Annotated in this window: 46 protein-coding genes, 1 tRNA gene, 4 pseudogenes and 1 riboswitch; of the genes and pseudogenes, 18 read left to right on the forward strand and 33 right to left on the reverse strand. The window is 70.3% G+C overall.

The window, feature by feature from the left end; genetic code table 11:
- Nucleotides 1-138: 138 nt before the first annotated feature.
- The gene (locus HG542_RS27790) at nt 139-687 is read right to left on the reverse strand and encodes a MarR family winged helix-turn-helix transcriptional regulator (protein ID WP_171086156.1); all 549 of its coding nucleotides are present in this window, start codon (nt 685-687) and stop codon (nt 139-141) included.
- Between the two features lie 126 nt (nt 688-813).
- Here HG542_RS27790 and HG542_RS27795 point away from each other — a divergent pair, with 126 nt between their 5' ends.
- A complete protein-coding gene (locus HG542_RS27795; RefSeq protein ID WP_171086158.1) occupies nt 814-2139 on the forward strand; it encodes an MFS transporter in 1326 nt (441 codons plus the stop codon).
- A gap of 79 nt (nt 2140-2218) precedes the next feature.
- On the opposite strand, the gene HG542_RS27800 is transcribed toward HG542_RS27795, so the two are convergent.
- Together HG542_RS27800 and HG542_RS27805 are read right to left on the reverse strand one after the other, a co-directional pair.
- Entirely contained in the window at nt 2219-3934 is a 1716-nt protein-coding gene (locus tag HG542_RS27800) for an ATP-binding SpoIIE family protein phosphatase (protein ID WP_171086160.1), read from the reverse strand.
- A 265-nt stretch (nt 3935-4199) separates the two neighbouring features.
- On the reverse strand, nt 4200-5546 hold the full coding sequence (locus HG542_RS27805) for an NAD(P)/FAD-dependent oxidoreductase (protein WP_176607058.1): 1347 nt from the start codon (nt 5544-5546) through the stop codon (nt 4200-4202).
- Nucleotides 5547-5925: 379 nt separating this feature from the next.
- Between HG542_RS27805 and HG542_RS27810 the strand changes: the two genes are divergently transcribed.
- Together HG542_RS27810 and HG542_RS27815 are read left to right on the forward strand one after the other, a co-directional pair.
- On the forward strand, nt 5926-6762 hold the full coding sequence (locus HG542_RS27810; RefSeq protein ID WP_171086162.1) for a TetR/AcrR family transcriptional regulator: 837 nt from the start codon (nt 5926-5928) through the stop codon (nt 6760-6762).
- Nucleotides 6763-6965: 203 nt separating this feature from the next.
- Nucleotides 6966-8951 (forward strand): sigma-70 family RNA polymerase sigma factor, encoded by a 1986-nt coding sequence (locus HG542_RS27815; protein ID WP_171086164.1) that lies wholly within the window; start codon nt 6966-6968, stop codon nt 8949-8951.
- A gap of 24 nt (nt 8952-8975) precedes the next feature.
- On the opposite strand, the gene HG542_RS27820 is transcribed toward HG542_RS27815, so the two are convergent.
- A complete protein-coding gene (locus HG542_RS27820) occupies nt 8976-9767 on the reverse strand; it encodes a pentapeptide repeat-containing protein (protein ID WP_176607062.1) in 792 nt (263 codons plus the stop codon).
- A 300-nt stretch (nt 9768-10067) separates the two neighbouring features.
- On the reverse strand, nt 10068-12191 hold the full coding sequence (locus HG542_RS27825) for an asparagine synthase-related protein (RefSeq protein WP_171086166.1): 2124 nt from the start codon (nt 12189-12191) through the stop codon (nt 10068-10070).
- A 774-nt stretch (nt 12192-12965) separates the two neighbouring features.
- Here HG542_RS27825 and HG542_RS27830 point away from each other — a divergent pair.
- Nucleotides 12966-14456: an NsdA family TPR-like regulatory protein gene (locus HG542_RS27830; protein WP_171086168.1), complete on the forward strand. Its 1491-nt coding sequence runs from the start codon at nt 12966-12968 to the stop codon at nt 14454-14456.
- A gap of 190 nt (nt 14457-14646) precedes the next feature.
- A complete protein-coding gene (gene lhgD / locus HG542_RS27835) occupies nt 14647-15855 on the forward strand; it encodes an L-2-hydroxyglutarate dehydrogenase (RefSeq protein WP_171086224.1) in 1209 nt (402 codons plus the stop codon).
- Between the two features lie 90 nt (nt 15856-15945).
- Here the strand turns inward: lhgD and HG542_RS27840 are convergent, their stop codons facing one another.
- Entirely contained in the window at nt 15946-16929 is a 984-nt protein-coding gene (locus HG542_RS27840) for a glycoside hydrolase family 16 protein (RefSeq protein WP_171086170.1), read from the reverse strand.
- A gap of 208 nt (nt 16930-17137) precedes the next feature.
- Between HG542_RS27840 and trmB the strand changes: the two genes are divergently transcribed.
- Genes trmB through HG542_RS27855 form a run of 3 tightly spaced genes read left to right on the forward strand, consistent with a single transcriptional unit; the run spans nt 17138 to nt 19860 of the window.
- The gene (gene trmB, locus HG542_RS27845; protein ID WP_171086172.1) at nt 17138-17956 is read left to right on the forward strand and encodes a tRNA (guanosine(46)-N7)-methyltransferase TrmB; all 819 of its coding nucleotides are present in this window, start codon (nt 17138-17140) and stop codon (nt 17954-17956) included.
- A gap of 28 nt (nt 17957-17984) precedes the next feature.
- On the forward strand, nt 17985-19343 hold the full coding sequence (locus tag HG542_RS27850) for a PrsW family intramembrane metalloprotease (RefSeq protein ID WP_171086174.1): 1359 nt from the start codon (nt 17985-17987) through the stop codon (nt 19341-19343).
- Between the two features lie 40 nt (nt 19344-19383).
- Nucleotides 19384-19860: a very short patch repair endonuclease gene (locus tag HG542_RS27855; RefSeq protein ID WP_171086176.1), complete on the forward strand. Its 477-nt coding sequence runs from the start codon at nt 19384-19386 to the stop codon at nt 19858-19860.
- Here HG542_RS27855 and HG542_RS27860 read toward each other — a convergent pair.
- The 4 genes from HG542_RS27860 to HG542_RS27875 form a co-directional block, all read right to left on the reverse strand.
- Nucleotides 19777-20931: a DNA cytosine methyltransferase gene (locus HG542_RS27860; protein ID WP_229922639.1), complete on the reverse strand. Its 1155-nt coding sequence runs from the start codon at nt 20929-20931 to the stop codon at nt 19777-19779. The two genes, HG542_RS27855 and HG542_RS27860, sit on opposite strands and share 84 nt — an antisense overlap.
- Nucleotides 20932-21117: 186 nt before the next feature.
- On the reverse strand, nt 21118-22938 hold the full coding sequence (locus HG542_RS27865; RefSeq protein WP_171086179.1) for a DEAD/DEAH box helicase: 1821 nt from the start codon (nt 22936-22938) through the stop codon (nt 21118-21120).
- The gene (locus HG542_RS27870) at nt 22938-24365 is read right to left on the reverse strand and encodes a ParB N-terminal domain-containing protein (protein WP_171086181.1); all 1428 of its coding nucleotides are present in this window, start codon (nt 24363-24365) and stop codon (nt 22938-22940) included. The genes HG542_RS27865 and HG542_RS27870 overlap by 1 nt, the downstream gene beginning before the upstream one ends.
- A 19-nt stretch (nt 24366-24384) precedes the next feature.
- Nucleotides 24385-25074 (reverse strand): KpnI family restriction enzyme N-terminal domain-containing protein, encoded by a 690-nt coding sequence (locus tag HG542_RS27875; RefSeq protein ID WP_171086183.1) that lies wholly within the window; start codon nt 25072-25074, stop codon nt 24385-24387.
- 296 nt (nt 25075-25370) lie between these two features.
- Here HG542_RS27875 and HG542_RS27880 point away from each other — a divergent pair, with 296 nt between their 5' ends.
- The 3 genes and pseudogenes from HG542_RS27880 (at nt 25371) to HG542_RS27890 (ending at nt 27080) form a co-directional block, all read left to right on the forward strand.
- A complete protein-coding gene (locus HG542_RS27880) occupies nt 25371-26072 on the forward strand; it encodes a hypothetical protein (protein WP_171086184.1) in 702 nt (233 codons plus the stop codon).
- Between the two features lie 460 nt (nt 26073-26532).
- Nucleotides 26533-26871: pseudogene (locus HG542_RS27885) on the forward strand (DUF5753 domain-containing protein); the annotation flags it as partial.
- Nucleotides 26871-27080, forward strand: a complete 210-nt coding sequence (locus tag HG542_RS27890) for a DUF397 domain-containing protein (protein ID WP_171086186.1) — start codon at nt 26871-26873, stop codon at nt 27078-27080. The pseudogene HG542_RS27885 and the gene HG542_RS27890, both read left to right, overlap by 1 nt.
- Before the next feature lie 142 nt (nt 27081-27222).
- Here the strand turns inward: HG542_RS27890 and HG542_RS27895 are convergent, their stop codons facing one another.
- Nucleotides 27223-28428 carry a serine hydrolase domain-containing protein gene (locus tag HG542_RS27895; RefSeq protein WP_171086188.1) on the reverse strand — a complete coding sequence of 402 codons (1206 nt, stop codon included), beginning with the start codon at nt 28426-28428 and terminating at the stop codon, nt 27223-27225.
- Between the two features lie 129 nt (nt 28429-28557).
- Between HG542_RS27895 and HG542_RS27900 the strand changes: the two genes are divergently transcribed.
- Nucleotides 28558-28857, forward strand: coding sequence for a hypothetical protein (locus HG542_RS27900; RefSeq protein ID WP_171086190.1), 300 nt, complete (start codon nt 28558-28560; stop codon nt 28855-28857).
- A gap of 4 nt (nt 28858-28861) precedes the next feature.
- Here HG542_RS27900 and HG542_RS27905 read toward each other — a convergent pair whose 3' ends face one another.
- The 7 genes from HG542_RS27905 to HG542_RS27935 all read right to left on the reverse strand — a co-directional run bounded on the left by HG542_RS27905 (nt 28862) and on the right by HG542_RS27935 (nt 37056).
- Nucleotides 28862-29806, reverse strand: a complete 945-nt coding sequence (locus HG542_RS27905) for an aldo/keto reductase (RefSeq protein ID WP_171086192.1) — start codon at nt 29804-29806, stop codon at nt 28862-28864.
- A gap of 53 nt (nt 29807-29859) precedes the next feature.
- Complete coding sequence (locus HG542_RS27910) at nt 29860-31329, reverse strand: MFS transporter (RefSeq protein WP_227723456.1); 1470 nt, start codon at nt 31327-31329, stop codon at nt 29860-29862.
- 111 nt (nt 31330-31440) lie between these two features.
- On the reverse strand, nt 31441-32559 hold the full coding sequence (locus HG542_RS27915; protein ID WP_229922640.1) for a peptidoglycan DD-metalloendopeptidase family protein: 1119 nt from the start codon (nt 32557-32559) through the stop codon (nt 31441-31443).
- 12 nt (nt 32560-32571) lie between these two features.
- Nucleotides 32572-32740: riboswitch (cyclic di-AMP (ydaO/yuaA leader) on the reverse strand.
- Between the two features lie 150 nt (nt 32741-32890).
- On the reverse strand, nt 32891-33949 hold the full coding sequence (locus HG542_RS27920) for a PP2C family protein-serine/threonine phosphatase (RefSeq protein ID WP_373313134.1): 1059 nt from the start codon (nt 33947-33949) through the stop codon (nt 32891-32893).
- A gap of 333 nt (nt 33950-34282) precedes the next feature.
- The gene (locus tag HG542_RS27925; RefSeq protein ID WP_171086194.1) at nt 34283-35734 is read right to left on the reverse strand and encodes a DEAD/DEAH box helicase; all 1452 of its coding nucleotides are present in this window, start codon (nt 35732-35734) and stop codon (nt 34283-34285) included.
- A gap of 98 nt (nt 35735-35832) precedes the next feature.
- Nucleotides 35833-36036 carry a cold-shock protein gene (locus HG542_RS27930; RefSeq protein ID WP_171086196.1) on the reverse strand — a complete coding sequence of 68 codons (204 nt, stop codon included), beginning with the start codon at nt 36034-36036 and terminating at the stop codon, nt 35833-35835.
- Between the two features lie 183 nt (nt 36037-36219).
- A complete protein-coding gene (locus tag HG542_RS27935) occupies nt 36220-37056 on the reverse strand; it encodes a DUF6227 family protein (RefSeq protein WP_227723453.1) in 837 nt (278 codons plus the stop codon).
- A gap of 205 nt (nt 37057-37261) precedes the next feature.
- Between HG542_RS27935 and HG542_RS27940 the strand changes: the two genes are divergently transcribed.
- A complete protein-coding gene (locus HG542_RS27940; protein WP_171086199.1) occupies nt 37262-37666 on the forward strand; it encodes a VOC family protein in 405 nt (134 codons plus the stop codon).
- A gap of 38 nt (nt 37667-37704) precedes the next feature.
- Here HG542_RS27940 and HG542_RS27945 read toward each other — a convergent pair whose 3' ends face one another.
- From HG542_RS27945 to HG542_RS36320, 4 genes and pseudogenes are all read right to left on the reverse strand, one after another.
- Nucleotides 37705-37977, reverse strand: coding sequence for a DUF1876 domain-containing protein (locus tag HG542_RS27945; RefSeq protein ID WP_171086200.1), 273 nt, complete (start codon nt 37975-37977; stop codon nt 37705-37707).
- A gap of 470 nt (nt 37978-38447) precedes the next feature.
- Nucleotides 38448-38696, reverse strand: coding sequence for a hypothetical protein (locus tag HG542_RS27950; RefSeq protein ID WP_171086202.1), 249 nt, complete (start codon nt 38694-38696; stop codon nt 38448-38450).
- Nucleotides 38697-38907: 211 nt separating this feature from the next.
- Nucleotides 38908-39192, reverse strand: a complete 285-nt coding sequence (locus tag HG542_RS27955; protein ID WP_190076246.1) for a hypothetical protein — start codon at nt 39190-39192, stop codon at nt 38908-38910.
- 489 nt (nt 39193-39681) lie between these two features.
- Nucleotides 39682-40317 (reverse strand): annotated as a pseudogene (locus tag HG542_RS36320) (DUF5994 family protein); the annotation flags it as partial.
- Between HG542_RS36320 and HG542_RS27960 the strand changes: the two are divergent.
- Nucleotides 40316-40792, forward strand: a complete 477-nt coding sequence (locus HG542_RS27960) for a DUF5994 family protein (RefSeq protein WP_171086204.1) — start codon at nt 40316-40318, stop codon at nt 40790-40792. The pseudogene HG542_RS36320 and the gene HG542_RS27960 sit on opposite strands and share 2 nt — an antisense overlap.
- Before the next feature lie 21 nt (nt 40793-40813).
- Here the strand turns inward: HG542_RS27960 and HG542_RS27965 are convergent, their stop codons facing one another.
- The 3 genes from HG542_RS27965 to HG542_RS27975 all read right to left on the reverse strand — a co-directional run bounded on the left by HG542_RS27965 (nt 40814) and on the right by HG542_RS27975 (nt 43538).
- On the reverse strand, nt 40814-41236 hold the full coding sequence (locus tag HG542_RS27965; protein WP_171086206.1) for a YjbQ family protein: 423 nt from the start codon (nt 41234-41236) through the stop codon (nt 40814-40816).
- Between the two features lie 396 nt (nt 41237-41632).
- Nucleotides 41633-41929 carry an aldo-keto reductase family protein gene (locus HG542_RS27970; protein WP_176607059.1) on the reverse strand — a complete coding sequence of 99 codons (297 nt, stop codon included), beginning with the start codon at nt 41927-41929 and terminating at the stop codon, nt 41633-41635.
- A 283-nt stretch (nt 41930-42212) separates the two neighbouring features.
- A complete protein-coding gene (locus HG542_RS27975; RefSeq protein WP_171086208.1) occupies nt 42213-43538 on the reverse strand; it encodes a UDP-glucose dehydrogenase family protein in 1326 nt (441 codons plus the stop codon).
- 84 nt (nt 43539-43622) lie between these two features.
- Between HG542_RS27975 and HG542_RS27980 the strand changes: the two genes are divergently transcribed.
- On the forward strand, nt 43623-44933 hold the full coding sequence (locus HG542_RS27980) for a UDP-glucose dehydrogenase family protein (RefSeq protein WP_171086210.1): 1311 nt from the start codon (nt 43623-43625) through the stop codon (nt 44931-44933).
- Between the two features lie 46 nt (nt 44934-44979).
- Here HG542_RS27980 and HG542_RS27985 read toward each other — a convergent pair whose 3' ends face one another.
- Both HG542_RS27985 and HG542_RS27990 read right to left on the reverse strand, forming a co-directional pair.
- Complete coding sequence (locus tag HG542_RS27985) at nt 44980-45810, reverse strand: class I SAM-dependent methyltransferase (RefSeq protein ID WP_171086212.1); 831 nt, start codon at nt 45808-45810, stop codon at nt 44980-44982.
- A 79-nt stretch (nt 45811-45889) separates the two neighbouring features.
- Entirely contained in the window at nt 45890-46090 is a 201-nt protein-coding gene (locus tag HG542_RS27990) for a hypothetical protein (protein WP_171086214.1), read from the reverse strand.
- Nucleotides 46091-46296: 206 nt separating this feature from the next.
- Here HG542_RS27990 and HG542_RS27995 point away from each other — a divergent pair, with 206 nt between their 5' ends.
- Nucleotides 46297-47019, forward strand: coding sequence for a GntR family transcriptional regulator (locus tag HG542_RS27995; protein WP_171086236.1), 723 nt, complete (start codon nt 46297-46299; stop codon nt 47017-47019).
- A gap of 595 nt (nt 47020-47614) precedes the next feature.
- Here the strand turns inward: HG542_RS27995 and HG542_RS28000 are convergent.
- From HG542_RS28000 to HG542_RS28015, 4 genes are all read right to left on the reverse strand, one after another.
- On the reverse strand, nt 47615-49183 hold the full coding sequence (locus tag HG542_RS28000) for an AICE element replication initiation protein (RefSeq protein WP_171086215.1): 1569 nt from the start codon (nt 49181-49183) through the stop codon (nt 47615-47617).
- Complete coding sequence (locus HG542_RS28005) at nt 49180-50226, reverse strand: bifunctional DNA primase/polymerase (protein WP_171086217.1); 1047 nt, start codon at nt 50224-50226, stop codon at nt 49180-49182. The genes HG542_RS28000 and HG542_RS28005 overlap by 4 nt, the downstream gene beginning before the upstream one ends.
- Nucleotides 50227-50373: 147 nt before the next feature.
- Nucleotides 50374-50658, reverse strand: coding sequence for an integrase (locus HG542_RS28010; protein WP_171086220.1), 285 nt, complete (start codon nt 50656-50658; stop codon nt 50374-50376).
- Complete coding sequence (locus tag HG542_RS28015; protein ID WP_171086221.1) at nt 50655-50900, reverse strand: helix-turn-helix domain-containing protein; 246 nt, start codon at nt 50898-50900, stop codon at nt 50655-50657. The genes HG542_RS28010 and HG542_RS28015 overlap by 4 nt, the downstream gene beginning before the upstream one ends.
- Before the next feature lie 267 nt (nt 50901-51167).
- Here HG542_RS28015 and HG542_RS28020 point away from each other — a divergent pair, with 267 nt between their 5' ends.
- Nucleotides 51168-51845, forward strand: a complete 678-nt coding sequence (locus HG542_RS28020) for a hypothetical protein (RefSeq protein WP_171086222.1) — start codon at nt 51168-51170, stop codon at nt 51843-51845.
- Nucleotides 51842-53341: pseudogene (locus HG542_RS28025) on the forward strand (site-specific integrase); the annotation flags it as partial. The gene HG542_RS28020 and the pseudogene HG542_RS28025, both read left to right, overlap by 4 nt.
- Nucleotides 53342-53478: 137 nt before the next feature.
- Here HG542_RS28025 and HG542_RS28030 read toward each other — a convergent pair.
- Both HG542_RS28030 and HG542_RS28035 read right to left on the reverse strand, forming a co-directional pair.
- Nucleotides 53479-53551, reverse strand: a tRNA-Lys gene (locus HG542_RS28030).
- Between the two features lie 133 nt (nt 53552-53684).
- Nucleotides 53685-54436, reverse strand: a pseudogene (locus HG542_RS28035) (DEAD/DEAH box helicase); the annotation flags it as partial.

A 54436-nucleotide genomic window follows, 5' to 3' on the forward strand; every position in this document is an offset into this window, starting at 1 on the left:
GCAGTGAGTGCAGCCAAGAGGCTTGAGATGCTGTCCCGGAACCGTGTCGGCTCCGTGGCAACTCGGAGAACACTACGCATCGGGTACACCCGTGTCAACCCGAGTCGGCACCCGCCTCGTTGGCCTCGTTCCGCCCGCTCAGTCCAGGTCCCGCAGCCGTCCGCCCGCGTCCGGCTGGGTGGTCTCGACCCGGCGAAGAAGCCGGATGAGCATCTCGCCGAGCCGGCCGCGCTCCTCGCCGGAGAGGTCCTGGAGCAGCTCCTCCTCGAAGACCGTCGCCATGCGCATGGCCTCCAGCCACTTGGAGCGGCCCTCTTCCGTGAGGCCGACGATGACGCGGACCCGGTTGTTCTCGTCGCGTTCGCGGGTGACGAGGCCTTCCGCGACCATCCGGTCGATGCGGTGGGTCATCGCCGCGGGGGTGAGCCCCAGTCGCTTGGCCAGGTCGCCGGGGCCCAGGCGGTACGGGACGCCGGCGAGGACGAGGGCCTTGAGGACCTCCCACTCGGCGTTGCTGATGCCGAGCTCGGCTGTCTGGCGCCCGTAGGCGACGTTCATACGCCGGTTGAGTCGGCTGAGCGCCGAGACGACCTTCTCCACCTGCGGATCGAGGTCCTGGAACTCGCGCTGGTACGCGGCGATCTGTTCTTCGATGCTCGGCTCGGCCGAGCCCGGTGTGTCGGGCATCCCCGCAGTATCCCACGACAGGTTCGCGTTAAAGCCCTTGGACGTGTACTCTTTAGCTTCGAACTTTACTGTTGAACTCTTCAGGCCTGGACTGTCCGTGTCGGGCCTTCTTCCTAGGGGGTGAGTGTGACCACCGCGATGGGCGCAGCACTGCGTCGGATCCAGCTGGGCAACGCGCTGAGCGCGTTCGGCAACGGCTTCACGATTCCGTTCCTGTTCATCTATGTGTCTCAGGTGCGGAATCTCGGTGCGAGCACGGCGGGCGTCGTGCTCGCGACGTTCGCCGTGGCCGCTCTTGTCGTGCTGCCCTTCACCGGCCGGGTGATCGACCGCCGGGGTCCGCTGCCTGTGGCCGTCGTGGGTGGTGTCGTCGCCGCCATGGGCTCCATGGGGCTGGGGCTCGCGGACAGCAAGGTCCTGGTGGTCGCCGCTGCGGCGGCGCTGGGCTCCGGTATGGCCGTGATCCAGCCGTCTCTGGCCACGATGATCGTGTGGTGCTCGACGACGGCCACCCGTTCCCGTGCGTTCGCGATGCAGTTCTTCATGAACAACCTCGGTCTGGGCATCGGTGGCCTGCTGGGCGGGCAGCTCGTGGACACCTCGGACCCGTCGAGCTTCGTCCGGCTGTTCGCGATCGAGTCCGTGATGTTCCTGGTGCTCGGTGCGACGGTGGCGACCGTGCGGCTGCCGAAGGTGCCCAGGGTCGACGACGCCGTGCCGACCGGGCGGGACGAGCAGGACGCTGCGGGCGGCTGGCGGGCTCTGCTGGCCGACCGGGCCATGGTGCAGCTGTCGGTGCTGGGCTTCGTGATGTTCTTCGCCTGCTACGGGCAGTTCGAGTCGGGTCTCGCGGCGTTCGCCGTCGAGGTCACGCGGATCTCGCCCGCGACGCTCGGCATGGCCCTCGCGGCGAACACGGCGGCGATCGTGCTGGCACAGTTCGTCGTCCTGAAGCTGGTCGAGCGGCGCCGGCGCAGCCGGGTGATCGCGCTGGTCGGGCTGATCTGGACGGTGGCGTGGCTCGCGGCCGGGGTGTCCGGGCTCGTCCCGGGGGTGCACGGGGTGGCGACGGCGCTGCTGATCTCCACGTACGCGCTCTTCGGCGTCGGCGAGTCCATGCTCTCCCCGACGCTGGCGCCGCTGGTGGCCGACCTGGCCCCGGCGCGGATGGTGGGGCAGTACAACTCCGCCTTCGCCCTGGTGAAGCAGCTGGCGCTGGCGATCGGTCCGGCGGCGGGCGGTCTGATCGCCGGGGCGGGGATGTTCGGGGTGTACATCGTGATGCTGGTCGTGTGCTCGCTCGGGATCTCGGTCCTGGCGCTGCGGCTGGGCCGCCGGCTCACAGCCGCGCAGGACAACCCGGTGCGGGCCGCGGTGGTGCGGCGCTCGGTGCCTGCCGAGAGTGCCGAGTGTGCCGGGAGTGTGGACGACCGGATGCCCGTATCCGTCTGAGTGGTCTGACCCGTCTGCACCTGTTGCTCTGAGATGCCTGTGGCCCGGAAACGCGAAGTTTCCGGGCCACAGGCATCTCCTATGTCTTGCCGTGTCCCGAGGGCAGTGCGAATTCGCACCAGACCGCCTTTCCGCCGCCCGGGGTGCGCCGTGAGCCCCAGGACGAGGCGATGGTCGCGATGATCGAGATGCCGCGGCCTGCCTCGTCGACGGGTTCCGCGCGGCGGCGGCGCGGCAGGTGGTCGTCGCCGTCGGTGACCTCGATGATCAGGCGGCGGTCGGTGCGGCGCAGCCGGAGCCGCATGGGGGGCGTGCCGTGCTGGAGAGAGTTGGCGACGAGTTCGCTGGCCGCCAGGACGCCCAGGTCGCGCAGGTCGTGGGGGAAGCGCCAGCTGGCGAGGACGCCGGAGGCGAAGGCGCGGGCGCGGGGTGCTGCTTCGACGCCGCCGAGGAGTTCGAGTGCGGCGTTGTGGAAGAGCTCGGCGTCGTGGCCGGTGCGGGCGGGGTGCTGGAGGACGAGGACGGCGACGTCGTCGTCGTGGTCGGCGGTGACGCCAAGGGTGCGGATCAGGCGGTCGCACATGACCTGGGGCGATCCGGTGGCGCCGGCGAAGGCGCGTTCCAGTGCGGCGACGCCGTCGTAGATGTCCTCGCCGCGCCGTTCGACGAGGCCGTCCGTATAGAGGACGGCGCTGGAGCCGGGGACGAGCGGGACCGTGCCGGAGGTGTGCAGCCAGCCGCCGGTGCCGAGCGGCGGGCCGGTGGGTTCGGCGGCGCGGCGGACGGTGCCGTCGGGGTCGCGGACGAGGATGGGCAGGTGGCCGGCGGAGGCGTAGACGAGGCGGCCCTCGTTGGGGTCGTGGACGGCGTAGACGCAGGTGGCGATCTGGGTGGCGTCGATCTCGGTGGCGAGGCCGTCGAGGAGCTGGAGGACCTCGTGGGGCGGGAGGTCGAGGCGGGCGTAGGCCCGTACGGCCGTGCGGAGCTGGCCCATGACGGCGGCGGCGCGGACACCGCGGCCCATGACGTCGCCGATGACGAGGGCGGTGCGGCCGGCGCCGAGGGTGATGACGTCGTACCAGTCGCCGCCGACGGCGGTGTCCTTGCCACCGGGCTGGTAGGTGGCGGCGACGCGGAGGTCGTCGGGCTGTTCGAGTTCCTGGGGGAGCAGGCTGCGCTGGAGGGTGACGGCGGCCTCGCGCTGGCGGCGCTCGCTGGCGCGCAGCCGTTCGGCGGCCTCGACCTGGTCGGTGACGTCGGCGGCGAAGACGAGGACGCCGGAGCGGCCGGGCTCGCTGCCGCCGGCGACCTGGATCGGGGAGCAGGTGAAGGTGTAGTAGCCGTGCCGGGCGTCGGCCGTGGTGACGCGGCGGGACTTGACCGTGCGGGGCTTGCCGCTGCGCAGGACCTGGTCCATCAGCGGGAGCAGGCCGAGTTCCTGGAACTCGGGGAGGGCGTCGCGGGCGGGGGCGCCGGGGGTGCGGGGGCCGAAGAGTGCGGCGTAGGCGTCGTTGACGTAGGCGATGCGGTGGTCGGGGCCGTGGACGACGGCGACGAGTGCGGGAACCTTGCCGAGGATGTCGTGGACGGGCAGCCCGTCGAGCGCGGGGGCGGGGGCGGCGCCGGGTTCGGTGCCGGGCCCGGGCGGGCTCTCGGCGCGGGCGGCGGGGACGGAGCCGCTCGCGCCGGCCGCGGCGGGCACGGGCTGTGGGGGCGTGGCGGAGGTGCGTTCGGCGCGCGCCGCTGCTCGGCGCTGTGTTCCGGGGAGCCGGGCGCTCCAGCGGGTGAAGTTCACTGAGGATTACCTCGCGGAGTCGTTCCGGATCAGCTCGGCGACGTGGGGTGGCTGAGCCGTCTGCCCGGCTCGGGGGCGCGGTCGGCGGTGCGGGGCCCGGGCCCCGGGGGAGTGCAGCAAACGTCCGAAACCTCATGATTATTACTCTTCGCAAGCACGAACCCACTCATGGTCACACGTCCAGTGTGGCCGACGGGACCGACATCCGTCAGACGCCGGGCCAGGCGGAGGAGTTCCGTGCTCCTGCCGCCGTCCGTCACCTGCTTCAACTCGCTTCCGGGTGACGCCCGGTGCCCGCCGCGAGTTCGAACTCGGCGCGGGGGTGTTCCAGTGAGCCGAGCGAGACGATCTCACGTTTGAACAGCCCGGCGAGGCACCACTCGGCGAGGATGCGCGCCTTGCGGTTGACGGTGGGGACGCGGCTGAGGTGGTAGGCGCGGTGCATGAACCAGGCGGGGTAGCCCTTGAGCTTCTTCCCGTAGACCTGTGCGACGCCCTTGTGCAGTCCGAGCGATGCGACGGAGCCGACGTACCGGTGGCGGTATTCCTGAAGGGGCTTGCCGCGCAGTGAGGCGAGCACGTTGCCGGCGAGGACCCTGGCCTGGCGGACGGCGTGCTGGGCGTTGGGGGCGCACTCGGTGCCGGGCTGTTCGGCGGTGAGGTCGGGGACGGCTGCCGCGTCTCCGGCCGACCAGGCGTGCTCGACGCCTTCGATGCGCAGTTCGGCCGTGCACTTGAGTCGCCCGCGCTCGGTGAGCGGCAGGCCGGTGGCGGCGAGGACCGGGTGGGGTTTGACGCCGGCGGTCCATACGAGGGTGCGGGTGGGCAGGCGTGAGCCGTCGCTGAGGACGGCGATGCGGTTCTCGCAGGAGTCGAGGCGGGTGCCGAGGCGTACGTCGATGTTGCGGCCGCGCAGCTCGCGGACGGCGTAGCGGCCCATCTCCTCGCCGACTTCGGGGAGGATCCGGTCCGTTGCCTCGACGAGGACGAACTTCAGGTCGTCCGGGCGGAGGTTGTGGTAGTAGCGCGCGGCGTAGCGGGCCATGTCCTCCAGTTCGGCGAGGGCCTCCACGCCCGCGTACCCGCCGCCGACGAAGACGAAGGTGAGGGCGGCGTCGCGGACCTGGGGGTCGCGGGTGGAGGAGGCGATGTCCATCTGTTCGAGGACGTGGTTGCGCAGGCCGATGGCCTCCTCGACGGTCTTGAAGCCGATGCCGTGGTCGGCGAGACCGGGGACGGGGAGGGCGCGGGAGACGGAGCCGGGCGCGAGGACGAGTTCGTCGTAGGGGATGTCGATCGTGCCGGTGCCCTCCTCCTCCGCGGCGAGGGTCTTGACGGTCGCGGTGCGCGCGGCGTGGTCGACGGCCGTGGCCTCGCCGACGACGATCTCGCAGTCGCCCAGCGTGCGACGCAGGGGGACGACGACGTGCCGCGGCGAGATGGATCCCGCGGCGGCCTCGGGGAGGAAGGGCTGATAGGTCATGTACGCCTCGGGGTTGACCACCACGATCTCGGCCTCGCCGCGCCTGGCCTCCCGTTGGAGGTGCAGTGCGGTGTACAGGCCCACGTAGCCGCCGCCGACCACCAGAATGCGCGCCGGTTCCTTCGTCAAGGCTGCCCCTTCATGGTCCTCTTCGTGGTCCCCGCGCCCTGCGCCTGCCCCGCACTCCTTCCCATGACGCACCCGTGGCCGGGGTTTGTCCACAGGCCCTGCGAAATGTACGACTGGCGCCGGAGCTGATCCCTCCGTGCGAACGCCCTGCTGAGCGCATACGTATGCGCAGGTCAGAGGGGTTCGGACGGGGTGGCGGGGGTGTGTGGAAGCGGAGGAGACCGGGCCCGTACTCCAATCGGGGACGGGCTGTGCGGAACTACCCCCTTCTTTCTTGACCGGGGCTCAACTATGTTCGTACTCCGTCGGGGTGTCGAGACGTGCCCCGGCAGTCAGGGCGGGGAGTCTCCGGGGGGAGACGTCATAACCGGGGGAACGTATGCACATTCAGAGCTCTCATTGGTCTGCGTCCGCTGCTGTCGCGACGCCTGACGGTGCTTCCGGGCGCAACACGCCGCTGCGTGTGGACGCCCAGCGCAATCTCGAGCATGTCCTGCGCGCGGCTCGCGAGGTCTTCGGCGAGCTGGGGTACGGGGCGCCGATGGAGGACGTGGCGCGCCGGGCCCGGGTCGGTGTGGGGACGGTGTACCGCCGCTTCCCGAGCAAGGACGTCCTGGTCCGGCGGATAGCCGAGGAGGAGACGGCGCGGCTGACCGAGCAGGCGCGGACGGCGCTGGGGCAGGAGGACGAGCCGTGGTCGGCGCTGTCCCGGTTCCTGCGCACGTCGGTGGCGTCGGGCGCGGGCCGGCTGCTCCCGCCGCAGGTCCTGCGGGTCGGTGTGGACGTCGAGTCCGAGGAGGCCCGGGCGGGCCAGGAGCGGCTCCAGCCGCACGTGCAGCCCGGTGCACCGGAGCGGCCGGTGCACGCTCCGCAGGTCGCGGCGCAGCCGGCCGCGGACCGGGCGCGGGTGCCGCAGCAGCGGCAGCCGGGAGTCACGGGTGGCCAGTTGCACGAGCTGCGGCTGGTCGAGCAGCGGCCGTCCGTGGTCGAGGAGCGGAGCGATGCAGGTGCTGCGGCCCTGCTGGATGTCGTCGGCCGGCTGGTGGAGCGGGCCCGCTCCGCGGGTGAGCTGCGGCCCGATGTGACGGTGGCGGACGTGCTGCTGGTGATAGCCACGGCGGCGCCCTCGCTGCCGGATGCGGCGCAGCAGGCGGCGGCGTCCTCGCGACTGCTGGACATCCTGCTGGAGGGGCTGCGTTCGCGTCCCGTGGCGTGATCGCGCGCGTACCTGCGTCGCCATTGCACCCGGAAGTGGGGAAGGCCGTTCGCCGGTCTTCCCCGAACGGGTGAGCATCTGGGCTCTCCTGTACGAGTGATGCTCGGACGAGTGGTTGCTGTTCCGGCTCTGCCGCAAATGCACCCCTGTGTGCCAGTCTTACCCGGAGTACGGGTGTGCAGGCGTGTACAGGAGCCTCCGTTATGGGAGTTGACGGGCGGAAAGAGCGGCACGGGAGAGACGAGGCGGACGAGCCGCCTGATGCTCATGCGCCCGGGCGTCGGGAGCAGCGGGGCCATGTGCCCGGCCAGGGCCGGGCGTTGCCGCCCGGCTCGTCCGGCGCCCCGGGCTCTGTCTCCTCTCCCCCGGCGCTGCCTCCCGGGCCGTCGTCGGACGGTCCGTCCGCTGCTGCTGCGGGAGTTCCGCAGCAGCGGGACGGTGCAGAGATGCCGCCGTCGGACCTGGAGCTGGTCGCGCAGATGCGCAGCGGCGAGGGCACGGCGTACGAGGAGCTGTACCGGCGCCATGCCGATGCGGTCCGCCGCTATGCCAGGACGTGTTGCCGTGACGAGCACACCGCGGAGGACCTCACCCATGAGGTGTTCGCCCGCACCCTGCAAGCCGTGCAGGGCGGGGCGGGCCCGGAGACGGCGGTCCGCGCGTATCTGCTGACCACGGTGCGCCGGGTCGCGGCAGCTTGGGCGCGGACGGTCAAGCGGGAGCAACTGGTCGAGGATTTCGCGGTCTTCGCCTCGTCCGCCGAGCGCAGGCCCAGTGCCGCCGACGAGGACACGCTCGACCTGGGCGCGGACGTACGGGCCATGCAGGAGGCCGAGGAGTCGCTGGCCGTGCAGGCGTTTCGCAGCCTGCCGGAGCGGTGGCAGACGGTGCTGTGGCACACCACCGTGGAGGAGGAGCCGCCGAGCGAGGTGGCTCCGCTGCTGGGGCTGTCGGCCAATGCGACGGCCGTGCTCGCGCTGCGTGCCCGCGAGGGGCTCAAACAGGCCTATCTGCAGGCCCATGTGAGCGCCTCGCTCACCTCCGGCGGCGACTGCGCGCAGTACGCCGACCGGCTCGGCGCCTACGCGCGGGGCCGGCTGCGGACGCGGGCCGAGCGCGGAATGCGCAGGCACCTGGAGAGCTGCGCGCGGTGCCGCATGGCCGCGCTGGAGGTCGCGGACGTCAATGCGCGGCTGCGGTCGCTGCTGCCGGTGGCGGTCGTCGGCTGGTTCGCCGCGGGGTATTCGCTCAAGGCCGCTGCGGGGCTTGCGGCAGGGGCGGCGAGTGCAGCAGGTGCGGCGGGCGCCGCGGCGTCGGCCTCGGCGGCCGGGGGGAGCAGTGCGGGTTCGGGCGCGGGTTCGGGGGGCGGCGCGGCGGCGTCGTCGCTGAAGCTCGGCATTGCGGTCGGGGCCGTGCTCACCGCGGGCGGTGTGATGGCGTACGCGCTGGTGGGCGGTTCGTCCGCGCCGGTGGAGAGCCCGCGGGCCGTCCGGGCGGCGACGGCCGCGCCGGTGACGCCGGCTCCCGAGTCGGAGCCGCCGGAGCGGCCGTCGCCGAGCCCGACGTGGGGATCGGTGGCGATGGCGCCTGCGGTGCGCCCGTCGTCGACGCCGTCGTCACGCGCCGAGCGGGCGCATCCCCCGGCCACGCACCGCGCGACGCCGCGCGCCACACCATCGGCCTCCCTGCCGCGTCCCAAGCCGTCCCCGACGCCCTCCCCCTCGGTCGGGCCGTCCTCTCCGCCCGCCGGGCTTCCGGTGGTCTACCGGCTCGACGAGCTGACCTACGAGGACATCGGTGACGGCACCAGGCCGGAGATCCGGCTGGCCGACAGCGACTGGCTGTGGCAGCGCCAGGGCCTGCGGGTCGGCGGCAGGGAGTACCGCGACGGGGCGAGTGTGCACGCGGATTCGTCGGTGGCCGTCGAACTGAACCGCTCCTGCCGGACGTTCGACGCGGTGGCAGGCCTCGACGACATGTCGATGGGGTTCGGTGCGGTCCGGTTCTCCGTGTACGCGGACGGCGAGCGCCTGTGGAACTCCGGGGTGGTACGGGGCGGGGATCCGGGCGTCCCGGTGCGCGTCCCGCTGACGGGTCGGCAGACGATCCGGCTGACGGTGGAGCCGGTTTCGGCGGCCGACCGGGCCGCCGTTGCGGACTGGGCGCTGGGGAGGCTGACGTGTGACTGACCGGCCGGCTGCCGGTCCGCGCGCCTAGGCCCCCCAGTGCCCCGGCCGCACCAGCCCGTCCGGCAGCTTCGTCGCCGCATCCCCCTTGGCCGCGTTCAGCTGCGGCTGGGTGAGGAAGAAGCTGCCGGTCAGGTCGGCGCCGGAGAGGTCTGCATCGCGCAGGTCGGCCCCGATGAGGTCCGCGCTGCGCAGGTCCGCGCCCGACAGGTCGGCGGCGATGAGGTATGCGCCGCGCAGATTGGCGCCACGGAGGTCGGCGCCCTTCAGGCGAGCGCCCATGAGGTCCGCTCCGCGGTGGTTCTTCGCCTTCCGGCCCACGGCTCCCCGCACCAGCTCGCTGGTGCGCAGCAGCAGCACGTTGACGTCCTGCCGGTGGGCGGCGACGTCCAGCTCGCGCAGCGCCTCGGGGCTCTGGCCGGCGAGACGCTCGGTGGTGGCGAGCAGCTTGCGGAGGTCGGCGTGCACCGGCCGGGCCGCCGGGAGCGTCAGCGCTTCCGTCAGGTACCACAGCAGCTCGTGCAGCTGCCGTACGACGGGGAAGACGGCGAACATCTGCTCCGCGGTCCCCCGGTCCTGCCTCCAGTCGCGCCCGCCGAAGGTGTCCTGGGAGACCTTCTGGCCCGCGCCGAAGCAGTCGTAGACGGTGCAGCCGGGGAAGCCCTTGTCCCGGAGGCGGGCGTGGATGCCGCAGCTGAAGTCCGTCTGCAGGTTGGAGCACGGCTTGCCCGCGTCCTTGGTGACCGCGAAGTCGGCGGAGGCGGCGAAGGGCAGTGCGACGCAGCACAGCCCGAAGCAGTTGCTGCAGTCACCCTGCAGGACGGCGAGGGCGGTCCGGTCGGCTTCGGGCGCCGCCGCCCCGTGGCCCGTGCGCTGGTCCGCACGCTCCCGGAAACGTTTCTCCGAATGCTCCGGACGTTCAGACCTCTCAGAACGCTCCGGACGCCCCGGGCGCTTCCCGCCCCGCTTGGCCGGACGCTCCGGGCGCTCGGAGCGCCGCCGCTCCGGACGTTCAGGACGTCTCTCCGCACGCTTCTCGGACACTGTTCCCGTCCCGTCCCTGTTTCCCCGTGGATCCCCGGCCGCCCGGCGGCCGCAGCTTCCATTCTGGGACCGGCGTCAAATCCCGGGCCTCGGCGTCACCGTCACCCCGCCCGCCACGGCGCGCTGCCGGGGCGCGGACGGGCCCGTCCAGCAGGTGCCGCGGCGTGCGAGCAGGCGGCGGAGCCACAGCTCCGTGGAGACCAGGTCCGCGAGGCCGTCCAGGGGCAGCGCCTCCCCGCCCGCCGCCGCGCGCAGCGCACCCCGGACGACGCGGGCCTCGACCAGTCCCGCGTCCGCGAGGAGCGGGGTGTCGAAGAGGGCGAGCAGTGAGCTGAGGGAGGTGTGGAGCCCGGCGCGCACGGCCGCCGCGTGGGAGGCGTGGGAGGTGGCGCCCCAGCCGGCCGGCAGGTCCCGGATGCCGGCACCGGCCAGGACCGCGCGCAGCACCGAGGCGCGCGCCCCGGGCTGTACCCGGAGCGCCTCGGGGAGCGCGCGGCAGGCGCGTACGACCTGGTTGTCGAGAAAGGGGGTGTGCAGCCGCTGGCCGCGGATCTCCGTGGCCTGTTCGAAGATGCGGTGGTCCGCCGCGTAGCGGGCGAGGGCTGCCGCGGCGCGTCGTTCGCCGGGCCGTTGCTGCAGTGCTGCGGGCCGGAGGGCCGCGCCGTGGAGGCGAACCGATACTTCGGCGAGGGCCTCTCCGGTCAGCCAGCGTGCGGCCGGTCCCGGCCGTACCCACGTGAGCGCGGCGAGCGAGGCGTCGACGGCTCCTGTCGTCCCGCCGCCCGGGCCCGCCGCTCCCGTCGGACGGAGCAGCCGTGCTGCTGCTTCTTCCAGTCCTTCCCGGTACGTCATCCGTGCGAGCCGGCGTGCCGCCCGGTAGACGGTGAAGGGAACGAAGAGGGAGTGCGCGGAGGGGCCGTCGGCGCGGGCCAGTGCGGAGACCGGCCGGAGCAGGTGACGCCTGCGGCGGTCCATCAACAGGTCGGCCAGACGTGCCGGATGAGCGTCAAGTACTTGTCGGGCGCCATGTCCGACGAAGTGGTCCGCGCTGCCGGCGGCCAGCCGTCGGCGGTGGCGTTCGGCGGTGACGAGCGAGGGGCCCGGTTCATCGGTCAGCGGGCCGCGGTCGAGGTCTGCGTACGGAAGGGCCTCGGCCCCGGCGGCGACGACCACGTGGTGCAGCCGCGGGTTCGCGGCGAGGGCGCGGGCCCGTTCGAGTTCGGCCTCGCGGGTGCGGACGGGGCCGCCGGCCAGGTCGTTGAAGGTGACGGCCAGGAGGCGTTCGCCCGTGCCGCTGCCGTGTCCGAGCGGTGTGCCGGGGATGCCGGGCAGGCCGGCGGCGAGCAGGGCGAGCGTTGCGGAGGCGCTGCCGCCGGAGAGGTCGGCGCCGATTCCGGGGGCCGGCCCGCTGCCGCGTGCGGTGCGCCGGAAGGCCGGGCCCATGCCGGGGACGGGGCCGGGGTCGCGGTCCCCCAAGGGGTGGGCGGGGGCGTGCCGCGGGGCGGCGAACCGGGCCCGTACCGCCTCGACGAGGGCGTCCCGCACGCCCGACACGGCTTGTTCGGCGGCGAGTTGGGGGGCGGCGACGGCGAGCGAGGCCTGGGGTTCGTAGCCGGTGACGTCCCGTGCGCCGTCGCGCAGCACGAGCGCGTGCCCCGGGGGCACGCGCCGCACGCCCGCGTAGGGGGTGCCGTCGCCGAGCGCCTCCGGGGAGTCGGGGCAGGCGAGCAGTGCTGCGAGGTACCCGATGTCGAGCTGGGCCTCGACGAGGTCGGCGAGCGGAAGCGCGGCGGTGGCGTAGGCGGTGCCGCCGGACCAGGAGGTGTGGAAGACCGGCCGGGCGCCGGCCAGGTCGCCGACGACGGTCAGGCGGCGGCCGACCTGGGCGACGGCGGTGTAACTGCCGGGCCAGGCGGTCAGATGCCGCAATGCGCCGCCGCGGGCGGCGAGCAGTCCGCCGCGCAGGGCGTCGTCGCTCGCGCCGCACCGGCCGAGCACGGCGAGGCGGGTGAGGGAGGCCCCGGCGTGGACGACGCGGATCTCGTCGGGCCGCCAGTCGCCGACGGCCCACAGCGGAGCCGGTCCGTCCCACAGGAGTTGGGCGCCCACGGGCTGCACCGGTCCCGCTTCGGTCCCGTGCGGCGCGGCCCCGTTCCCGGCTCCGGAGGCGGTGCAGCTCCACCCCACCAACCAGCGCATTGCCGCCTCCACAGGCTGTGGACAATCAACAGGTAGCAGTCATCATGCACAGCGAAGCGGCGGTTTCGACATCCGGAAGACGACACCTGGACGCACCGGGAATGCAGTGCGGCGGCCAACTCGCCCGAAACCAGGGTGAAGTGCCGCGCCGTCACGGCTGTGCACGGGCCATGCTGCCACGGGAACGGGCCGCGCCCCGCACTCGTACGCGCGTGTCCTCGAACGCCCGCCACGGCTGGATCCGGCCAAAATCGGGCCGTCCGCTTATCGGGGATTCAGGGGGGCGCACTCGGGCAAGTGCTTCCACAGGCGGCACCGGTGCGGCGCCGACTGCCGTGCGACGCAAGGCGATGGCCGCCGTGCACAGCCGCGCGAGGACGCCCGGGACGCCGCAGGCCCACGCCCGGACGGAAGTCCGACAGATGCCCGACAGGCCCGCAATATGACAGTCCGGGAGGCGCTGACCACCTCCCGGACCGTACCGCCGCCCGCGGGGAATGAGGCGACGGCTTCCCCCAGCCCACTGGATCCAGTTGCAGCGGGCCAACCCACGCTCCTCCATGGAACCGCTCCCGCAGTGGCGCGGACAGAGCGCACGGCAGGCGCACGGCCACACACAACCGGAGCACGTGCCCCTCGATGCACGCACATACGGGCCTGAATCTCGCCATCCGGGACAACACCTCTTAACGGTCGGGATGCGGGGAACTACGCTGGGTTTACGAATGCCCCGTGCCTATGCCGGGGCGGGCGCCGTGTCGTCGAGGGGTGCGCATGTCCAGGGAGCCGCGCGGACCGAACGAGAAGCTGGGCACCGTTCTCGCCCTCGCAGGGATCAGCAACGCCGGCCTGGCCCGACGGGTCAACGACCTTGGTGCGCAGCGGGGTTTGACCCTTCGCTACGACAAGACATCCGTCGCCCGATGGGTCTCCAAGGGCATGGTCCCGCAGGGCGCCGCCCCCCATCTGATCGCCGCCGCGATAGCGGGCAAGCTCGGCCGCCCCGTTCCGCTGCACGAAATCGGCCTCGCCGACGCCGATCCCGCGCCGGAGGTGGGGCTCTCCTTTCCGCGCGATGTCGGCCAGGCGGTGCGCAGTGCCACCGAGCTCTACCGGCTGGATCTCGCCGGTCGCCGTGCGGGCGGGGGCATTTGGCAGAGCCTGGCCGGTTCCTTCTCCGTCAGCGCGTACTCCACGCCCGCCTCGCGCTGGCTGATAACGCCTGCCGACAGCTCCGTCGCCCGCGAACCCCTCCAGGTGGTCAGGGAGGGCGGGACGGGCAGCGGCGACAGCAGCAACGGCAGTGCGTCCGGCGCCGGATGCTCCGGCCCGGACTGCGGTTTAGTGCAGCGTGTCGGCCACAGCGATGTGACGAAACTGCGCGAGGCGGCGGACGAGGCCCGCCGCTGGGACTCCAAGTACGGTGGCGGGGACTGGCGTTCGTCGATGGTGCCGGAGTGCCTGCGGGTGGACGCGGCACCGCTGCTGCTCGGTTCGTACAGCGACGATGTGGGGCGTGCCCTGTTCGGCGCCACCGCCGAACTCACCCGGCTGGCCGGGTGGATGGCCTTCGACACCGGTCAACAGGAGGCTGCGCAGCGGTATTACATCCAGGCGCTGCGCCTGGCCCGGGCGGCGGCCGACGTCCCGCTCGGCGGCTACGTGCTCGCGTCGATGAGCCTGCAGGCCACCTACCGCGGTTACGCGGACGAGGGCGTGGACCTCGCGCAGGCCGCGCTGGAGCGCAACCGCGGCCTGGCCACGGCCCGGGCGATGAGCTTCTTCCGGCTGGTCGAGGCGCGCGCCCACGCGAAGGCGGGGGACGCGGCCGCCTGCGGGGCGGCGCTCAAGGCCGCCGAGGGCTGGCTGGAGCGGTCGCGCCCGGGGGACGCGGACCCGTCCTGGCTCGACTTCTACACCCAGGAGCGGTTCGCCGCCGACGCCGCCGAGTGCTACCGCGACCTGCGCATGCCCCGCCAGGTGCAGCGCTTCACCGAGCAGGCGCTGGCCCGTCCCACCGAGGAGTACGTGCGCTCGCACGGCCTGCGGCTGGTGGTGTCGGCCGTGGCCGAGCTGGAGTCGGGCAACCTGGACGCGGCCTGCGCCGCGGGAGCCAGGGCGGTGGAGGTCGCCGGACGGATCTCGTCGGCGCGCACGACCGAGTACGTGCGCGACCTGCTGCACCGCCTGGAGCCGTACGGCCACGAGCCGCGGGTGGTCGAACTGCGCGAGCGGGCACGGCCGCTGCTGGTCGCCCCGGCGTGACGGGGCGGCCCGCCGGCGCCCGGCGGGTGGTTGAACGGCGGCCGGAGCGGGAACCCCAGGTCATGGCCGTGCGTCAGCAAGATCGATGACCGGGTTTCGGCCCATTGTCAGTGGCACACGTCATCATGGGAACCGTGGGCGCGGGGACGGGCACGGTTCAGACGCGGGACGGTCGCGGGGAGGTGGCGTGATGGCGGCGGCGTACGACTGCGATGTGCTGGTCGTCGGGGGCGGGATCGTGGGCCTCTCGACGGCGTATGCGCTCACGCGCGCCGTGCCGGGCACGCGGGTCGTCGTGCTGGAGAAGGAGAGCGGTCCGGCCCGCCACCAGACGGGCCGCAACAGCGGAGTGATCCACAGCGGGATCTACTACCGCCCCGGCTCGCTCAAGGCACGGTTCGCGGTGCAGGGCGCGGCGGAGATGGTGAAGTTCTGCGCCGAGCACGGCCTGCCGCACGAGGTCACGGGCAAGCTGATCGTCGCCACCGAGCGCGCGGAGTTGCCCCGCCTGCACGCCCTGGTCCAGCGCGGCCGGGCGAACGGCATCCCGGTCCGCGAGCTGGGCCGCGCCCAGATAGCGGAGTACGAGCCGCGGGTGCGGGGCCTCGGGGCCATCCGTGTCGGCACGACGGGCGTGTGCGACTTCGGCGCGGTGGCGGAGCGCCTGGCCGGACTCGCGGAGGACGCGGGGGCGTCCGTGCGGTACGGCGCGGAGGTGCGCGTGATCGGCCGGCGCGGCTCGGCGGTCGCGGTGCGCACGGCGCGGGGCGAGGTGCTGCGGGCGCGGGCCCTGGTCAACTGCGCGGGGCTGCACAGCGATGCGGTGGCCCGGATGGCGGGTGACGATCCGGGGGCGCGGATCGTCCCGTTCCGCGGCGAGTACTTCGAGCTGCGCCCGGAGCGCACGGACCTGGTCCGCGGCCTGGTCTATCCGGTGCCGGACCCGGCCTTCCCGTTCCTGGGCGTCCACCTCACCCGTGGCATCGAGGGCCATGTGCACGTGGGGCCGAATGCGGTGCCCGCTCTCGCGCGCGAGGGCTACGCCTGGCATGTGGTGCGCCCGTCGGAGCTGGCGGGGACGCTCGCCTATCCCGGCACGTGGCGGATAGCGAGGCGCCACTGGCGGTACGGGGCGGGCGAGGTGCAGCGCTCCCTGTCGAAGCGCGCGTTCACGGAGACGGTGCGGCGACTCCTTCCGGAGGTGACGGAGGACGACCTGATACCGGCCCCGTCCGGGGTCCGGGCGCAGGCGGTGCTGCGGGACGGCTCGCTGGTGGACGACTTCCTGTTCGCGGAGTCGCCGCGAATGGTGCACGTGCTGAACGCGCCGTCGCCGGCGGCGACGGCGTCGCTGCCGATCGGGCGCGAGGTGGCACGGAGGGTGCTGGCGGGTCTGTGAGCGCCCCGAAGGGGCGCGAGGCGTTGACATATGCGGTTCCGCCGCGTGGGCGCGAGCAACCACAACCGACCCGCAGCTGACGCGCGACGCTCACCGCGCAGGCGCATAGACCCGCACATAGTCGACCACCATCTGGTTGGGGAACGGAGTTCCCCCGTCCGGTGCGCCGGGCCAGTCGCCCCCGACCGCCAGGTTGAGCAGCAGATAGTGCGGGTGGTCGAACACCCACCGCTGCCCGCGCCGCAGCTGCCCCGACCGGGCCGTTCCGTACACCTTGCCGTCCAGCAGCCACGTCACCTTTCCGGGGCTCCAGTCCACCCGGTACGTGTGGAAGTCGTCGGACAGGCTCCCGCCGTGCAGGCTCATGTGCTGCTCGAGCCCCTTCGCCACGTATCCGGGGCCGTGCACGGCGCCGTGCACGGTGCAGGGCTGGTGCCCGAGGACCTCCATCACGTCGATCTCGCCGTTGCCCGGCCAGGCGACCCGGTCGACGTTGGCCCCGAGCATCCAGAAGGCGGGCCACATCCCCTTGCCCTTCGGGACCTTGATCCGCGCCTCGAAGCGCCCGTAGGCCTGGGAGAACTTGCCCTTGGTCGTGATCCGCCCGGAGGTGATGTCGCAGGGCCCGACCGTGCAGTGCATCCACGGCAGCCGTTCCCGCCGCGCGCTGATCACGAGGTGGCCGTCGCCGTCCAGGGCCACGTTCTCGTGCCGGTCGGTGTAGTACTCCCATTCGTGGTTGCCCCACTGCGGCTCGGCGCCGCGGTCGAAGCTCCACTTCGCGGGGTCGGGCCCGCGGTAGGAGGGCCCCCGGAACTCGTCCGCCCAGACGAGCCGCCAGTTGCCGCGCTCGCGTGGGGCGGCGGCGTCGTCGCGGGAGCCGTCGGCGGGCTGCCCGACGTGGCAGCCGGAGAGCAGTCCGGCGGTGACCAGGAGCGTCAGCGCCGAGAGCCGGGCGGCGGCGGGAAGAAAGCGCGGCCCCGTACGCCGTTTCGTCCGCCCTCTCGTATGCGTGCGCCCTCTCGTACGTGATCCCGTGGGTGATCCCGTACGTGTTCTCGTAGGCGATCTCATTGCGAATGTCCGTCTCGTGCGGGTGCGGGCGCCCTGGCGGGCCGAGCGAGAAGGATCGTAAAAGCTGACATATCAGACTTTGGGTGTCGACACGGCGAGCCCGGCCCGGAGTGCCCCGTGCGGCTGCCCGCAGCCGGGTCCCGTCCTCCGGATCCGGGCCCAACGGCCCGGGACGCCGCGATCGCCGCGCCCGTAGACTGGCAGGACTGTGTCCGAGAACCTCACCCCCACCCAGTCCGCGCCCGTCCCGGCCCAGGCTCCCGCCCGTGCGGAGCAGCCCCGCAGGGACCGGTCGGAGCCGATGTTCCCCGACGGCCCGGTGGCGGACCCGGCGGGTTCGCACCACGAGCGCCGCATCCGCTCGTTCCAGCCGCGCCGCAGCCGGGTCACGCCCGGACAGGGCGAGGCGCTGCGCCGCCTGTGGCCCACGTGGGGCCTCGACATCGACGGGCTCAGCCGGCTGGACCTCGGCGAGCTCTTCGGCGACCCGGCGCTGCCCGTCGTCCTGGAGATCGGCTTCGGCATGGGCGAGGCCACGGCGCAGATGGCGGCGGCCGACCCCGGCACCGGCATCCTGGCCTGCGACGTCCACACCCCCGGCCAGGGCAATCTGCTGAACCTCGCCGAGCGGGGCGGCCTCACCAACGTCCGCGTGGCGAACGGCGACGCGATCATCCTCCTCCGCGAGATGCTCGCCCCCGATTCGCTCGCCGGCCTCCGCGTCTACTTCCCGGACCCCTGGCCCAAGAAGCGCCACCACAAGCGCCGTCTGATCCAGCCGGAGTTCCTGACCCTGGCCGCGTCCCGTCTCGCGCCGGGCGCGCTGCTGCACTGCGCGACGGACTGGGAGCCGTACGCCGAGCAGATGCTGGAGGTCCTGACGGCGGCGCCCGAGTTCGAGAACACCCAGGCCGACGGCGGCTTCGCCCCGCGCCCGGAGTTCCGCCCGCTGACCCGCTTCGAGGGCCAGGGCCTCGACAAGGGCCACGTCGTCCGTGACCTGCTGTTCCGTCGCAAGGCGTCGTAGGGGCCGGGCACTTCGTTAGGGTCAATGGGTGCATGAGTCCCTGCCCCCGTACCCGCAGCAGCCGCCCCAGCCCCTGCCGGGCGGTGTCCGGCACTACCGGCCCCGCCGGGCCCTGTGGGACACCCTCTGGGACAACAAGGCGGTCCGCGCGGGCGGGCTGATCCTGCTGCTCGCGCTCTGCGGCCTGATCATCCTGGCCCTGGTGCGCGAGCAGACCGGCACGGAGGGCTTCCTCGTCGGCCTCGGCCTGGCCGTCCTGCCCGTGCCGCTGCTGATAGCGGCCTTCCGCTGGATGGACCGCGTCGAGCCAAAGCCCTGGCGCAACCTGGCCTTCGCCTTCGCGTGGGGCTCCTGCGCGGCCACCCTCGTCGCGATCCTCGCGAACGGGTTCGCGACGAAGTGGCTCATGAACACCATCGATGTCACCGACCGCGCACGGGCGGCAGGCTGGGGCGCCACCTTCGTGGCCCCGGTGGTGGAGGAAAGCGCAAAGGCGGCAGCCGTCCTCCTCCTCTTCACCTTCCGCCGCCGGGACTTCAACGGCCTCCTCGACGGCGTCGTCTTCGCCGGCATCACGGCCACGGGCTTCGCCTTCACCGAGAACATCCTCTACCTCGGCAACGCGTTCGCCTCGGACCAGAGCTTCGGCCACGAGGGTCTGCCGTCGACGACGGCGGCAACGTTCTTCGTCCGCGTCCTGATGTCCCCGTTCGCGCACCCGCTCTTCACGTCGATGACGGGAGTGGGCTTCGGCATAGCGGCGTCACTCGCGCCGCGCCGACGGGTGTTGAGGGCGGTGGTCCCCGTCCTGGGCCTCCTGACCGCCATGACCCTGCACGGCATCTGGAACGGCTCGGCAAGCCTGCCCGGCCTGGGCTTCCTGGCGGTCTACGGCCTGTTCATGGTGCCGGTCTTCGGCGTCCTGACGTGGCTGACGATCTGGTCCCGCCAGAACGAACTCCGCACACTCCGCACCCACCTCCCGGCCTACCAGGCCGCGGGCTGGCTGACATGGCCGGAGCCGCTGGCCCTCTCCTCGATGCGCGCCCGAGGCATAGCCCGCGACACGGCCCGCCGCCAGGGCGGCGCCCCGGCGGCGCGTGTGGTGGCGGAGTACATATCCTTCGCGACGTCTTTGGCCTTCCTGCGCCAGCGGGCGTACCGAGGGCTGGGGCTGGAGGACTTCGGGGTGCGGGAGCAGGAGCTGCTGCACCACTTGTGGGTGCGGAGGGATGTGGCGCAGCCGGCGTTGGCGGTGGCGGCGGGGGTGGGGGCTGGTGTGGGGGTTCCGGCGGCAGGGGCGGTGCCGCCGGGGGCGTACGGCGCGCCGGGGGCGGCGCCTTGGGCTTGGCCGGGGGCTCACGGGGCGGGGTGGCCGCCGGGGTGAAGGTGAACGCGCCTCTCTGGACGGCACTACCCTCGGAACCGTGCCTGACGAGACCGAGTGGACGCCCCCTGAAGGATCTTGGGCCTCATCAGCTGCCCGCCGCCGCAACATGCAGGCGATCCGTAACAGGGATACGAAGCCGGAGCAGCTGATCCGGCGCCTTGTACACGCCCAGGGCCTCCGCTACCGCGTCGCGGCGAGACCGCTCCCGGATCTGCGCCGCACTGCAGACCTCGTCTTCCGCCCGGCCAAGGTCGCCGTCTTCATTGACGGCTGCTACTGGCACGGCTGTCCGGAGCACTACGTGGCGCCCCGGACCAACTCGGGCTACTGGTCGGAGAAGGTAGCCCGCAACGTCGCGCGCGACCGGGACACGGATGAACGACTCATTGCTGCGGGCTGGATGGTGCTCCGGTTCTGGGAGCACGAAGCTTCAGACGCTTGCTGCCTCAAGATCATCAACACTGTCCGAAACCGACGCGCTGAGCTCGGCCTCCCGCCGAGCAGCAGGGACTAGATCAGCCTCGGCTACGGCTGGACACGAACCTTGCTGGCCTCCCGGTCGGAGAACGGCAGCGATAGCCCTTCCCACAGCCTCGGCGACTGGCGGCGGAAAGGCGTTGCCTACCTGACGGTAGCGGGCCGTCTTACCACTGCCCTCGAACTTCCAGTGCCGGGGAAATCCCTGGATGATCGCCGCCTGCTCAACAGTGAGCATCGGCCCCTTTTCCCGGAAAAGGTCCCGTTCGGGTCGGCAATCATCTTTATCGTTGGCAACCCCCATGGCGTCTACGCCCAGGAGAGCCCATGCAGCCTTAGCCCTGCTAGGGCCAAGGTCAGCCCCCCCGTGCTTCTTAGAACCACCGACGAGTGTGGGGGCCTCCGTGCCACGCAGCTTGGCCATCTTCCGCCACTTTTTGAGGGCTTCCTGCCCCTTGGCACCGTGAGGCGCGTACCGCTCCCGCATTGTCTCTTCGAGAGCCTCGGCAACGGTGACGATCTTCTCGCCACCAACCGGCCACTCGAACTTGACGTCCTTCAGGTACCTCTTGTCAATCATGACAAGAATGGCTCGAGGGCGCAGCTGAGGCACCCCGTAGTCACGAGCTTCAATCAGCTCCCAGCCACAGAACTCATACTCGTATCCCTCAAGTTCCTGCACGATCTTGTCGCGCATAGAACTGAACTTCGCATCGAGAATCCCACGAACATTCTCGATCATCACAGCCTTTGGCCGAAGTTGATCTACAAGCTCAAGCATCCGAGGAAAGAGGTCTCTCTCGTCCTCCTCGCCAAGCTGGTGACCCGCAACAGAGAACGGAGGGCAAGGCACGCCGCCTGCGAGGAGATCAAGGTCGCCGGGCCTAAGGCCGAATCCGACGAGCTGCTCGTGCTTGAAAGGGTCAACGTCGTTGACATCTGCCTCTACAACTTGGCAGCCAGCCCAATCAGGGTGATTCTCCACATTCTTACGCAACGTCTTGCACGCATGCTTGTCGATCTCCAGCAGGGCCAGGTGACGAAACCCCGCGTTGTGCAGACCGACCGCCTGGCCGCCGGCACCCGCACAGATCTCGATCGAGGTCAACGGCTCAGTCTCTGGGGCTACTCGGCCGTTGACTCGCACGGCGGACTCCTCCTGGTACAGACGAAGACGGATGCTCAAGTTTCGCAGAGAGAGCAGCGCGCCACTGCCATCCCGTCCAGGAGTCTCCCAGGCGTGGCGAAGGCCGCCCCGAGCAGGGGCGGCCTTCGCAGTTCAAGATTCCGCTTTCTACCTTTTTATCCGCATGTGCTGAAGCAGTGCCGCCATGTCACTGGGAGCAAGCCCCGCAGCCACCGACGGCTCTTCCTGCAGGTCAGACAGCTGCTGCACCGAAGGGTCATCGAGGATCTTGCCCATGAAGTCGAGCTTCTGATCGAGTCGTACTTCCACCACCTGATCGACCGTGTTGCGCACGGCCAGCACCGTCACACGCGTCTTGGTGCCAGGCGCAAGACCGAGGCGGTGGATCCGGTCGAGGCTTTGCAGGAACCGTCCAGCCATGAAGTCACGATCCACATACACAGCGTCATGACAGACGTGATGCAGGCTGATCCCCTCACCCAATGTTGCAGGGTTAGAGATCAGCACCTTGCACGACGGGTCCTCACGGAACCGCCGGAGCTGCTCATCACGATCAAGGGTCCCCCCGTGCACGACAGCCGGGCTGTACGCCTCAAGCAGACGCTCCAGAGTGGTCAGGCTGCGCACGAACGTAGTCCAAACCAGCGTCTTGCGCCCCCGGGCCGCATTCTCAGCGACGATCGCGGCAGCTTCCTTGTACTTCGGCGACAGCTCGTAGTCGGGAAGCTTCTGCATCAATGAGAAAAGCGAGTGGCCCTGCGGGATCTCCAGCGGCGGCAACTGGTAAGCCAACGGCTCGTACCGACTTGCCCCCTCAAGCAGCAGTGCCGGGCTCGTAGCGGCCATGAGCAGACGCAGTGCCGTCTTGCCCAGAGAGCTGAGGTCCTCACGGGCATTGCCGGCCTTAGCCCCGTTCACCACAGCGTTGTAGATCTCGGCGTGCAGGTCCGGCATGTCCAGGTACCTCATCCGCAAATCCATCGGAGGCAGACCCAGTTCCTGCTTCGTTGTCCTGGTAAACAACGGCCGCAGAACAGTGCTTGCATGACTGAGGTCACCCCCGGCCACAGCCTGCGCAACGGTTCGCTGCCCGTGCCCCGGCCAGACGAAGCCCAGCAGGTTCTCCAAGTCCTTTGTCCCGTTAGGAGCCGGCGTACCAGTAAGGATCAGGCGACGCCGCGCAAGCGGGCCGAGGGCCATGCAGGCCGCACCGTACGTCCCCCGCGCACCGAGCTTCATCCGGTGCGCCTCATCAAGGATGATCATCGAGGGCGCCTCCTTGAGCCATCTGGCGAGGTTCCCCAGTGAACGGTCAAGCCGCTCGTAGTTGACGATGAGTACCTCTGCCCAGCGGTCAAGCCCTCGGTCCAGTACATACGGACGCAACGGGGACCTGAAGCACCGACCCGTCTCGTCATGCCACGACTCGTATGCCGACTTTGGACAGACGACCAGAAGCTTCCTCACCGCCCCCTTGGCCTTCTGGGCGGCGTATACGGCAAGCCCTACGCGGGTCTTGCCGGCTCCGGGAACACTGAAGTTTGCTCCGTGCTGGAGCGACAGCAACTTCGCGATATCCCTGCACTGGAACTCACTCAGCTCAGCCACCCACGCATCCCCGAGCAGACTGGGCACGTCGTCCGGGTCGACCCCTTCGTGCTGCTCCTGGCCATCGAGTCGCTTCTTGACCGTTTCAGCATCCTGGATGACCCCAACTACCAGGTCGCGGAGCTCAGGAGCCCAGTCCACGCCGACGTGATGGGGCCAAGCACTGATGTGGTTCAGTCCTGCCAAGAGGTCATCGAGGTCAACTGACACAGACAGCTGGCCAAGCTGGCCGCCCGTGCGGAAACGGGAAGCCAGCTGGACAAGGTCCTCGCGGTACTTCTCGGTCGTCCTCAGAACGACCCTGGTCCGCGTTTCATCAAAGGCAAGATACAGAGAGGTCTCCGCGGCGGCCTCCGGCATCAGGAGCCCTCCGCAGTTGCAGCCGCGAGAAGCCACGCAACCCCGTCGCCCGGGTGGGGAAGTCCCCGGCCCGCCTGCTGAGCAAGCTTGCGGAGACTCCCGCGAAGCCTCAGCACTGCTTCGTCGAATGCCTCCTCATCAAGGCTACGCGTGGCGCGAGCCTGCACCAGGTCGACTACGCACTGATCGATGTCAGCACACGCTTCAGCAAGGCGGGCGGGAGCAAGCTGCTGCCGCTTCCGGACACGAGCATCCCGGCCAGCGGCGTCAATTGCCTTGTCAAACGCGGCCCTTGCACTATCAACGATGTCCTGTGCCTGGCTCTTCTCGCCATCGGGCAGTTCAGACTCCGCGCTCCGGGCGGTGGCCTTGGCCCGCAAGATCTGGTCATTGAGGGCACGAGCCGCCGACACGGCGGACGACGATGCCGGCACTGACATGCCGAGCCCCGGCACCGCGACAGCCTCCTGCTGAACTGCCGCACTGCTCACGTTCAAACTCTCCGGCAGGCTGTCATCCAGATAGCCCTTCTCGAAGAACGTCTCGTCGATATGCCGGATGTCCGTCTTAGCGAAATCCAGGAGGATAGCTGCCAGCCGCCATTCCTTCAGTACCTCGGCCTGGTCCCGGTCAACCGACTCCAGCTTCTCGTAAAGGCGGTGAAGTTCCTTGAGCTTCTCCTGGTCGTTCTCGAAGTCAACCAGCCGAAGGGCCACACTGCCCCCACTCTTGCTGCGATCGATCAGATCCCGGATCGTGCCCAGAATCCAACGCTCCTGAAAATAGGTGCGCTTCTGGATTCGGAACTCCTTGGCGATTGCCTCCGGCGTCCGGCCCAGGGACGCCTGTTCCTCCATGGCAAGGAGGCGGTTAATGTACGTGTAGTCCCGCCGGTGGTCCTCCCGAAGCTGCAAGGACAGCTCAACGGCATTGATGTCCACCCAGGTGAAGGACTCAGGGAGAACACCCACCCGCATGGACTGGGCGCCGATCTCCCTAAGAGCAGCAGCCCTGGTGTTCCCGTTGACCAGAATGCCGTGGCGCGTCACAAGACCCGGATCGTTCTGGCCGAACTTCTGCAGGTCATCCTTCAGCTTGTCGAAGGCAGAATCCCTGCGGTCCGGGTCAGCCGGCTCAGCCTGCAGCAAGAATTCAAGGTACTCCTGGCTTTCCGCAGACCACGGGTCCTTCTCAAGGGCCTTGTCACGCACCGGATTATGGCTGCGCTGCGCACGGATGCGGTGCGTTCCGGGGTTGTAGTAGAGGCCGTTGAGCGGGAGGTCAATCACTTCAACGTGGTACGGCTGCCCGTTCCAGTCAATGGTGACTGACTCGCGGGTGTCCCCCGAACTCTTGACCTCTTCCAGCCGCTTGGCAATCAGCTCGCTAAACTCGGCAGCGCGCGGCGGAGGAGTGAACTCCAGCATACTCTGTCCCATTCCTTAGTTACTCGCCCTCGCCGCCGGTCACGGCCTTTATGAACGCCTCGCGAGATTCCTCCGGAAGCGTCCTGTACATGCCCCACAGCTTCTCGAGCTGTCCCCGCTCCCGGCGATCCGCCGTGATCCACTCCACGAGGACCGTACGCTCCAGCGGCGCGAGCGCCTTCACGTCACCAAGCAGCTTGCCCAGATCAATCTCGCGCCCAGCGCCTGCACGACACTGGTCGCACTCAGTAACGAGCTGCACGGAAGTCGTTCCATCCGCCAAGCGCACCTTGCGGCGCGTCACGCCGAGCTTGGAGGTCGCAACGCCGCCGTCATACACCTCGCCCACACCAATCCCGCAGGTCCGGCACAGGAAGTTGTCGGCCATGAAGACCTTGTCCCGTTCCGCCTTGGAGAGGCTGGTCTTGTGTTTCGGCAGCTTGGCCTGGCCCGGCTTCCAGATCTCTGCGCCCCGGCTGACGTACCGCTGCTCTTCCAGCTTCAGAGCCGGATCATCCCGGTTCGTGTCGATCTGCCATCCATAGTCCCGCAGTTCACGAACCCGCCGGTCGATCTGTGCGACGTCGGGAAACGCCTTCCGCAGCGCGGCCTTGGTGAAGATCTCACCTTCCCCCACCTCCGTTTCCAGCCAGAGGGCCGCCCGGATCCTGCCCCCAAAAGCCTTGTCCTGCCACGACGGCATCACCATCTAGATCCTCCGATCACCTTGTTGCGACGCACTGGCGTCACGCCGCGGGCATCAGAAGACGCTCCGCGACACCGTGTCCCCCCGGATCTCCGGCGGTAGATCCATTGACGCACCGTCACCGAACAGAGGTCCAGCGAAATCAAGTGTTGCGCTGCAACGAGTCAACATGCCGTGCGGCACAATCAGCCATGGGGACCGGCATGACCGAGGGGGGAACACTGATGCGAGCAGGGCAAGTGGGAACGAAGGTCCGCGGGGACTTGCCGCCAGGGAGGCGCAGGCTCCGGGAGACCTTGGTGACGTTGTACGGACACATGGACGCCCCAACGCTGGCCTCCGCTGCGCAGCAGCTCGCCGAGAAGGGTTACTCGAAAGATCCGAGCGAGATATCGCGCTACCTGAACGGTTGGCGGCTTCCACCAGCGAATTTTGTCCTGCGCCTCTACGAAGTCGCCGTTGACCAGGCTGGGGTCGCGGCGGTGGGACTGACCGAAGAAGAACTGCTCAAGGTCCACTCCGACGCCGAGCCGACGCTGTGCAGAACATGCCCGCAGCTGCGCCGGAAGAACCGAGACCTTCGAGGCAAGATCAGAGAGCTCCGTGATCAAAAGGCCGGCCTGGAGGCAGCTCTGGCCAGTGCGGAGTCTCAGCCAAAGATCCTGCCGGTCCACCCGTCGGGTGGGGACCGGCAGGACTTCACCCGCGACGTGGCCGCCGCGATCCACATCGCCAATCGCATGGGCGACCTGCACCAGCAGGGTGATCGGGCCGCCGCGCTCGCGCTGCTGCGGGACACAACGGAGGTCCTGACACCGGCAGAAAGCGCGGCAGCTCTCGTCCTGCTCCGCCAGCAGGAACAAGAACAGCTCGCGGACACCTTGATCCATATCTATGGCAGGGACCAGTCCCACGCCAACGTCATACGTATGGCCCTAGCGCTACATGAGTACGGCCTGCCAGGTGACGCCGGCGCCATACTTCGATCAGCCACGCGGTAACGCCAGCACGGGAAACCTGGGAGGTGCCCCGGCTCAGGACCCGCCCACGACAGTGCGGTTCCGGGCCAGCCAGGCGGCCCGAACTGACCAGCCCTGAACCGAGAGGACCTGGCCCGACTGCGCCGGGAGAACCAGCACAGTCGGGCCAGGCCCCTCACAGGCCACGGCCTTCTTCGCAGTAGAGAGCGGCTGAACGGGCCTCTTTGATCGAGGCAAGGGGGCCGACTTCTGCGCTTTCACCCCCTTCTGCCACATACCCCTTGCGGCTTCCTTGACTACCACGTCGTCAGCGGGCGGCTGTCATCCACCAACGCGCAACTCAGCCTCGAAGCGCTTCCGCGCCTGCTCAAGTGCCATGTCCGAACCGACCCCGTGGGCATGGAACCAATGGAGAAGGTCAGCGATCAATACGGTGGCCGCCTGCTGGGCACCAGCACCCCATGCCGAATTGCCGTGCTGGGTCAGTGAGTCAGTGATCCGGCGCGTCGTCGGTTCGCGTGAGGTGATGAGCGAGCAACTTGAACACCTGCTGCTGACCAACGAGTCGCCCGACGTCACCCTGCAAGTGCTGCCCTTCGCCAGAGGTGCTCATGCAGCAGCCATGGGCAGCTTTATGATCCTCGGCGGGGTTGAGCCGTCACTCGATGTTGTGTACGTCGACATCCACGTCGGGTCGCTCTTCATGGAGAAGGAAGAAGAGTTGGAGCGATACAGACTTGCGTTCGACTACCTGCGCGTCCAAGCGTTGGACATGGCGGCCACCTCCGCCCTCATCAAGCGCGTTCTCAGGGAGATGTGATGCAGGGAGTACCCTCAGCGATACCGAGGGAAGCTTGGTTCAAGTCCTCGTACAGCGGCGCCGGCACGACGGAATGCGTTGAAGCTGCGCACGCGGATGAGTGCACTGGCGTACGTGACTCCAAGTGCCCGCACGGTGTCATTCTTGCCTTCTCACAAGCTGCCTGGAGCAGCTTCATAGGCGGAATACGAGGAGGCGGACTGGGTTGACCCAAACCGTCCTCCTGGTCCGGACGTCGTCGGCAAGTGCATGATTCAAACGCTCGGAGGCGGCGCCCCTCATTGCGCCGTGCAGCGCCAACAGACCCGGACCCCCGTGCCGGGCCCATCGGCGCGCCGGGACGCGCGGCCTCTACCGCGGAGCCGAACCCGATGCCCCCGCCCGCTTCGTGATCGCATCCCCCATCCGCAGCGCCATCTGTATCTGGCTCTCGTCCCTGTGCGTCGGCGTCCACGAGTACACCGCCGTGCGCTGCAGGTCCCGCGTCGCCATCACCGCCGAGTTGTAGCCGTACCGCTCCCCCGTCTTGCCCCACAACGTCACGCCGTTGATCGTGACCGTCTGAAGGCCCTTGCTGTAGCGGGCCGGGGTGCCGTCCACCATGCGCACCTCGGGTGCCGGCATCTCGAACATCTTGTTCAGGGTCGCCTTCGGCAAAACCTTGCCCGGCGTGAACAGGGCCTTGATGAAGCGCTCCAAGTCGCCCGTCGTCGAGATGACTTCGCCCTCGCCCCACGCCTCCGACTGGTTGTACTCCGTCGCGTCCTTCAGCGTGCCGTCCGACATCGCCAGGTAGCCGTGGACGTGCGGGCCGTGGAGCTTCGGGTCGTTGCCCGGGAAGGACGTGTGGTGCAGGCCCAGGGGGCGCAGGATGCGGTCGCCGATGGCCTTGCCGTACGGCTTGCCCGTCACCTTTTCCAGCAGCATGGACGCCAGGACGTAGTTCATGCCCCGGTACTCCTGCTTCGTGCCCGGCGTGAACTTCATCGGCGCGTTCCCGGGGAGGGTGGCCACTATCTGCTTCGGAGTCCAGTGATCGTCGCGGTGGGCGAGGATCTGTTCCGGGGTGTTCTTCTGCTGAGACGGTGGGATGACCTCGCTCGGCAAACCGCTTGTGTGGTCGAGGAGTTGGGAGGCCTTGATCGGGGCGTAGCTCTTCGGCAGCACGCCCGGCAGGTAGTTCTGGATCGGCTTGTCCAGGTCCACCCGGCCCTCCGCCGACAGTTGCAGGACCGCCGCCGCCACGAACATCTTCGTGATGCTGCCCGCCCGGAAGGTGTCGTCCTGGCGTATCGGGGCGCCCGTCCCGCGGTTCGCCACGCCTGCCGTGCCGTACCAGCTTCCCGCGGTGCCGCCGACGCGGAGCTGGGCGGCCGTCGCCTGCGGGTGGTCGAGGTCGGAGACGGCTGCGCGCAACGCGGCGGTGTCGAGACGGGGAAGCGTCGTCGCAGACGTCCTCGGCGCCGCGAGCGCGGTCGGGGCCGCAACGCCCGTGAGGAGGGCGGCAGTCAGCGTGGCGCCCACGAGGGACCTGCGGGACAAGAAGGTCGGAGTCATGGAGATCATGGTTCCGGCGCAGGGCCCGCCCTGCCATCCGGGGCTAGCCCCCACCCTCCCCCGATGTCTCCCCGGGACAATGCTCAGGGTTAGCCTCAGGGTCACCCCACTCTTCAGGGAGGTTTGCCCATGAGGATTCCCGCGTCCCTCGTCTCCGCCACCGGGCTCGTCGGCGGGTACGCCGTCGCCCGGTGGACCGGGAAGCGGCCCCTCGGCGGTGTCGTGCTCGCCACCGCCGGGGCCACCGCCGCGCGGGAGTGGAACGCCCGGGGCGGGGCCGCGACGGCCGCCGCCCTCACCGGGCTCTACGTCGCCGCCTTCGGCGGGTCGCACCCGCTCGCCAAGAAGGTCGGCGCGTGGCCGTCCGTCCTCGGCGTGGCGGGTGCCATGGCCCTCACCTCCTGGGCTGTGACAGAGCGCAAGCGCTGAGCGGCTACGCCGACGCCTCCGTCAGGCGCGCCACCTCCGCCTCCGTGAGCTGCAGGTCCGCGACCGCCAGGAGCGCCGGCAGCTGCTCCACCGTGCGCGCGCTCGCCAGCGGCGAGGCCACCGTCGGCTGCGCCGCCAGCCACGCCAGCGCCACGGTCGCGATCTCGGCGTCGTGTGCAGCCGCAATCTCGTCCAGCGCGGCGAGGACGCGCGGGCCGCGCTCGGACTTCAGGTGCTCGGCCGCCGTGCCCGCACGCGCGCTGTCCACGTCCGCCCCCGGCCGGTACTTGCCGGTCAGGAAGCCCGAGGCGAGTGCGTAGTACGGGACGGCGGCCAGGCCGTGTTCGGCGGCCACGTCCGCCAGGTCGCCCTCGTACGTGTCACGCGACACCAGGTTGTAGTGCGGCTGGATGGCGACGTATTTGGCAATGCCGTTCGCCTCCGAGAAGTTGAGCGCCTCGGTCAGGCGGTCGGCGGTGATGTTGGAGGCCGCGATCTCGCGGACCTTGCCCTCCTTCACCAGGGCGTCCAGGGCCGTGAGGAACTCCTCCACCGGCACCGACAGGTCGTCGTAGTGCGTGTAGTACAGGTCGATGTGGTCGGTGCGCAGACGGCGCAGGGAGTCCTCCACGCCCGACTTGATGGCGTCGGCGGCCAGGCCGCGCGGTTCGGGAACGCCGGCGCCGACCTTGGTCGCGATGACGACGTCGTCCCGATTGCCGCGTGCGGCCAGCCAGTTGCCGATGATGGTCTCGGATTCGCCGCCCTGGTTGCCCGGCGCCCAGGCCGAGTACACATCCGCGGTGTCGATGAAATTGCCGCCGGCGCCGACGTAGGCGTCCAGGACGGCGAACGACTGGGCTTCGTCCGCCGTCCAGCCGAAGACATTGCCGCCGAGCGCCAGCGGGTGGACGGACAGGTTGCCGATCTTCCGGAAGTTGTCAGCCATAACGTGATCAACTTCCGTGGCCCGGCTGCTATTCCGTGGATCCGCCGTTCCCGCTATTCCGCCGGGGCCGGCGCCGGCAAAGGGTCCGCGGCCACCGAGAGCGGTGTGGCGATGTCCTCCAGGGAGCGGCCTTCCGCCCGTACTGCCAGCAGTGCGGCGGTCAGCCCGGCCAGGCACATCAGCGTGGCGCCGATGTCGAAGGCCAGGACGGTGTCGCCGATGACGCCGCTGCTGGTCAGCTGGGAGAAGAGCAGCGGGCCGCTGATGCCGCCCGCTGCCGTGCCCACCGCGTAGAAGAAGGCGATCGCCATCGCCCGGGTCTCCATCGGGAAGATCTCCGAAACGGTCAGATAGGCACTGCTCGCGCCCGCGGAGGCGAAGAAGAGCACCACCGCCCAGCAGGCCGTGAGCGTGGTCGCGTTCAGGCTGCCGGTGCTGAAGAAATACGCCGTGACGAAGAGCAGGACGCCCGCCAGCAGATACGTCGAGGAGATCATGATGCGCCGGCCGAGCGTGTCGAAGAGCTTTCCGAGGAAGAGGGGGCCGAGGAAGTTGCCCGCGGCTATGACGGCGAAGTAGTAGCCCGTGTGCGACGTGGAGACGCCGAAGAACTTGGTCAGGATCGCGCCGAAGCCGAAGGTGATGGCGTTGTAGAGGAAGGCCTGGCCGACGAAGAGCGCGAGCCCGAGAATCGCCCGCCGCGTGTAGTCCTTGAACAGGGTGCGGGCGATGACGCGGAATCCGATGCTCCCGCGCTGGCGGATGGTGATCCTGCCGGTGGCGGGGGGCAGTGGGGCACCCTTCTCGGCCGCGATGCGTGCCTCGATCGCGTCGACCAGTTCCTCGGCCTCCTCGCCGCGGCCATGGATGAACAGCCACCGTGGACTTTCCGGCACCTGGCGCCGTACGAGCAGGATGACCAGGCCCAGGACGACGCCCAGCCCGAAGGTCAGCCGCCACCCCACGGCACGGGCGAAGATCGCCGTGTCGAGCATCAGTATCGACAGCAGCGAGCCGCCTATTGCACCGAGCCAGAAACTCCCGTTGATGATGAGGTCGACGCGGCCGCGGTAGACGGCCGGGATCAGTTCGTCGATGGCGGAGTTGATGGCCGCGTACTCGCCTCCGATGCCGAAGCCCGTGAGGAAGCGGAAGGTGAAGAACCACCAGGAGCTGAACGAGGCCGCGGTCAGCGCCGTCGCGGCCAGGTAGACCGCGAGCGTCACCATGAAGAGTTTCTTCCGCCCGAATTTATCGGTCAGGCGTCCGAAGAAGAGTGCCCCCGAACACGCCCCCGCCACATAGAGCGCGGCCGCCATGCCGGTGACACCGCCGGAGCTGATCGGCAGGCCGCTGCCTTTTTCGGCGAGCCGGCCGGCGATGTTCCCGACGACCGTCACCTCCAAGCCGTCCAGGATCCAGACCGTTCCCAGTCCGATGACAACCGTCCAGTGCCAGCGCGACCAGGGCAGTCGGTCGAGTCGCGCGGGCACGGACGTGGAGATGGTCCTCGCGGTCGTCACACCATCTGAGTGCCCTATTTGAAGCAGAACATTCTCGGGCAAATGTGCGGGCGAGCGGACGTACGAATGTGCGAAGCGGTCGAGGGTCCGATGACGGCTGAAGGCCCTTGTCTACGGCTGGAGGCCCTTGTCCCGCAGCCACGGCAGCGGGTCCACCGGCCCGCCGCCGCCCGGCCGCACCTCCAGGTGCAGATGCGGACCCGTGACATTGCCGGTCGCGCCGACCCGTCCGATGACATCGCCCGCCGCCACCTTGCCGGACGTGACCACCATCGACGACAGGTGGCAGAACCACAGCTCCGTGCCGTCGTCCTGGGTCAGGACGATGCGGTAGCCGTACGCACCCGCCCAGCCCGCCTGAGTGATCGTGCCGCCGCCGACCGCCTTGACGGGCGTGCCCGTCGGAGCGGCGAAATCCTCGCCCGTGTGATTCGCGGACCACATGTTTCCCGACTGCCCGAATCCCGCGGTGAGGGTGTACGAGCCGACCGGAAGAACGTACGAACCGTGTTCGCTGCGCGACGGCGCCGCGGGCTTCTGCGTTTCGGGACCGGCGGCGTCCGCGGCCTTGCCCTCGGCCTTGTCCCCGGCCTGCGGAGCCTGCTGGTTTTCCTCGGCCTGTTCCTGCGCCTTCGCCTTCGCCGTCTCCTCGGCCGCGGTCTTGCGGTGCGCGTCCTCCGCGGCCTTCGCCTCGCTCTCGCGGGCGGCCTCCTCGGCGGAGTCCTGCTGGTGCTCGGCCTGCTGGAGAATACGGGCCCGCAGCGCTTCGCCGGCGTCCGCGGCGTTCTGCGCCAATGCGGGAGCGGAGGCCGGGTCGTTCACCGGTTCGGATGCTTCGCGCGATGCGGCGGGAGCCGGGGATTCCTCTTCGACCACTCCGAGCAGTTTTCCGGCCATCTCCGGCAATTCCTTCAGGTCCGGTACGTCCGGCACGGATATCGGCGCCGCCGGACGGTCCTGGGCACTCGCCATACCGCCCGCGCCGACCGCCGCAATGACGCCCACACCGAGAACGGCGCCGCTGCGGGCCATCGAGCCGCCCCGCTGTTTGGCGACCCGGTGCCGGCCGCGTGCGGCGGGCGCGGAGTCCTCGCCGGGGTTCCATTCCTCGGGGCCGGCGGCGGGCGCTTGTCCGTACGCCGCGTACGGGCCCTGGGGGTCGTACGGAACGTGCGGAGCATGGGAACCAGCGTGCGAACTGCCGTCCGGGACCGGGCTGTTGGACGCCACGGGGGCGCACTCCTTTCCTTCCTGCTCGCCTACCGGGTTAGCTGACGGGTTCGAGGAGGAAGGTCCTCTACGGTCCGGCTGCTGCCGGCCCGATTCACCCCAGGGGTTGTGGTTCCCCGGTTCCCTGAAGTTGCTGGTCGCGCAGGTGTAGCCAGACGTGCGGGATTCGGCGAAGGCGCACGGTGCCGCCTCTTGCGGCGGTTTGACGACCGCGCTGCGTTATCGAACGTTAATAGACACGGCAGCCGATTTCCAAGCCGAAAGCATGAATTCACGGGGCTCTTGGGCAGGTTTTGCCATGGGGCGGGCGTGCCGCCCAGATCAAGATCGATTACGCACGGTGCGGGTGCCCGCGGCGGATCGCCAGCAGGGCCATGTCGTCCGCCGTCTCACCGCCCGTGTAACACGCGACGTCCTCGGCCAGGGCATCCAGGAGGGCGTCCGGGCTGCGGAACTGGCGGCCGCTCAGGCGGCGCTCCGCGTCGTAGAAGTTGCCGTCCGCGTCGCGTGCCTCCGTCACGCCGTCCGTGAAGAGGAGGAGCGTCGTTCCCGGCGGGAACTCCCACTCCTGGACGTGATCCGGCCACGTGCCGACCTCCCCCATCCCCAGGGGCAGCGCCGCCGGGCCGCGGTGCACCTCGGTGACGCGGCCCGAGGGGTGGAGCAGGAGCGGGGGCGGGTGGCCGCGGTTGACGAGGCGGAGGGACGAGGCGCCGGGCGGTACTTCGGCCAGGACGGCGGTCGTGAAGCCCTCGCTCTGGTCGAGGTTGGCGCGCCGTGCGCCCTCCCTCTGCAACGCGCGCTCCAGGCGCGCCGCGAGCCCCGCGAGCGTGCGCTCCTGCTCGGCCGCCTCACGGAACGCGCCGATGAGGACGGCGACGGCCTCGACCGCGCCGAGGCCCTTGCCGCGGACGTCACCGACGATCACGCGGACGCCGTGCGGGGTGTCCTGGACCGCGTAGAGGTCGCCGCCGATACGGGCGTCGGCGTGCGCGGCCACGTAGCGCGCGGCGATGCGCAGGCCGCCGATACGGGCCGGGGGCGTCGGGAGGACGGCGCGCTGGGCCGCCTCCGCGATGCCGCGCGCGGAGGCGAGGCGGCGGTCGCCGCGGCGGACGACGTGGTTGATGCCGAGGGCGAGGACGCAGACCGTCACGACGGTGACGACCTCGGTGATGCGCTCCCCGATGTCGATGGCGGTGCGGACCGCGGCCAGGCCGAGGGTGGCGACGATCGCCACGGCTGCCGTGACGAGAGTGAGGCGACGGGAGAGGAGGGCGGCAGCGACGAGCGGGGCTGCGGCGAAGAAAGGGGCGGAGGTGTAGTTGGGGGGTGTTAGGTAGTCGAAGACGAGGCCGCCGATGATGAGGACGGCGGGCGAAGCGGCCACCAGGCGCCGGGTTCCGCCACGTGCGGCGGTTGCCGGGGGTGCCGGTGGCGTGCCTCGGGTCACCTGCCCCAGCCTTGTGCCGGCGGCTGGGCTTGGCGAGCGGGGGTGCGCCGAGTGGGGGTCCGCTGCGCGGGGCGGGGCGACTGCGTCGGGGCGGCTGTGCCGGGGCGACTGCGTCGGGGCTGGGGTGGGGGCGGCACCGCCGGGCTGCGCCGCGGGGGTTGCTCGCCGTTGCGGCGGGGGTGAAGAGGCGGGGCGCCTCTTCGCCTCCCGCCCTTCACCCCCCGTACCGCCTCAGGTCACCCCGTGCCGCCTCAGGTCGCCCCCATCACCTCAAGCCGTCGGCCGCCTGCGGTTCTGGCCGCCGTTGTTGCGGCGGGGGCGGCGGCGCGGGCGCGATGTCGTGGTGGACGCCGGGGACGGCGCCGGGGCCGGGGGTGCGATCGTCACCGGGACGCCGCTCGGCTCGCGAGCACCCGTGATGCGGGCCAGCTCCGCGTCCTCCGCGTGGACGCGCGCCACGTTCGGCGTGATCTTCGCCGTCGCCATCATGCGGCTCATCTCGCGCCGCTGCTCCGGCAGCACCAGCGTCACCACGGTCCCCGACTCGCCCGCGCGAGCGGTCCGGCCACCGCGGTGGAGGTAGTCCTTGTGGTCGACCGGCGGATCGATGTTGACGACGAGGTCCAGGCCGTCGATGTGGATGCCGCGCGCCGCGACGTTCGTCGCGATCAGGGCCGTCACCTGCTCCGTACGGAACTGCTCCAGCACCCGGTTCCGCTGCGGCTGGCTCTTGCCGCCGTGCAGTGCGGCGGCCCGCACCCCCTGCGACAGCAGCCGCTTCACCAGGCGGTCCGCCCCGCGCTTGGTGTCCACGAACATGATCACGCGGCCCTCGCGCGCCGCGATCCGGGTGACCGTGTCCCGCTTGCCGTCCAGGTCCGCGACATGCAGCAGGTGGTGGTCCATCGTGACGACCGCGCCCGCCGACGGGTCCACGGAATGCGTCACCGGGTCCGTCAGGAAGCGGCGCACGAGGCGGTCGACATTGCGGTCGAGGGTCGCGGAGAACAGCATCCGCTGCCCCTCCGGGTCCACCTGGTCCAGCAGCCGAGTGACCTGCGGCAGGAAGCCCATGTCGGCCATCTGGTCGGCCTCGTCCAGGACCGTGACGGTGACATCGCCGAGCGCGCAGTCGCCGCGCTGGATGAGGTCCGCGAGCCGACCCGGCGTCGCGACCATGACCTCCGCGCCGCGCGCGAGGGCCTGGGCCTGGCGGCCGATGGACAGACCGCCGACGACCGTGGTCATCCGCAGGTTGACGGCGGTCGCGTACGGCGCGAGCGAGTCGGTGACCTGCTGCGCGAGCTCGCGGGTGGGGACGAGGACGAGCGCCAGCGGCCGCCCGGGACGGGCGCGCCGCCCGGAGACCGCGGTACGGGCCAGCAGCGCCAGGCCGAAAGCGAGGGTCTTGCCGGAGCCGGTGCGGCCACGGCCGAGGACGTCGCGGCCGCTCAACGAATTGGGAAGGGTCGCCGCCTGGATGGGGAAGGGCTCGGTGACGCCCTGCTGCCGGAGCGTGGTGAGCAGCGCCTCCGGCATGTCCAGCGCGGCGAAGGAATCGACCGGCGGCAGCGCGGGCGTCGTGCTCACCGGGGTCTCGAACTCGCCCTGGAGCGGGGCGGCCGGCCGGCGGCGCGCCGGACGGTCACCACCGGAGCCACCGGAACGGGCGGCGGGGCGGGCGGTGCGCGGCGAACGGGACGGACGGGCAGAGCGGGTCATTCGGGAGCCTTCCCTGAAATCCTGAAGGTGGAGGCGCCAAAAGGGCCCGCACCCAGTGGTGCGGGCCCTTTCGCGTCAAGGTGTGACGCAGCGGATCGTCAGATGGTGACGATGTTCTCCGCCTGCAGGCCCTTCTGGCCCTGCGCGACGTCGAAGGAAACCTTCTGGCCCTCGAGCAGCTCACGGAAGCCGGAGGACGCGATGTTCGAGTAGTGGGCGAAGACGTCGGGACCGCCGCCGTCCTGCTCGATGAAGCCGAAGCCCTTTTCCGAGTTGAACCACTTCACGACACCAGTAGCCATGTCTATCTCCTTTGAGGGGTGGGCCCCAGACCGGAACAGACCGGCTAAAAACAAAAATGCGCCATCGGCTACAGATACCGAGGCGCACACGAGTTCATGGGTACCACAATTGCAACTGAGACGATCGTAGCACAGGAGCGCGGGGCGGTGGTGATCTTGCCCCGCGCTCCCGGCCCGGCTTCCCTATAACTCCACGCCCTGCGCGCGGGCGTGCCGGTCCGCAGCCACCTCTGCGTCGGCCTCGTCGAGATACACCTCACACACCAGCCGCCCGTCCGCGGTCATGTTGTGCTCCAGCTCCCACAGGCTGACCTCGCCCCCGCCCTCCAGCAGGAACGCGTGCTCGTAGAAGCGGCACCAGGGGGCCTCGCGGCCCGCCTCGCGCCGCCGCGGCTTGGTGATCAGCGCGATGTGATGGCCGAGCGCCCCCTGGAGCAGCTCGCGCACCACCTCGCCGGGGCCGTCCGTGTTCTCCGCGCGGCGCAGCAGGCGCCGGGCGTGGTCGGGCGAGGCCTCGGAGACGTACTCCTTGCGCGGCCGCGTCGGGCCCATAGCCAGCAGGAGCTCCTCCGCCAGCCAGGCCGGCAGCTCCTCGTCCTCGCTGCCCGGGCCGATGCCGCCGCCGATGCGCTCGTGCACCCGCTGCTCGGCCCGGTCCAGCGCGTCCTCGCGCGCGTACAGCTCGTAGAGGAAATGCTCCTGCGGCCCGGTGTCGTGTTCCAGCTCGTACAGCAGCAGGCTGCTGCCGTCCGCGAGCAGGAAGATGTGCCGGTAGGTGTTGCAACGCAGCGGGCGGCGCTCGTCGTTGCGCTGGCGGTAGGAGCGCAGTTCGGCCTGGTGCATCAGGGCGGTGTTCAGCCGCTCCAGCACCGGCTCGCCGATCTCGAAGCCGTTCTGGGCCCGCCGCAGCAGCTCCGCGACCTGTTGGGCGGGCGTCCGCTCGCCCGCCTCCGCCCCGGCGAGGCGTACGGCCTCGTCCCGGCGCTCCCCCTCGCCCCCGCCCGCTCGTGTCGTCGCCATGCCTCTCGACCTCCCGGCCTTCGTCCGGCCCGCCTCACCCCACCCCGCGCACTTACCGTAGCGGCGCGAACACGGCCCGGGGGCCGGGTTTTCCGCAACTGGCGCCGCGACGGCGGCCGGACGGGCCCCGCCGGCCGGTCCAACTGCCCGTCGGCCGCCTGCTGTTCCATGGCCCCCTCCCCCGGCCGCTGGTACAACCGGGCACATGACCACGACTTCGAACAGCGGTGGCGAGGACTTCGGTTTCGGCGGCCTGCATCATGTCCAGATCTCGATACCGCCGGGCGCCGAGGCACTGTGCCGGGCGTTCTGGGGCGACCTGCTGGGGATGACCGAGCTGCAGAAGCCCGAGGTGCTGGCGGCCCGGGGCGGCTGCTGGTTCCGGGGCGGCGGGGTGGAGGTGCACCTGGGCGTGGAACAGGACTTCCACCCGGCACAGAAGGCTCACCCCGGCATCCTCGTCCACGCGCTGCACCGGCTGGCCGAACGGCTGGAGGAGGGCGGGCACGAGGTGACGTGGGACGGGAACTTCCCCGGCTACGACCGCTTCCACACCTTCGACAAGCTGGGCAACAGGCTGGAGTTCATGGAACGGCGCCCCGCCGCCTGAGCGGCCGGGCGCCGGTACGGATGGTCGTGACAGGGGCTTCAGGTGTGCAGCCGTTCGACGGGCTTGTGCGTGTGCGCCTCGATGTCCATCGCGGCGCTGTGCAGCAGCTGGTGACAGACAGCGGACAGCGCGCGGGCGGTGGCCAGTTCGTCGCCGATGGCGGGAACGTTCTCGTCGGCCGGGTTGCAGCGGGCTGTCCCCTCGCCGACCAACGGGTCGGAGCCACGGCCCTCGAGCCGGGCCTCGGCGTTCACCATGCTGTCGTGCTCATGGATGCTGATCTGGACGTTCCAGGTCTTTGTGCCGGTCATGGGAGAGCCCTCCTTCACGCAGCACAGACACACTGTTCCACTCACCACGCTGTCACGCCCCGGCGCCAGCCGCACCCCGGCGCGGGCTGTGGCCGCCGGGTGCCGCGAACGCCACGAGGCCCAGGCCGGATGCACTCCGACCTGGGCCTCTGCGGTAGGCCGTGTGGGACTCGAACCCACAACCAATGGATTAAAAGTCCCGAGGAGATCGTCCAGGAGGACGAGCCGTAATCCAGCTCAGCGACTCCGGCGCAGGTCAGCACGGGTGTGGCGTCCGGCTGAGACAGGCTCGTCCGAGCCTGTCCAAGGGCGTCCGTGCACGCACCGCTCACGCACTTTGTGAGGGCTGACCTGCGCCTTTGCGCCAGTCGGACCCGCCCGCAACGGGACTGGGAGCCACGTTGCTCCTTCTGTGAAGGAGATGGACAACGACACAGGTCCATGATCGGCAGCGCGCGAATGGGAGGCCGCTATTCCGTAGTGCCGCGGCAGAGGCCCTCGACGCGGAACCACAGGCCCGGGGCGTAGACCGCGTGGATGACGGCTTCCTCTCCTCTTGCGACCCGCAGGATTCTCAGGATGCCGCCGGGAAGTACGTCGTACTGGTAACTGATCTCGGCGTTGCCCTCGGCGGTGTCGTCGTAGGAGATGTCCGCCGTCCGATCGTTCGCGTATTCCTTCGGTGGGCGATTTTCCACCAGTTTGATGAAGACGCTCATGGGCCAACGGTACGGTCCTTTCGCGAGCTTCGCCTTCCGGGATGAGAAGGTCGCGGCACCCACCGTGTGGGACTCTCCTCATGTGCGGGGCAGCCCGGCCGGGTGCGGAGCTTCCTCCACGCGGAGCCCACGCCGATCAGGTCGAGTCGGCGATTCACTGGTGCCCTCAGGTCGCTGACCTGGGGGCATGTGCGGGGGCGTGCACGGACTGTCAGGCTTCGTCGTCCTGCGGGTGGTCGGCCGCCACGCTCCGGCTGGTCGCCAGCCAGGATCGCGCGGGCTCAGCTGGACGCGTGGTGTCGACGGTGAGGTGGAGCCGGGTACCGCCTTCGTGGCCGGCCGGATAGCTGCGTTGCTCAGTGGAATCGAAGCAGCGCCGGAGGACTTCCACGACGCGGCGGGCGGTCTCGGGGGACGCGGCGGTGATGCGAATGTCGGCGCGCCCTGCCGGCGGCACCGGCTCCGCTGGCATGGGGGTGGTGCGTGCGGACGTCATGGTCACTTCCTCCGGCCGGAGAAAAGGCGGAGTCGCCTGCGGTCCCCGTGCGGTTGCTCGTGGCGGTTTCGGGCGCAAAGAGGCCCGGCGGGGCCGATGGCCGACCGCGGGCGGTTCCGGCTCCCGCTGTCGTGCCACGGCAGGGCGCCGCCGCAGCGGAAGTCCGCGATCCTTTCGTCGTGCTGGGCGTTGAGCCGGTGGATCAGGAGAGCTCCCACCGCGATCACGATGAGGGCCACGGCCGGATCTCCACGGTCCCCATATCCCTTGGGCGGAGCGCGGAGGCCCGGTCGGGTGCCCGGCCGGTGGCGGCGCGGTCCCGCCCTCCGTCTCCCACTCCTCTTCGCGGTCCCGTGACTGCGTCGCGTCGTCGGCCGCTCGTTCGTCCTCCATCAGCCGGCTCGCGGTGAGGAGGCTTCCGGGGGTGGTCGCGGCGGACATCAGCCGGGCGGCCGCGGCCGGCCCGGTCTCCGGCGGGATGATCAGCAGGTCCAGGCGGTCCGCGGAGTAGGAGAACAGCAGGAGCTTGTGCGGGTCCTGCTCATTGGTGAACCAGCCCACGTGCACCGTGTGCCCCTTGACGGAAACCTTGCGCGGGATCACGGGCCAGAAGGCCGGATTCACCGTGACGCGGGTGACCCGCCCCCAGGAATGGTCCAGCCTCTCCGCCAGTGCGGGGAGCTCACGGGCCAGGTCGCGAGAGCGGGGCCACCAGGCCCCATCCAGCAGGCCCGACGCCGTCCCCGGCGTCAGGGACAGGCGAGCGGGCGGCGAAGGGGCACGCTCAGCAGCGGTCGCAGAGCCGGTGGTCACGATCATGATGCGGACCTGTCCCCGGGCTCGTCGTCGACTGCCCGGCGTTGTGACTCGCCGGGAACGACACCCGCGTGGAGGCCGGTGTACGAAGTGTTCCCGGTCTCTCCACCCTACTCCGGTAGGCGACCTGCAGACCTTGCGCGACCAGGCAATTTTCGGGAGCGCAGGCGCGCGCGGGTCGAGTGGGCGAGCCCGCCACCAGCCTGCGGAGTACGGTGGGACTACTGCGAGCGGCTCGCCCGGCGACTGCGACGCACCCCGGACGACGAACGAAGACGCCGAACCCTCGGAGGCAGGCGAGCAGGCCATGGCCGATTCCGACACTCCACGCCTCCCCGGACTTCTGCCGGACGCGATCCACCATGCCGTGAAACCCGGGACGGCCCTCCTGCGGCTGGAGACGACACGGGAGCGCGGGGGAATCCTGGACGGCGCGTGGTGGCCGCGCTCCCGTGACATCGGTGCCGAGCTTCCCAGCCTGATCACCGCCCTGACCGAGCACGTCGGCCCCATCACGCGCGTCGGCCTGGACGCGAGCGCCTGGGAAGAGCTCCCGACCCGGCTGATCATCGAGGACCGGGTCGTGCGCATCGATTCCTTCCCGGTCGGTGACGACACGGTCCTCATCACCCGGGGCGAGAACGACCACTTCGCTCTGCTGGTGGTCCCGCCCGACGCCACGCCCGACGCGGCACGCGCCGCGATGGCCAGAGCCGTGCGGGCCGACAACGTCACCCGGGCCGAACAGATCCTCATCGACACCGGCAGCACCCCGCGGACCTGAACGTCGAGGCGACGGCTCGGGTCAGCCGAGGAAGGACAGCCGGACCTGGCGGTCGGGGCCGCCCTGGTCGGTGGTCACCACAACGACGGACTGCGAGGTCCCCAGCTCCAGCTCACCACCGATCACGGGCAGCGTGGCGTGCGGCGGCACCAGAGCCGGGAGCATGTGATCACGGCCGGGGCCCGAACCGCCGTGACGGTCCCGCCAACGGTCGTCCGCGGGAAGAACCTCGCGGAGGGCCGCCAACAGGTCGTTGTCGCTACCCGCGCCGGTCTCGATGACCGCCAGACCGGACGTCGCGTGCGGGGTGAAGACGTTCAGCAGCCCATCTCGCCCGTGAGCGACCTCCCGGAGGAACGCGGTGCACGCGTTCGTCAGGTCGTGCATGGTCTCGGCGGAGCCTGTTGTCACGTCGACAATGCGGGTGGTGAAGGTGCCGGTCATGGTTCACCAGTACCCGCTGTTCGGGAGCAGCGTTGACGGCTGGACGGGTTGTTCCGCGGGGACTCCGGCCGCCCGAACAGCCCCACTGCCCGACAAACCTCAAAAGCAGCCCGATCAGCCCTGTGCGTGACGTGGGGCCGGAACGGGTTGCGCGGTGAGGCCCATCCCTCGCAGGTACACCGTGCCGCCAGCTGACGGCTCGTAGCTCTCCAGCTTCTGCGCCTGCCACGGCCCGGAGCGGGCCGCCACAGTTCTGGAGAAGGGTCCTGGGGCGGCCGTGCCCCCTACCGTTGGACGCCCGACGAGTGGTGGGCCGATCCCCGGCGGTCGCTCGATGTACTCGCCGGAGTCCCCGGCGGGCGGACGACGGTCCGCGACCGCTGGGCGGCGGCTGCCTCAGCCCAATGCCCGGAACTGCTGGCTGCTAGGAGGGATGATGTCCAGGCTCGGGGTTGACGCGGCCACCAGCAGGCACGCGGCAGCCGGGGAGAGGCCGGGCTGGATGAGCTCCACCAGCTCGGGGGGCATCAGATCGATCAGTTCGCCGCCGTGCAGCGGTGACGAGGCGAACGTGGTCAGCCCGGCGGCGCGGGCCTGGACGAGCGGGCCCCAGCCGCCGAGGGACTGGCGGATCGGGCGGTCCATGATCAGGCTGACCGTCCAGGACGGCAACGCCCCCTCCACCGCGTACATGGGAACCCTCTCCGCCGACGGGCAGTGCCTGACCTTCTCCGACGTCGACCTGGCCATCCCCACTGGTGGCGCGCACCCGGCCAGGTGTGTCTGCGTGAGCACCGGCGATGACACCCCCTGGGCCCCACCAGCGGGGAGTTCTCCGTCGGCGGCCAGACCTCGCCGTCCACGACCATCGAGGTCATCTGAAGAACGAGCGGCCTCGCGTCTCCTGGTGACCGGGGACGCGAGCCCGGTGAAGGACCGCAACAGGTGGCTGCGCGCCCACGTGCGGGAATGTCGTTCAGCTCGTCAGTGCGTACCCGAGTCCCTGGTAGACCCATCCGGCGTCGGTCCAGCGGCGGGCGTCGAGGGTGCCGCGTGCGTCCACCAGTCGGTACTGGGCTGGCTTGGCGATGAGGAGTTCGGGGTCGGCGTCGGCGTACTGCGGCCAGTGGGTCAGGTGCAGCAGAACGTCAGCGCCGTCCAGAACCCGCTCGAAGTCGTCGACGCATTCCAGCTCGGGGGCTTGGCGGCGGACTGTGGGCAGGGCCCTGGGGTCGTGGATGGCGACCGAGGCCCCAGCGGCGTGAAGGTCAGCGGCCACGGCGAGGGCGGGCGAGTCGCGGACGTCGTCGGTGCCGGGCTTGAAGGCGGCACCCCACAGGGCGACCCGGCGACCGGCGAGGCTGCCGTCGCACGCCTGACGGGCGAGGGCGACGACACGGCGCCGGCGCCGGATGTTGATGGCGTCGATCTGGTGCAGGAAGCCGACTTCGGGCACCCCGAGTTGCCTGCCACGCGCGATGAGGGCCCGGATGTCCTTGGGGATGCAGGAGCCGCCGAACCCGAGGCCGGAGTCGAGCATCGCGCTGCCGATGCGGGGGTCGTGGGCGAGGGACTCGGCGAGGGTGTGGATGTCAGCGCCGGATGCCTCGCACAGGGCCGCCATCGCGTTGATGAAGGAGACCTTCGTGGCGAGGAAGGCGTTCGCAGCCGACTTGGCCAGTTCCGCAGTAGCCAGGTCCGCGACGACCAGGGGCACCCCGGCCTCGGTCCACGGTGCCCAGACCCTCCGAAGCGTCGCTTCTGCCTGCCCCGCGCACGTGGGGAGGCCGACGATAATCCGGGTCGGGCGGGCGGCGTCTTCGAGCGAGGTGGACTCGCGCAGGAAGTCCGGCGACCACGCCACCGTCACCTGGGCGCCGTCGGGGGCGTGGTCGGCGGCGAGCCGACCCATGCGGGCTGCGGTGCCGACGGGGACGGAGGACTTGCCGACGATCAGACAGCGGCCCGAGGCGCGGGAGGCAAGCGAGGTGATGGCGGACTCGATCGCCGAGAGGTCTGCGCCGAGCCCGCCGTCCTGCTGCGGGGTAGGCACGCACACGAAGTGCACGTCCGCGAACGCGGCGGCCTCCTCGTACGAGCCGGTGAACCTGAGCAGGCCCGAGGCGTGATGCTCGGCGACCGCTTCCCCGAGCCCTCGTTCGTCGAACGGCGCGAGGCCCTGGCTCAGGCGTCCGAGAACTGCGGGTGAGACTTCGACGCCGAGCACCTCGTGCCCGATGGCCGCGAGGGAGCAGGCGTAGGGGGCGCCGAGGCGCCCACAGCCGATCACAGTGACTTTCACGGGCTTGACCTCCGTCTTTGTGTGGCTGTGCTCGTTGGTGGTTGTGTGGCGGGCCACGACATCGCCGAGAGAAAGGCGCTTGCAGTGCGGATGACCGTCATTGGGTGCGGGCACCTGGGAGCCACGCACGCCGCCGCTATGGCCGAGATCGGACACGACGTCATCGGGGTCGATATCGACCCGGACAAGATCGAGACCCTCAACTCGGGCCGGGCCTGGTTCCGTGAACCCGAACTCGATGACCTGCTCGCCCGGCACGTCGGCGGGCGACTGCGGTTCACCACCGACATCCGGGCTGCGGCCGAGCACGGTGAGGTGCACTTCATCGGTGTCGGGACGCCGGACCTTCCCGACGGCAGCGGCTACGACCTCTCGCAGGTCTTCGCCGCCGTCGAAGCCCTCGCCCCACACCTGACCGGCCGGTGCCTGATCGTCGGCAAATCCACCGTGTCGGTTGGCACCACGGCGGCCGTCCGGAAGCTGGTGCACCGTCTGGCTCCGGCCGGTGAGGCCGTCGAAGTCGCTTGGTCGCCGGAGTTCTTGCGCGAGGGTCACGCGGTCGCCGACACGCTCCGGCCGGACCGGATCGTGGCCGGTGTCTCCTCCCCCTGGGCGGAGAAAACCATCCGGGAGGCGTTCGCCCCGATCGTGGACGCCGGTTCCCCGCTGATCGTCACGGACCCGGAGACGTGCGAACTCGTCAAGGGGGCCGCCAACGCCTACCTCGCCACCCGCATCTCGTTCATCAACGCGATGGCGAACCTGTGCGAGGCCACCGGGGCGGATGCGGCCGTGGTCGCCCAGGCCATCGGCTACGACACCCGCATCGGACACCGGGCCATGAGCCCTGGTCTCGGATACGGGGGCGGCTGCCTGCCGAAGGACGTGCGGGCCTTCACCGCCCGTGCCGAAGAACTCGGCGTGGGCGACTCGTTCGCGTTCCTGCGGGGCGTGGACGCCATCAACCGCGACCGCCGGTCGCGCACCGTCGAACGGGTACGGGCGGTGGTCGGCGGGGAGCTGACGGGCAAGAGGGTCACCGTGTGGGGAGCGGCGTTCAAGCCGGGAACCGACGACATCCGCGACTCCCCGGCCCTCGATGTCGCCGACCGCTTGCACGATGCCGGAGCGGTCGTGACGGTCTTCGACCCGATGGCCAACGCCAACGCCCGTGCCGGACACCCCGACCTGGCGTATGCGGGGAGCGCCATCGAGGCCGCCCGGGACGCGGCCGTGGTGCTGCTGGCCACCGAGTGGCCACAGTTCGCCGACGCCGACCCCGAAGCCGTCGGCCAGGCCGTGGCCGACCGCGTCCTGATCGACGCGCGCAGCACCATCGACACCGACCGGTGGGCGATGGCCGGCTGGACCGTTCACCGCCTGGGCAAGGGCTGACCGGTGCCGGGTGTCCCGCGCCTCGTGGGCACGGGACACCCCTGCTTCAGCCACGGCGGCCGGTGATCAGCGCGGCTGTCGCCGTGTACTCGAACCGGCCAGACGGCTCGGCCGCGATCAGCACTTCGCGTAACGCGTCCTCGAAGGCGCGCCGCTGGTCGCCGAGCACTACCGGGGAGGAGTAGGCGTAGGTCAGCTGGGCGCCGATCAGTTCCTCGGTGCTGTACGACACCAGGTGCTCGGCCCGTGTGACGGTGATCTGGTGGAAGGCCGAGCGCCTCAGCACGCTCTCGTGGTCTCCCTCGGGTACCCGGTAGGACTCACGTGGGCCGGCTGCCGGGGCGGTGCCGACGAACCGGGCTCGCACCTGGCCGATGAGCTCGTGCCACCACGGCCGTGGGGCACCGGCGGCGTGCGAGCACAGCAGGGCGACGAACCCGCCCGGTGCCGTCACCTCGTCCAGTTGCCGCAGGACCTGTTCGCGGTCCATCCAGTGGAAGGCATCGGCGGCCACCGCCCCGGAGACCCCACGTACTCCGGGGAGGCAGGCCACGTTCTCCGCGGTGGCCTGGCGCCAGTCGGTGCCGGACAGCCCGCGTTCCTTCTCCTCCGCGCGGGCGGCGTCCAGCATCTCCGGGCTCGGGTCGAGGGCGATGACGTCGACGCCGCGTACGGCCAGGTCCAAGGAGACGGGGCCGGGGCCGCACCCCAGGTCGAGCATCCGGGGGGCCGCCGTGTGCTCGTGGGCCATGGACGCGATCAGGTCCAGCAGGACCGGCGGGTGCGGGCGCCGGTAGCGGACGTACCAGGACGCCGTGGTGGAGAAGATCTCCGAGGGCTTTCGGTACGGGGTGGGGTGGTCGGTCGTTTCGGTCATGGGAAGTGCACCTCCGATGGTCGGTGGTGTGCTGAGCGGCAAGGGCGCCGACAGCGTGGCCGTCGGCGGGCCGCGGTGGTCACTCCTGCGTGAGGTCCGGGAGCGAGATCCCGGAAGGCAGATGCGGGGCCTTGCCGGCGTGCTCCTGGCAGGTCATCAGGCCCAGGCACGCGACGGTGGCGGCGATGCCGAGGCCGTAGACCCAGGCCGCGATGGTCCCGACGAGATCGACGGGCTTGCGGAGCCGTCGACGGGGGTGGTGCTGTGCGTGGTGGCTCACAGGCGCGAGTCCTTCCAGGCATGCGTGATCGGCCCGACACTGAACGTGTGGCCTAGGCCGTAAGGATGCTCGGCCTAGGCCACTCAACGCAAGACCAAGGAGTGGCCTAGTACACTCAACTGACCTAGGCCACACCACACTTGGGAGCCGCCACCGTGAACAACGTTCCGGAATCCGCAAACCCGACCGAGGCCCAGCACCCCTACATGCGCCTCGCGGCCGAGTTCCGCCGCCGTATCCTCGACGGCGAACTCCCCGAAGGCACCAAGCTCCCCAACCACCGCGCCCTCGCTGCCGAACACGACGTTGCCGTCGCCACGCTGCAAAAAGCCCTCGGACAGCTCCAGGTCGAGGGCTACATCCGCACCAGTCAGCGCGGCACCTACATCGCCAACGCGCCCAAGGCCGGGTCCTCCGGCTACGACCGGATCACGCGCGTCCTGCGGACCGGCAGCGTCCTGGGCGACGGCGAGACCGTCATTGTCACCGAAGCCCACCTCATCGTCCCGCCCCTGTACGTCGCCGACATCTTCGACCTCGACGAAGGCGACCAGGTCGTACGCCGCCAGTGGCACACCGGCCGGGGCCAGCAGCGGCTCATGCTCGCGGTCACCTGGTACCCGGCCGAGTTCGCCGTCCTGGTGCCCGACCTGCTGTCCACCGCCGCGGGCAAGGCCCCGGGCCTGCTGCCGCGCATCATCGAAGCCACCGGCCGGCGCCCCGTCGAAGGCCGTGACGACATGCACGCCCGGGACGCCGAGCCCCGCGAGGCCGATTTCCTCGGTCTGAAGACCGGCACGCCGATACTCGCCGGAGCCCACCGCCTGTGGGACGACCAAGGGATCATCGAGTACGGCGAATGGTGCCTGCCGTACCGCCACGTCATCGGCTACGAGTACCGGTTCGACGCCGCCCCCGACCAGAGGTGAGCGATGGTCCGAGCGCCGGTGATGTGTTGAAGCCGATGCACGGATGAAGGCGCATACAGCGAGGCAGCAGCACGGACGGCATGTGGGTTCGCTCACACCACACGGGTGACGAAGTTGGCCCAGGCCGACGGGTGGCGGGCCGAAAACTGTCGCATATAGGAAAACTGTCAGACGGACCTTTATTTTGCCGTTTGGGAGGGCAGCCCACCGGTTCTGCGGCACTGATTCGGACCCAACAATGTCAGTGGTCCGTGCTATTCGCGCGCGTGCGCGCGCAGTCGCGACCGGTCGCGAAGCGATGCACTGGCTGGGGGGACGTGGGGGGACGCTGCTCTTCCATGTCTCCTCTCCCTTTCTTTCCCCACCTTTTTCAGAACAGAGAAGACAGGGGGATAGAGCGTCCCCGCGTACCCCTCCAACGGAGCCGAGCGGGCCAGAGCCTCCACATTCCCTGCTCCCCCGCCTTCTGGGGCGTCTCGTGCCAGCGGGTGACTGTCCCCTGAGCGTCCCCCCTCTTGACCGTGATCGTCCCCCGGGTACACCTGCGCCCCGGGAGCCGTTCGCTTCCCGGGGCGGGGGTCGACCGCTACGCCGCCTACGTCTCAGCGGTGATCGTGTACTTCCTGCCGTTCTTGTTGCTCTTGGAGCGTGTGATGTAGATGCCGCGCTGTCGCAGCGACGGCGCCGCGGTGTTGAGGCACGCGCTCAGCGATGCTGCTGTGCGCGGGAAGGGTTCTCCTGGGCGCACACGCTCGGAGAGGAAACCGTGCAAGTCGGTCATGGTTCCAGACCAGCCTTCGCGCGGAAACGACGGTCCGAGGGCCCAGGTACACAGCGCGACGATGGCCGGATCGCCGTCGAGGACCGCGTCCACGAGGTCCCTTTGGGCTCCGTCGTACGTGCTGGTGCCCGACCAGCCGGTCACCCTGTCGAGTGCGTACAAGATCTCGTAGAAGTCGGCCATGCGGGGGCGGTGGGTGAGATCGGCAGCGGCCTGGGGCAGCTCGGCCCAGACGAGGGCGGCCAGGTCCAGCATCGCCCCGAGGATCTCGGGGTGCGCCCGCTCGTACCCGCCCCACAGGTCCGTGATGGTCCGCCGCTTGGTGATGGGCCTGAGTTCGAGCGGCATCATGCGCTCGGAGAGGTCCGATTTCAGTGCGCCCACGTCGATGCCGGTGAGCAGGATGGGGCGCTCGAAGGCCAGCACGCTGACGTCGTTGTCGCTGTAGAGCGCGCGGCTGACGTCCGCGCTGCCGGTGACCACCCGGCTCAGGAATTCGGAGAGCTTGAGCGGGATGCTCAAAAGGTTGTCGAACGGCAGGGTCCAGCCGGCCGTTGCCGTGACGCTGAGGTCCCTGTCGTTCGTCGGTGCCTGGCGCAGCGGGGTGCGGGGGCCGTCGAGCAGACCGACGAGCATGCGGCCGGAAGTGGTCTTGCCAGTGCCTTGCTCGCCCGTGAGGTAGGCGATCGGCCGGGGAATGCTCGGCCGCAGGGCGGCGAGCAGCCAAGCGACGGCCAGGGGCAGGGTCTTCTCGGTGAACGGCAGCAGTTCGGCGAAAGCCTCCATACCCGCTCGCCATCCGCCCGTAGGGCTTACTGGGAGAGGCAGTCGGCCCACGAGCTTGGTGCGTCGCCACACAGGACCGGTCGAGGGGTCGGGGTAGGTGAGGGTCCACTCGCCGGGGGCAATGCGGACCGACTGACCGTCGGCCCGGCCGAGGTCGAGCCAGGTCACGTTGGGATCGTCGGGGTCGGGCGCGACGCGCAGCCAGAGCTGGGATTCGGGTGCGTCACAGGCCAGCGCGTCGAGTGCGGCGATGGCGTCAGCCAGGGCGCTCTGCGACGGAGGGTGGTTGTAGGTGGTGAGGTAATCACGGATCAGGTGCTGGCGCAGGCTGCCGGAGGCGCTGTGGGCCTTGGCACGCAGCGGGACGGCGATGGCGGGACCGTTCTCCGGGACGGCGTAGGGTTCGCCGTCGCTTTCGTTGCGGAAGTAGCGGAATCCGTTCTCGCCGATGAGGCGGAGCAGTTCGGCCTGCGGCGGCTGCCTGTGCCGACCCTGCGGCGCCCGGCTTTCCGCCTCGGCGTACGCGTCTCGTCCGCCGGGGATGGCAACGAGAGCCCGCGCTATGGCTGCCGCGTCGTACGGCTGGGACATCGTCATGCGGCGGCCCCCAGTGTGCGCGGCTGGCGGGCCCCGGCGGAGAGGCCGGAGCGGATGGCCGCCTGGGCTTCCTTCTCGGGCAGGCCCGCATGGTGGGCAGCGTCGAGCAGCGCATCGGTGACCTGGGCTCGGTCGAGGCCGGCCGGGGTGATCAGGGTGCCCAGGCTGAACGCGGCCCGGTTCAGGGTGTCGTTGCGCGTGCCGGAGGCCGCCTCTGCGACTGCGCGCAGCTCGTCACGTACGGCAGCAGCCACATAGCCGCTGCCCACGCTGCGGCGCGTACGCCAGGGCAGCACGACGCGCGGCCGCTCCGGGCGCACACGGTGTCCGGTGCGGTCGAGGTCTCGGGCGAGCCACACGGGCAGTTCGGCGACCGTCCGGCAGTCGCCTTGCAGCGTGTACCGGCCCGCTCGGGTGGCGGTGCCCGGTGCCACGGCGTACGACGAGCCGGCACGGACGTCGAGCTGCCAGCCGAGCGCGCCGACGAGCGGGCGCCACGTCGTGCCAGCGGGGGCGCGGAACCAGAGGTGCACGCCTCCCGAGGGGGTCCGCACCGTGAAGGTGGGTGTTCCCTCGGGATAGCGGGCGCGGCGCGCTTCGCAGAGCAGGGCGAGGACGTCGCGGCCGTCGTGGATGCTGCCGGGGGCGAGGTCGTCGGGCAGGTCGACTCCGGGGAGCAGTTCGGCGGGATTCTCGGGCGGCTGTCCGTCGTGGCAGTCGATGTCGAGGATGACCAGGCCGGAGGGTCCGGCCGCGATACCGACTCCGGCGGCAGGCATGCGGGCCCACCAGGCGGTGATGCGTTCGGGGTCGGCTGTGGCGGCCAGGACGCCATGGCAGGGGCGGCCGACCTCGATGCATTCGCATCCGTGGCCGTCGTGCTGGACGTAGCGCGGGTTGGGGCGCTCCTTGGTTCCCGAGGAGCATCGGGCGCAGCCGCGCATCGGCACCTTCGTGCCCGGCGAGAGAGGGATCACATGCCAGCCCTGTGCCGCTGCCCACAGGGCGACGCGGCGCGGGTCGGGGGCGGTCGTCGTGCTCAAGCGGCTGCCTCCCCGTCGGCGGGCGACTGCCCGGGGAAGCAGGCGATGGTGGGCGTACCGGAGCGGTGGGTACGCTCGGTCACAGAGGTCTCCTTACCGGCGGCACGGGGCGGGCTTGGTCGTTCGCACCCCGTGCCGCCGCGTTGTTCATGCAGCAGCGGGGACGGAGGCTTCGAGGGCCCCAGCGGATGCGCCAACATCCGCGCGGGGCCCGCCCTCGTCTTCGGGGGCGACACCGAGCACCTCCAGCAGCTCGGCGGTCACGACGCGCAGAGTCCGCCCCAGGCGCAGAGTGCGCACCGGCAGTTCATCGCGCTTGGCCAGGGCGTACGTGGTGCTGCGTCTCAGGCCGAGGGCACGGCCGGCCGTCTCAAGATCAATGGCCGCGGGCAGTGCCAGCAGCTCAGCACGGGTCAGTCCGGGGCTCGTCATGCAGCCGGCTCCCTGCTGTCCCGAGACGCGAGGGCGCGAAGGACCCGCGCGTACCGAAGGGCTGCTTCTCCGCGTGGGGCTCGCTTGCCCTGCTCCCAGCGCCACACGGTCGAGGGGTCGACCTCGCAGAGTTCGGCGATCTCGGAAAGGGTCAGGCGGGCTTCGGTGCGGGCCTGGCGCGCCGAGCCGGACATGGCGGCGTCGCGGACCCACACGAGTTGAAGGACATCGGTTCGGACCATGGTCAGACTGTAGTCGAAAGCTTGCCGGATGGCGATGTTTCACGCTTGATAGGCAATGTTTAGGACCACCTCCCCGAGGGCTCACTCACCCCTTAGCAAACGGTTGGTCCTGACCTTTCACGCTTGATATTCCATACCTTTCACGCTTGATACCTCCACCGCGATCACCGACACCTCCACACTCGCTTGCAGTCGCGACGCATTTCACGACCCGCCACTCCACGCCGTAACCTTGCCGCTTCTTTGCCGATGAGGCAGGATGTAGCCATGCATCCATACGACACCCCCGAGGGGTGGGACTATCTAGCCGTGCCGGGCTGGCCGTACGACCGGTTCCAGGGCAATCCACCGATCGTGGACATCGGCGACAACTTCAAGGTGCCCAGCCACTTCACGGGGATCGCGACCGAGAAGCGCAGCGGCATGACCATCGCTCTGTGCTTTCATGCGGCCCCCGGACGGGGCATGAACCTGGTCGCTGTCATGGGCGCGGATGAGCTCACGTTCCCGCTGGAACTCGCCGTGAAGACCGGGTCGGTCCTCAAGTGGAAGTACGTCGCGGCCATGCAACTGGTCGACGATGAGGCTGCGGTCGATGCCGCCGGGGGATGGAAGCGGTCCGAGGAGCAGCAGGCCCTGACGACGGCACAACGCAAGGAACGGGCACGGGAGCTGCTGGCGCCGTTGCTGGACCAGATGCCCGGGCCGCCCCCGGCGCAGGGTCCGGGAGGACGGCGCAATCTGACTCCGGAGCATCTGGCGACGGTGGCCGAGGTCTACCGCACGGCACATGAACAGGGCCAGCCGCCCACGAAGACCGTCGCCGACCACTTCGACATCTCGCACTCCACGGCCGCCAAGTGGGTCGGCGCAGCGCGCAAGCAGGGGCTACTGGGGCAGGTCCGGAAGGGCTCCAGAGGATCGAACGAGGGGGATGAAGGGTGAAGGGTTCGACGTACCGGCGGTGCCACTGCCGCGACCCGGAGACGGGGAAGTCGCTCGGTGCCTCTTGCCCGAAGCTGAAGCAGAAGCGGCACGGTACGTACTCCCTCCGGCAGGAACTGCCGGCGCGGCCGGACGGCAAGAGACGCTCGTTCGCCCGGGGCGGCTACGACACCAAGACCGAGGCCCAGGCCGACCTCGACAAGGTGCGCGCCCTCCTCGCCCTCCCCGACACCGACGACGCCGAGGGGCAGCACCGAATAGCCGAGTTGCTGGAGAAGGTGGCGGCCGACAAGGCGCCGCTGCCCGACCTCGAAGAGACCCGGCGCAAGTTCCGCACCGGGCAGTCCCTCACCGCACACATCACCGTCGGCGAGTGGCTTGACGAGTGGCTGGCCTCGAAGAAGATCCGGAAGACGACAGCCAACGGGTACACGTCGCACATCCGTGTGCACCTCAAGCCGCGCATCGGGCATCTCAGGCTCGACCGGCTGAACGTCGGCCACCTGGTGGAGATGTTCGACGGGATCACAGACGACAACGAGGTGATCGCCGCAGAGAACCGGGCCCGGCGTGAGCAGGTCGCGCGCTGCAAGCACGGCCGGCCGGGCGCCCCGAAGGCAGCCGACCGCGCGAGATTGACCGAGGAGCGCGCCAAGCTGGCCGAGATGAAGCCGTTCCGGAAGCTGACAGGAGCGGCCACCCGGCAGCGCATCCGGTCAACGCTGCGGGCCGCCCTGAACGCTGCTATCGCGCAGCAACTCATCACCTTCAACCCGGCCGAGCATGTCGAACTGGAGTCCGGCAAGCGGCCCAAGGCGCTGCTGTGGACCGAGGAGCGGGTACAGCGGTGGCTTGCGACGGGCGAGAAGCCGAGTCCCGTCATGGTGTGGACCCCGGCACAGGTCGGCGCCTTCCTGGACGAAGCCGAGAAGGACCGGCTGTACGCCTTCTTCCACCTGGTCGCCCACCGCGGTCTGCGACGCGGCGAAGGCGTCGGGCAGGACTGGGAGAACGTGGACCTCGACGGTGCCAGTCTGACGGTGGCCAAGGAGCTCGTACAGGACGGCTGGACGCCCTACGAGTCCGATCCGAAGACGGACGGCAGCGCGGGCACGATCGCCCTCTCCAGCGGCGTTGTGGCCGTTCTGAGGGCCCATCGGGTGCAGCAGGCGAAAGAACGTCTCAAGTGGGGCGCGGCATGGGTCGACGCGGGCAAGGTCTTCACGGAGGAGGACGGTTCCTGGCTGCACCCCGAGAAGGTGTCCGAGGCGTTCCGGCGCATCTCCAAGGCGGCCGGACTGCCACCGATCAACCTTCGTGATCTGCGCCATGTAGCCGCGACTCTGATCCATGGAGGTGGCGGAGACATCCACACCATCAAGGAGACCCTGCGGCAGTCCTCGATCAAGCTCACCTCGGACACGTACACGAGCCTGCTCCCCGAGGTCGATCGGGAGGTGGCCGAGGCTGCCGAGCGGCTGGTCCCCCGGGCACGCCCGGCAACGGCTGGAGACACCGCCGCTCACGCATCGCTCACGCAGAAGCCGGAGAATACGGCTTCGCCCCGGCTGGAGAAGCCCAGCCGGGGCGAAAAGATGCAGGTCACAGGTGGTGCTGTGACCTCATCGGGTAGTAGGCCGTGTGGGACTCGAACCCACAACCAATGGATTAAAAGTCCACTGCTCTGCCAATTGAGCTAACGGCCCGCACCCGCAGCATAGCCCGGCCGACCGCCGGAGCCCGAGTCGTTATGGCCCATGCAGTTGCGCGGACGGCCGAAAACATGAGGGCCCGTACGGCATCGGTGTGCCGTACGGGCCCTCAGATCAGCTGCGGGGATCAGCCGTTGCGCTTCCAGCGCGGCTTGTCGGCGCGGCGGTCGAAGCCGGCGCCGCGGTGGTCGTCACGACGGCCGTAGGGGCGGTCGCCGCCACCGGAGCGGAAGCCACCGGAGGGGCGGTCGTCACGGCGGTCGCGGTTGAACGGACGGTCGCTGCCGCCGGAGCGGAAGCCACCGGACGGACGGTCGTCGCGACGGAAGCCACCGGAGGGACGGTCGTCACGGCGGAAGCCGCCACGGTCGTCACGACGCTCGTCGCGACGGAAGCCACCGGAGGGACGGTCGTCACGGCGGAAACCGCCGGAGGGGCGGTCGTCGCGACGGAAGCCACCACGGTCGCCGCCACGGTCGTCACGACGGTCGTCACGGCGCTCCTCGCGGCGGAAGCCACCGGAGGGACGGTCGTCACGGCGGAAGCCACCGCGGTCGTCGCGACGGTCGTCACGACGGTCATCGCGGCGGAAACCGCCGGAGGGGCGGTCGTCGCGACGGAAGCCACCACGGTCGCCGCCACGGTCGTCACGGCGGTCGTCACGACGGTCGTCGCGGCGGAAACCGCCCGACCGGCGCTCGAAGTTGCCCCGCTCGTCGCGGCGCTCGAAGGACGACGTCTGGCGCTGCTCCGGGACGGCAGCGGCGGCGGCCTCCTCCTTGGCGGCCTCGGCAGCGGCCTCCTCGGCCGCGGCCGCGACGGCGGCCTCCGGGTCCTCGCCGCGCTCGCGGGCGGCGCGGGCCAGCAGACGGTCGGCCT

This window comes from Streptomyces morookaense (assembly GCF_013030945.1).
GTDB lineage: Bacteria > Actinomycetota > Actinomycetes > Streptomycetales > Streptomycetaceae > Streptomyces > Streptomyces morookaensis.

What these genes read in the sequence shown, in the direction of transcription:
- HG542_RS27840 (WP_171086170.1), bottom strand. Translation starts at nt 16,929, where the DNA reads ATGAGATCGCCTACGAGAACACGTACGGGATCACCCACGGGATCACGT.
- HG542_RS27940 (WP_171086199.1), top strand. Translation starts at nt 37,262, where the DNA reads ATGACCACGACTTCGAACAGCGGTGGCGAGGACTTCGGTTTCGGCGGC.
- HG542_RS27965 (WP_171086206.1), bottom strand. Translation starts at nt 41,236, where the DNA reads ATGACCGGCACCTTCACCACCCGCATTGTCGACGTGACAACAGGCTCC.
- HG542_RS27870 (WP_171086181.1), bottom strand. Translation starts at nt 24,365, where the DNA reads ATGCTGGAGTTCACTCCTCCGCCGCGCGCTGCCGAGTTTAGCGAGCTG.
- HG542_RS27825 (WP_171086166.1), bottom strand. Translation starts at nt 12,191, where the DNA reads ATGCGCTGGTTGGTGGGGTGGAGCTGCACCGCCTCCGGAGCCGGGAAC.
- HG542_RS28010 (WP_171086220.1), bottom strand. Translation starts at nt 50,658, where the DNA reads ATGACGAGCCCCGGACTGACCCGTGCTGAGCTGCTGGCACTGCCCGCG.
- HG542_RS28020 (WP_171086222.1), top strand. Translation starts at nt 51,168, where the DNA reads ATGCATCCATACGACACCCCCGAGGGGTGGGACTATCTAGCCGTGCCG.
- HG542_RS27950 (WP_171086202.1), bottom strand. Translation starts at nt 38,696, where the DNA reads ATGAGCGTCTTCATCAAACTGGTGGAAAATCGCCCACCGAAGGAATAC.
- HG542_RS27955 (WP_190076246.1), bottom strand. Translation starts at nt 39,192, where the DNA reads ATGACGTCCGCACGCACCACCCCCATGCCAGCGGAGCCGGTGCCGCCG.
- HG542_RS27830 (WP_171086168.1), top strand. Translation starts at nt 12,966, where the DNA reads ATGTCCAGGGAGCCGCGCGGACCGAACGAGAAGCTGGGCACCGTTCTC.
- HG542_RS27815 (WP_171086164.1), top strand. Translation starts at nt 6,966, where the DNA reads ATGGGAGTTGACGGGCGGAAAGAGCGGCACGGGAGAGACGAGGCGGAC.
- HG542_RS28015 (WP_171086221.1), bottom strand. Translation starts at nt 50,900, where the DNA reads ATGGTCCGAACCGATGTCCTTCAACTCGTGTGGGTCCGCGACGCCGCC.
- HG542_RS27890 (WP_171086186.1), top strand. Translation starts at nt 26,871, where the DNA reads ATGCAGGGAGTACCCTCAGCGATACCGAGGGAAGCTTGGTTCAAGTCC.
- HG542_RS27895 (WP_171086188.1), bottom strand. Translation starts at nt 28,428, where the DNA reads ATGACTCCGACCTTCTTGTCCCGCAGGTCCCTCGTGGGCGCCACGCTG.
- HG542_RS27925 (WP_171086194.1), bottom strand. Translation starts at nt 35,734, where the DNA reads ATGACCCGCTCTGCCCGTCCGTCCCGTTCGCCGCGCACCGCCCGCCCC.
- HG542_RS27930 (WP_171086196.1), bottom strand. Translation starts at nt 36,036, where the DNA reads ATGGCTACTGGTGTCGTGAAGTGGTTCAACTCGGAAAAGGGCTTCGGC.
- HG542_RS28000 (WP_171086215.1), bottom strand. Translation starts at nt 49,183, where the DNA reads ATGACGATGTCCCAGCCGTACGACGCGGCAGCCATAGCGCGGGCTCTC.
- HG542_RS27970 (WP_176607059.1), bottom strand. Translation starts at nt 41,929, where the DNA reads ATGTACGCGGTGGAGGGGGCGTTGCCGTCCTGGACGGTCAGCCTGATC.
- HG542_RS27960 (WP_171086204.1), top strand. Translation starts at nt 40,316, where the DNA reads ATGGCCGATTCCGACACTCCACGCCTCCCCGGACTTCTGCCGGACGCG.
- HG542_RS27945 (WP_171086200.1), bottom strand. Translation starts at nt 37,977, where the DNA reads ATGACCGGCACAAAGACCTGGAACGTCCAGATCAGCATCCATGAGCAC.
- HG542_RS27810 (WP_171086162.1), top strand. Translation starts at nt 5,926, where the DNA reads ATGCACATTCAGAGCTCTCATTGGTCTGCGTCCGCTGCTGTCGCGACG.
- HG542_RS27865 (WP_171086179.1), bottom strand. Translation starts at nt 22,938, where the DNA reads ATGCCGGAGGCCGCCGCGGAGACCTCTCTGTATCTTGCCTTTGATGAA.
- HG542_RS27905 (WP_171086192.1), bottom strand. Translation starts at nt 29,806, where the DNA reads ATGGCTGACAACTTCCGGAAGATCGGCAACCTGTCCGTCCACCCGCTG.
- lhgD (WP_171086224.1), top strand. Translation starts at nt 14,647, where the DNA reads ATGGCGGCGGCGTACGACTGCGATGTGCTGGTCGTCGGGGGCGGGATC.
- HG542_RS27935 (WP_227723453.1), bottom strand. Translation starts at nt 37,056, where the DNA reads ATGGCGACGACACGAGCGGGCGGGGGCGAGGGGGAGCGCCGGGACGAG.
- HG542_RS27875 (WP_171086183.1), bottom strand. Translation starts at nt 25,074, where the DNA reads ATGGTGATGCCGTCGTGGCAGGACAAGGCTTTTGGGGGCAGGATCCGG.
- HG542_RS27900 (WP_171086190.1), top strand. Translation starts at nt 28,558, where the DNA reads ATGAGGATTCCCGCGTCCCTCGTCTCCGCCACCGGGCTCGTCGGCGGG.
- HG542_RS27790 (WP_171086156.1), bottom strand. Translation starts at nt 687, where the DNA reads ATGCCCGACACACCGGGCTCGGCCGAGCCGAGCATCGAAGAACAGATC.
- HG542_RS27985 (WP_171086212.1), bottom strand. Translation starts at nt 45,810, where the DNA reads ATGACCGAAACGACCGACCACCCCACCCCGTACCGAAAGCCCTCGGAG.
- HG542_RS27995 (WP_171086236.1), top strand. Translation starts at nt 46,297, where the DNA reads ATGCGCCTCGCGGCCGAGTTCCGCCGCCGTATCCTCGACGGCGAACTC.